The 57,671-nt window shown below is 72.3% G+C and carries 44 protein-coding genes and 1 pseudogene (2 of these 45 cut by a window edge); 31 read left to right on the top strand and 14 right to left on the bottom strand.

What is annotated here, in order from left to right:
* Positions 1–368, top strand: partial view of a chitosanase gene (locus ABZ725_RS25560; RefSeq protein WP_358804975.1) — the 3' end only. Its footprint begins 424 nt before the window's first position; the window shows 368 of its 792 coding nt (coding positions 425–792); its start codon lies beyond the left edge, outside the window; it ends in the stop codon at positions 366–368.
* 168 nt (positions 369–536) lie between these two features.
* Positions 537–1,004 carry a hypothetical protein gene (locus tag ABZ725_RS25555; RefSeq protein ID WP_358804894.1) on the top strand — a complete coding sequence of 156 codons (468 nt, stop codon included), beginning with the start codon at positions 537–539 and terminating at the stop codon, positions 1,002–1,004.
* Between the two features lie 15 nt (positions 1,005–1,019).
* On the opposite strand, the gene ABZ725_RS25550 is transcribed toward ABZ725_RS25555, so the two are convergent.
* Positions 1,020–2,345: an alpha/beta fold hydrolase gene (locus ABZ725_RS25550; protein ID WP_358804893.1), complete on the bottom strand. Its 1,326-nt coding sequence runs from the start codon at positions 2,343–2,345 to the stop codon at positions 1,020–1,022.
* 220 nt (positions 2,346–2,565) lie between these two features.
* On the opposite strand from ABZ725_RS25550, the gene ABZ725_RS25545 reads away from it, so the two are divergent.
* From ABZ725_RS25545 to ABZ725_RS25520, 6 genes are all read left to right on the top strand, one after another.
* Positions 2,566–3,594: an AraC family transcriptional regulator gene (locus ABZ725_RS25545; RefSeq protein ID WP_358804892.1), complete on the top strand. Its 1,029-nt coding sequence runs from the start codon at positions 2,566–2,568 to the stop codon at positions 3,592–3,594.
* 392 nt (positions 3,595–3,986) lie between these two features.
* Positions 3,987–5,468, top strand: coding sequence for an MFS transporter (locus tag ABZ725_RS25540; protein ID WP_358804974.1), 1,482 nt, complete (start codon positions 3,987–3,989; stop codon positions 5,466–5,468).
* A 214-nt stretch (positions 5,469–5,682) separates the two neighbouring features.
* Positions 5,683–8,685: a glycosyl hydrolase gene (locus ABZ725_RS25535; RefSeq protein ID WP_358804973.1), complete on the top strand. Its 3,003-nt coding sequence runs from the start codon at positions 5,683–5,685 to the stop codon at positions 8,683–8,685.
* A gap of 95 nt (positions 8,686–8,780) precedes the next feature.
* Positions 8,781–9,170, top strand: a complete 390-nt coding sequence (locus tag ABZ725_RS25530) for a hypothetical protein (RefSeq protein WP_358804891.1) — start codon at positions 8,781–8,783, stop codon at positions 9,168–9,170.
* 7 nt (positions 9,171–9,177) lie between these two features.
* Positions 9,178–10,134 (top strand): hypothetical protein, encoded by a 957-nt coding sequence (locus tag ABZ725_RS25525; RefSeq protein WP_358804890.1) that lies wholly within the window; start codon positions 9,178–9,180, stop codon positions 10,132–10,134.
* A gap of 42 nt (positions 10,135–10,176) precedes the next feature.
* Positions 10,177–13,779: a CHAT domain-containing protein gene (locus tag ABZ725_RS25520; RefSeq protein ID WP_358804889.1), complete on the top strand. Its 3,603-nt coding sequence runs from the start codon at positions 10,177–10,179 to the stop codon at positions 13,777–13,779.
* A 22-nt stretch (positions 13,780–13,801) separates the two neighbouring features.
* Here ABZ725_RS25520 and ABZ725_RS25515 read toward each other — a convergent pair whose 3' ends face one another.
* Positions 13,802–14,974, bottom strand: coding sequence for a tetratricopeptide repeat protein (locus ABZ725_RS25515; RefSeq protein ID WP_358804888.1), 1,173 nt, complete (start codon positions 14,972–14,974; stop codon positions 13,802–13,804).
* Between the two features lie 152 nt (positions 14,975–15,126).
* Between ABZ725_RS25515 and ABZ725_RS25510 the strand changes: the two are divergent.
* Positions 15,127–15,219 (top strand): annotated as a pseudogene (locus ABZ725_RS25510) (maleylpyruvate isomerase); the annotation flags it as partial.
* Between the two features lie 83 nt (positions 15,220–15,302).
* Here the strand turns inward: ABZ725_RS25510 and ABZ725_RS25505 are convergent.
* From ABZ725_RS25505 to ABZ725_RS25495, 3 genes are all read right to left on the bottom strand, one after another.
* Positions 15,303–16,088 (bottom strand): polysaccharide deacetylase family protein, encoded by a 786-nt coding sequence (locus ABZ725_RS25505; protein WP_358804887.1) that lies wholly within the window; start codon positions 16,086–16,088, stop codon positions 15,303–15,305.
* 127 nt (positions 16,089–16,215) lie between these two features.
* On the bottom strand, positions 16,216–18,129 hold the full coding sequence (locus tag ABZ725_RS25500) for a cellulase family glycosylhydrolase (protein ID WP_358804886.1): 1,914 nt from the start codon (positions 18,127–18,129) through the stop codon (positions 16,216–16,218).
* A gap of 100 nt (positions 18,130–18,229) precedes the next feature.
* Complete coding sequence (locus ABZ725_RS25495) at positions 18,230–18,808, bottom strand: hypothetical protein (protein ID WP_358804885.1); 579 nt, start codon at positions 18,806–18,808, stop codon at positions 18,230–18,232.
* 150 nt (positions 18,809–18,958) lie between these two features.
* Between ABZ725_RS25495 and ABZ725_RS25490 the strand changes: the two genes are divergently transcribed.
* The 16 genes from ABZ725_RS25490 (at position 18,959) to hypE (ending at position 34,428) form a co-directional block, all read left to right on the top strand.
* Positions 18,959–19,186 (top strand): DUF6400 family protein, encoded by a 228-nt coding sequence (locus ABZ725_RS25490; RefSeq protein WP_358804884.1) that lies wholly within the window; start codon positions 18,959–18,961, stop codon positions 19,184–19,186.
* Entirely contained in the window at positions 19,173–19,430 is a 258-nt protein-coding gene (locus ABZ725_RS25485; RefSeq protein ID WP_351907266.1) for a hypothetical protein, read from the top strand. Before ABZ725_RS25490 ends, ABZ725_RS25485 begins: the two co-directional genes overlap by 14 nt.
* 155 nt (positions 19,431–19,585) lie before the next feature.
* Entirely contained in the window at positions 19,586–21,277 is a 1,692-nt protein-coding gene (locus tag ABZ725_RS25480; RefSeq protein WP_358804972.1) for an enoyl-CoA hydratase-related protein, read from the top strand.
* Between the two features lie 155 nt (positions 21,278–21,432).
* Positions 21,433–22,491 carry a hydrogenase expression protein HypE gene (locus tag ABZ725_RS25475; RefSeq protein WP_358804883.1) on the top strand — a complete coding sequence of 353 codons (1,059 nt, stop codon included), beginning with the start codon at positions 21,433–21,435 and terminating at the stop codon, positions 22,489–22,491.
* A gap of 128 nt (positions 22,492–22,619) precedes the next feature.
* Positions 22,620–24,401, top strand: a complete 1,782-nt coding sequence (locus tag ABZ725_RS25470) for a nickel-dependent hydrogenase large subunit (protein WP_358804882.1) — start codon at positions 22,620–22,622, stop codon at positions 24,399–24,401.
* The gene (locus ABZ725_RS25465) at positions 24,398–24,928 is read left to right on the top strand and encodes a hypothetical protein (protein ID WP_358804881.1); all 531 of its coding nucleotides are present in this window, start codon (positions 24,398–24,400) and stop codon (positions 24,926–24,928) included. Before ABZ725_RS25470 ends, ABZ725_RS25465 begins: the two co-directional genes overlap by 4 nt.
* Complete coding sequence (locus tag ABZ725_RS25460) at positions 24,925–25,548, top strand: DUF5947 family protein (RefSeq protein ID WP_358804880.1); 624 nt, start codon at positions 24,925–24,927, stop codon at positions 25,546–25,548. Before ABZ725_RS25465 ends, ABZ725_RS25460 begins: the two co-directional genes overlap by 4 nt.
* Positions 25,545–26,219, top strand: coding sequence for a DUF6084 family protein (locus ABZ725_RS25455; RefSeq protein WP_358804879.1), 675 nt, complete (start codon positions 25,545–25,547; stop codon positions 26,217–26,219). Before ABZ725_RS25460 ends, ABZ725_RS25455 begins: the two co-directional genes overlap by 4 nt.
* Complete coding sequence (locus tag ABZ725_RS25450) at positions 26,216–27,631, top strand: hypothetical protein (RefSeq protein ID WP_358804878.1); 1,416 nt, start codon at positions 26,216–26,218, stop codon at positions 27,629–27,631. Before ABZ725_RS25455 ends, ABZ725_RS25450 begins: the two co-directional genes overlap by 4 nt.
* A complete protein-coding gene (locus ABZ725_RS25445; protein ID WP_358804877.1) occupies positions 27,628–28,170 on the top strand; it encodes a hydrogenase maturation protease in 543 nt (180 codons plus the stop codon). Before ABZ725_RS25450 ends, ABZ725_RS25445 begins: the two co-directional genes overlap by 4 nt.
* A gap of 233 nt (positions 28,171–28,403) precedes the next feature.
* The gene (hypA, locus tag ABZ725_RS25440; protein WP_358804876.1) at positions 28,404–28,805 is read left to right on the top strand and encodes a hydrogenase maturation nickel metallochaperone HypA; all 402 of its coding nucleotides are present in this window, start codon (positions 28,404–28,406) and stop codon (positions 28,803–28,805) included.
* A gap of 3 nt (positions 28,806–28,808) precedes the next feature.
* On the top strand, positions 28,809–29,573 hold the full coding sequence (hypB, locus tag ABZ725_RS25435) for a hydrogenase nickel incorporation protein HypB (RefSeq protein WP_358804875.1): 765 nt from the start codon (positions 28,809–28,811) through the stop codon (positions 29,571–29,573).
* Entirely contained in the window at positions 29,570–31,888 is a 2,319-nt protein-coding gene (gene hypF, locus ABZ725_RS25430; protein WP_358804874.1) for a carbamoyltransferase HypF, read from the top strand. Before hypB ends, hypF begins: the two co-directional genes overlap by 4 nt.
* Before the next feature lie 29 nt (positions 31,889–31,917).
* Positions 31,918–32,220, top strand: coding sequence for a HypC/HybG/HupF family hydrogenase formation chaperone (locus ABZ725_RS25425; protein ID WP_358804873.1), 303 nt, complete (start codon positions 31,918–31,920; stop codon positions 32,218–32,220).
* Entirely contained in the window at positions 32,217–33,344 is a 1,128-nt protein-coding gene (gene hypD, locus ABZ725_RS25420) for a hydrogenase formation protein HypD (protein WP_358804872.1), read from the top strand. The genes ABZ725_RS25425 and hypD overlap by 4 nt, the downstream gene beginning before the upstream one ends.
* A complete protein-coding gene (gene hypE, locus ABZ725_RS25415) occupies positions 33,337–34,428 on the top strand; it encodes a hydrogenase expression/formation protein HypE (protein ID WP_358804871.1) in 1,092 nt (363 codons plus the stop codon). The genes hypD and hypE overlap by 8 nt, the downstream gene beginning before the upstream one ends.
* Positions 34,429–34,487: 59 nt before the next feature.
* Here hypE and ABZ725_RS25410 read toward each other — a convergent pair whose 3' ends face one another.
* Positions 34,488–35,219: a sigma factor-like helix-turn-helix DNA-binding protein gene (locus ABZ725_RS25410; protein ID WP_358804870.1), complete on the bottom strand. Its 732-nt coding sequence runs from the start codon at positions 35,217–35,219 to the stop codon at positions 34,488–34,490.
* A gap of 160 nt (positions 35,220–35,379) precedes the next feature.
* On the opposite strand from ABZ725_RS25410, the gene ABZ725_RS25405 reads away from it, so the two are divergent.
* Positions 35,380–38,151, top strand: a complete 2,772-nt coding sequence (locus tag ABZ725_RS25405; RefSeq protein ID WP_358804869.1) for an AAA family ATPase — start codon at positions 35,380–35,382, stop codon at positions 38,149–38,151.
* A gap of 21 nt (positions 38,152–38,172) precedes the next feature.
* On the opposite strand, the gene ABZ725_RS25400 is transcribed toward ABZ725_RS25405, so the two are convergent.
* Together ABZ725_RS25400 and ABZ725_RS25395 are read right to left on the bottom strand one after the other, a co-directional pair.
* Positions 38,173–39,408 (bottom strand): cytochrome P450, encoded by a 1,236-nt coding sequence (locus ABZ725_RS25400; RefSeq protein ID WP_358804868.1) that lies wholly within the window; start codon positions 39,406–39,408, stop codon positions 38,173–38,175.
* Between the two features lie 9 nt (positions 39,409–39,417).
* Positions 39,418–42,369: a SpoIIE family protein phosphatase gene (locus tag ABZ725_RS25395; protein WP_358804867.1), complete on the bottom strand. Its 2,952-nt coding sequence runs from the start codon at positions 42,367–42,369 to the stop codon at positions 39,418–39,420.
* A 158-nt stretch (positions 42,370–42,527) separates the two neighbouring features.
* Between ABZ725_RS25395 and rutA the strand changes: the two genes are divergently transcribed.
* Positions 42,528–43,598 (top strand): pyrimidine utilization protein A, encoded by a 1,071-nt coding sequence (rutA, locus tag ABZ725_RS25390; protein ID WP_358804866.1) that lies wholly within the window; start codon positions 42,528–42,530, stop codon positions 43,596–43,598.
* A gap of 5 nt (positions 43,599–43,603) precedes the next feature.
* On the opposite strand, the gene ABZ725_RS25385 is transcribed toward rutA, so the two are convergent.
* Positions 43,604–45,505 (bottom strand): glycoside hydrolase family 97 catalytic domain-containing protein, encoded by a 1,902-nt coding sequence (locus tag ABZ725_RS25385; RefSeq protein ID WP_358804865.1) that lies wholly within the window; start codon positions 45,503–45,505, stop codon positions 43,604–43,606.
* A gap of 38 nt (positions 45,506–45,543) precedes the next feature.
* The gene (locus ABZ725_RS25380; protein ID WP_358804971.1) at positions 45,544–47,850 is read right to left on the bottom strand and encodes a Tat pathway signal sequence domain protein; all 2,307 of its coding nucleotides are present in this window, start codon (positions 47,848–47,850) and stop codon (positions 45,544–45,546) included.
* Positions 47,851–48,024: 174 nt separating this feature from the next.
* Here ABZ725_RS25380 and ABZ725_RS25375 point away from each other — a divergent pair, with 174 nt between their 5' ends.
* A complete protein-coding gene (locus tag ABZ725_RS25375) occupies positions 48,025–48,702 on the top strand; it encodes a polysaccharide lyase family 7 protein (protein WP_358804864.1) in 678 nt (225 codons plus the stop codon).
* Positions 48,703–48,831: 129 nt separating this feature from the next.
* The gene (locus tag ABZ725_RS25370) at positions 48,832–50,169 is read left to right on the top strand and encodes a cytochrome P450 (protein WP_358804863.1); all 1,338 of its coding nucleotides are present in this window, start codon (positions 48,832–48,834) and stop codon (positions 50,167–50,169) included.
* A 90-nt stretch (positions 50,170–50,259) separates the two neighbouring features.
* On the opposite strand, the gene ABZ725_RS25365 is transcribed toward ABZ725_RS25370, so the two are convergent.
* From ABZ725_RS25365 to ABZ725_RS25350, 4 genes are all read right to left on the bottom strand, one after another.
* Positions 50,260–50,757 carry a peptidylprolyl isomerase gene (locus tag ABZ725_RS25365; protein WP_358804862.1) on the bottom strand — a complete coding sequence of 166 codons (498 nt, stop codon included), beginning with the start codon at positions 50,755–50,757 and terminating at the stop codon, positions 50,260–50,262.
* Positions 50,758–50,833: 76 nt separating this feature from the next.
* On the bottom strand, positions 50,834–52,312 hold the full coding sequence (locus ABZ725_RS25360; RefSeq protein WP_358804861.1) for a glutamate-cysteine ligase family protein: 1,479 nt from the start codon (positions 52,310–52,312) through the stop codon (positions 50,834–50,836).
* 115 nt (positions 52,313–52,427) lie between these two features.
* Positions 52,428–53,354, bottom strand: a complete 927-nt coding sequence (locus ABZ725_RS25355; RefSeq protein ID WP_358804860.1) for a hypothetical protein — start codon at positions 53,352–53,354, stop codon at positions 52,428–52,430.
* 73 nt (positions 53,355–53,427) lie between these two features.
* Positions 53,428–54,726, bottom strand: a complete 1,299-nt coding sequence (locus ABZ725_RS25350) for a GH25 family lysozyme (protein WP_358804859.1) — start codon at positions 54,724–54,726, stop codon at positions 53,428–53,430.
* 299 nt (positions 54,727–55,025) lie between these two features.
* Between ABZ725_RS25350 and ABZ725_RS25345 the strand changes: the two genes are divergently transcribed.
* The gene (locus tag ABZ725_RS25345) at positions 55,026–55,880 is read left to right on the top strand and encodes a hypothetical protein (RefSeq protein WP_358804858.1); all 855 of its coding nucleotides are present in this window, start codon (positions 55,026–55,028) and stop codon (positions 55,878–55,880) included.
* Positions 55,877–57,671, top strand: the 5' portion of a protein-coding gene (locus ABZ725_RS25340) for a bifunctional serine/threonine-protein kinase/ABC transporter substrate-binding protein (RefSeq protein ID WP_358804857.1). The gene runs 413 nt beyond the window's last position; 1,795 of the gene's 2,208 nt are visible here — the first part of the coding sequence; it begins with the start codon at positions 55,877–55,879; its stop codon lies off the right edge, out of view. Before ABZ725_RS25345 ends, ABZ725_RS25340 begins: the two co-directional genes overlap by 4 nt.

The following is a 57,671-nucleotide window of genomic DNA, read 5'->3' as shown; positions in this document are numbered from 1 at the left end:
ACGAACGCGACCGCGTCTACTTCAACCCGGCGGTCAGCCAGGGCAAGACGGACGGTCTGGGCGTCCTGGGCCAGTTCGTGTACTACGACGCCATCGTCATGCACGGCGACGGCACCGACCCGACCAGTTTCCGCAGCATCCGCAAGCGTGCGCTGGCCAAGGCGAAGCCGCCGGCCCAGGGCGGCGGCGAGACGGCGTACCTGAACGCCTTCCTCGACGCCCGGGTCTGGGCCATGAAGCAGGAGGAGGCGCACAGCGACACCAGCCGCGTCGACACCGCCCAGCGCGTGTTCCTGGGCAAGGGCAACCTCAACCTCGACACACCGCTGGACTGGAAGGTGTACGGCGACAGCTATCACCTCGGCTGAGAGCGCCGCCGCCGTGTCACTGTGACATGCCTGTGACGCGGACTTGTGGCCTCCGTCACGGCTGGGGAGCTCGGCTTCCGTCCAAGATCGGCGAATGCCGCGACGCACGACACCGATCGCGCGGCACCCGACGGAAGGTGTGCCCCAGCCGTGTTGGCCCTGTTAGGAATGGCAACTTTGCTCGCGGCTCCCGTCTGGTGCATCGCGGTCGTCGTCAAGCTCGTCTCCGTCGCCCTGCCCGGCAGGCGGCCGGACTGGGCCGTGGACCTGCTGCGCTGGTCGGCGAAGATGGCGGCTGCGGCGGCCGTCGGCTGCTATCTGCTGGGGGCCGGAGCGGTGGCGTTCGCCGAGCACGAGTCCCGGTCCGGCGCGGACTCGTCCCCCGCGCCCGCCTGCCGCGGCGAGGAGGTGCCGGAGGAGATCCGCCGACACCTCGTCACGCACCGGGCCTCCTACTTCCCGCCGGGCTTCGAGTGCGTACTCGACGACGGCACCACGTACGAGAGCAGCGGCGGCTACGACTGGACGAACGCGTTCATCGTCGTCTTCGCCGGCGGGGCCGGCGCTCTCGCCGTCACGGCCAGGTGCACGACGGCACGTCGGGCCCGGCCGCCGGCCGTGACCGTGACCGCGTGAGCGGCGCCCCTGAGATCAGGGCAGCAGCGGCAGAGTGGAGCAGTTGGAGTTCGCGGGCTTGCCGTTGAGCCGGTCGGTCAGCCACGAGATCGCATCGCCCTGGTCGACGAGCAACGGCGTGAAGTGGTTGATCAGGGCCCGGCCGAGGGGCAGCAGGATCACCGGCTTGTACGTGACGTCGGCGCCCTTGGCGCACCAGGCCACGGCGAGGGCGCGGGCCTGCGCGTGCGGCACCAGGTCGTCGGCGGTGCCGGTCGCCACCCGGACCGGAGACGTCGGCTCGAGGGCGCCGATGCGTTGGTCGGCGAGGAACGCCTTGAGCGCCGGCTCCGACTGCACGACGTCGCTGATGGACTGCCCGTCCGTGGTCCAGGCGGTGCTGCGCGCCGAGTTGTAGGCGAGCAGCGCGTCGCCCACGCACATCGTCGACAGGTCCTTCAGCGCGGCGCGGCCCGCCGCGTTCAGGTGGGCTTCGGCGATCGGTTTCAGGGCGGGGTCGGACTCCAGGAAGCCGTTCACCGACCAGCCGAGCGCCCCGGCCAGGTCGCTGCCGTCGATGGCCTCGGTGACAGCGGCCAGATCGGCGGGCGGCGCCCCGGCGTAGGTCCCGGAGAGGGTGACGTCGGGGGCGTAGGAGGGCTGGAGTTCGGCGGCGGCGGCCGTGGCTCCGCCGCCCTGGCTGTAGCCGAACAGTGCCACCTTGGAGCCGGCCGTGAGCGACGTCCCGTCGAGGGAGCGGGTCGCGCGGACGGCGTCGAGGACGGCGTGGGCCTCGTCCACCCGGTTGACGTAGGTGTGCAGCCGATCCGTCGCGCCGAGCCCGGTGTAGTCCGTGACCACGACGGCGATGCCCCGGGCGAGGAGACGGTAGATCGCCAGGGTCTCGTAACCGACCGACAGGGTCTGCCCGTTGACGAGGAGCGGGTGTTCGAGGCCGAGGGAGGCGGCGCACTGGTCGCCCTGGCCCATGGTGCCGGGCGCCAGGGCGACCAGTGGCCGCGGCCCGCTGCCCGTCCAGCGGGCCGTCGGTTCGAGGTATGCGCCGGTGACCGCCATGGGCCGGCCGGCGGAGTCCGTGGACTTGTACATCAGGCGGGTCGCGGTGCCGGGCAGCGGTCCGTCGATGCCCGGGAGGCTCAACGCGAGGGGGAGCGGTTCGGATCGGATCAGGGCGCCGTCGGCCGGCGGAAGCGAGGCGGGCGGGTTGTAGAACGTGGGGATGGTGACGCCGCGCGAGACGACGGCGTCCGACTGGGTCGTCGCGTCTGCGGGTACGGCGGTGACTCCGAGGCAGGCGGCAGCGGTGACGGCTGCGGCGAGCAGGCGGGTGGGGGTGGGCATGGCGGACCTCCGGTGAGGGGGAGGCCGAGCCTTCGTCTGCGGCTCGGGTGGCGGACGGCCCGGTGGGGTACGGACCGTGACGACCGAGCGGCGCGGAGCCTCGGTCGTCCACCGTTGCCCCGCACCGCTCTTAGACGAACTGTCAGGACCGTAGCGGCGGGTGGGTTACCTCGGGTAGCGGTCGGTAGGTTACGGTTCAGTAATATGACTGATCGGTAACGTGGCGTCCGTTTGCGTCAACGAGTCCGTCCAGGCGGTGTGGTTGACTCTGTCCGTGCTGCACGAATCGGTTTTCCGCACCACGGACCTACCGGTGGACGCGCGGTTCGAGGCATGGGCGGAGCGCATGGGCGGTACCCACGCGCCCATGCAGCTCACCAGCGACCGCACCGCGGACTACCGCGGCCACCAGCGCGTGATCGGGCTGGGCGACGACGTCACGGTATGGCCCGCCACCTTCGACCACCTGGTCTTCCGCCGCACACCGAAACTCGTCCGGCAGTCCGATCCCGAGACGTACCACCTGTCCCTCCTGCTCAAGGGCGAGGGGGCCGCCGACTGGGGCAGAGAGCAGGCGGCCTACCGGATCAACGACTTCCACACCAACTCCTCCTCCCGGTCCTGGGACATCGCCACCGGCCCCGACCCGGTCACCCTCGTCGGCCTGGAGATCCCCCGGTCCCTGGTGGTCGTGCCCGGCCACCGCCACGACCGTTTCGTCGGGGGCCGCGTCTCGGGCCAGGAGGGCATCGGCGCGCTGCTGGCGCAGTTCCTCCTCCAACTGGTCGCGGACACCTCCCCCTACCAGCCCTCGGACGCACCCCGGTTGGGAACGGTGGTCGTCGACCTCGTCACGGCCGTCTTCGCGCACGCGGTGGACGCCGACCTCCGGCTCCTGCCGGAGACCCACGGCCGCACCCTCACCCTCCAGGCCAAGTCGTACATCCGCCGGCATCTGAGCGACCCGGACCTGACCCCCGCCAGGATCGCCGCCGCGCACCACATCTCCCGCAGCTACCTGTACCGCCTCTTCCAGGCCGAGGGCCTCGCGGTCGCCTCCTACATCCGGGACCAGCGACTGGAGAAGGCCCGCCGCGACCTCGCCGACCCCCGGCTGCACGCAGTGCCCATCCACGTCGTCGCCGCCCGGTGGGGCTTCCCGCGCGCCGCCGAGTTCACCCGGGCGTTCCGCACCGCCTACGGCCTCCCGCCCAGCGAACTGCGCGAACAGGCGCTGACCGAGGCGTAGTGCGGCGGTGTGGAGTGCATCGGTGTGGACGCTCTGCCAAGTAGCCGTGGACGGTACGCCAACGACACAACGGGCGTCTCTCCTGCACCATGAAGATCACCGCGGCGCACGCCGCGAGCACGCGGGCCGTGCCAGGACGACGGGGGAGTCCTGGCACGGCACGGACGCCCCGCCGCCGCACACCGGCCGCGGACGACCGAGCCCCGCGGATGATCGAGTGGTGACGGCCCGGCCGCGGGCGTACCGTCAAACGGTGGACCCGACAGTGGACACAGCCGTCCGCTGACCTCTCCAAGGGCCCGCCCCCGAGCGGGCGACACGCTATGAGCAGCCTTCCGCAGCCGACTTCAGCGACCCAGGCCTCCGCCCGACAGGACGGTGGCGGGAACCTGATGGCGCTGCTCGTCATCGCGTCGTGCCAGCTGATGGTGGTCCTGGACATCACCATCGTGAACATCGCGCTGCCGGACATCCAGCGCTCCCTGGACTTCTCCACCACCAGCCTGGCGTGGGTGGTCAACGCCTACACGCTCACCTTCGGCGGCCTGCTGCTCCTCGGCGGCCGGGTCGGCGACATCCTGGGCAGACGGCGGGTGTTCATCTTCGGAGTGCTGCTCTTCGTGCTCGCCTCCCTGCTCGGCGGACTCGCCCAGAACGAGGCCCAACTCCTCGCCGCACGCGCCCTGCAGGGCGTCGGCGGCGCCATCGCCTCCCCGACCGCGCTCTCCCTGGTCAGTACGACGTTCCAGGAAGGCCCCGAGCGCAACCGGGCCTTCGGGGTCTTCGCCGCGGTCTCGGCGGGCGGCGGCGCCATCGGACTCCTCGCGGGAGGCATCCTCGTCGAGTGGCTGAACTGGCGGTGGGTGCTCTTCGTCAACGTTCCCATCGGACTGCTCATCGCCCTCGCCACACCCCGCTTCATCAAGGAATCCGAACGTCACCCCGGCCACTTCGACATCACCGGCGCACTCACCTCCACCGCGGGCATGGTGCTGTTGGTGTACGGGTTCATCAGAGCCGCGCAGGAAGGCTGGCGGGACGCCCTCACGCTGGCCTCGTTCGCCGCCGCCGTCGTCATCCTGGCGGTGTTCATCCTGGTCGAGCGGCGTTCGCGGCAGCCGATCACCCCGTTGCACATGTTCGCCGACCGCAACCGGGCCGGCACGTACGGCATCATGCTGTGCCTCGCCGCCGCGATCTTCGGCATGTTCTTCTTCCTCACGCTCTTCGTGCAGAACGTGCTCGACTTCAGCCCGCTCGCGGCCGGCCTCGCCTTCCTGCCGGTCAGCGCGGTCATCGCGATCGGCGCCGGGCTGGCCTCGAAGTTCCTGCCCACGTACGGCCCCAAGCCCTTCATGGTGGTGGGCGCCCTCCTCGCGGCGGGCGGCCTGTCCTGGCTGACCCTGACCGACATCCACTCCACCTACGCGGGCAGTGTCCTCGGACCGATGCTCGTCTTCAGCCTCGGCATGGGCATGGAGTTCGTGTCCCTCACACTGATGGCGCTCTCCAACGTGTCCCCACGGGAGACCGGCGCGGCCTCCGGACTCCTCAACGCCACCCAGCAGGTGGGCGGTTCGCTCGGCCTGTCCATCCTGGTCACGATGTACGGCACGGCCAGCCGCAACGAGGCGGAGAACCAGATCCCCGACTTCCTGGCCCAGGCGACCCCGGCCGAACGGCTGCAGTTCCGACGCACCGGGCAGCTTCCCGACCCCTGGGCGGACGAGGTCCTCACCGCCGGCGTCTCGGCCGCCTTCGTCATGGCGGCGATCTTCACGGTCCTGGCCGCGCTGATCGCGGTCGTGGTGATCCAGGTCCGCCCCTCGGACCTGGAACGCCTCAAGGGCGGCACGGTCCCGGGCGCCGGCTGACACGTCGTAGATCTTGACCCCGGTCGGAGCCGGGGCTTAGCGTTCCCGCGTTCGCACATGATTGAAACGATTCAATCATGCAGGACCACCTGCAGATCATGCAGGACCACCTGAGGGGGCGCTCATGCAGCAACCGTTCGCGCAGGAACCGTCCGCGCGGCGACCGTTCGAACGGGAACCGTCCGCGCGGGAGTCCTTCGCCCACGGAAACGGCATGTCGCGCCGGGCGGTCCTCGCCGCCGGGGCGACGGCGGGCATCGCGGCCGGGACCGTCGGGGCCCTGGCGTCCGGGACGACCGCGGCGGCCGCGCAGCCCGTCGCCGACGCGGGTGGCACGACCGCCGACCGGTTCGCCGACCCCGCCCGCCGGGTGCGCCCCAAGTTCCGCTGGTGGTGGCCGGACGGTCTGGTGAACCCCGACGAGATCGCCCGCGAGGTCGACAGAATCGCAGACGCGGGATTCGGCGGCGCCGAGATAGCCGCCGTCCACCACAGCGTCAAGGACAAGTCGGTCCTGGACCCCGCGCACCACGGCTGGGGCAGCAGACCCTGGCGCGACGGCGTCGAGGCCGCCCTGCGCCGCGCCGCGAGACGGGGCCTCACCCTCGATCTCACCCTCGGCCCGAGCTGGCCCGTCGCGGTCCCCGGCCTCACCCCGGACGACGAGGCCGCCGCGAAGGAACTCGTCCACGGCCGGGCCTCGTTGAGCGGCGGAGCCACCTATCGGGGGCCGGTGCCGCCGCCCGTGCACGCGCCCGCCGCCGGCGTCACCCGGCAGCGGCTCCTCGCCGTGCAGGCCGCCCGCGTCGACCCCGCGCACTCCACACGCAAGGAAACCGGGCTCGACCTCTCCAGCGTCCGCGACCTGACCCCCACCGTCGACGAGGACGGCATCCTGACCTGGACGGCGCCCGAGGCGGGGGAGTGGACGCTGATCTCCTACTGGACGCGCGGCTGCGGTCAGCAGCCCGAGTCCGGCCCGCACTCCACGCCCGCCGCCTACGTCGTCGACCATCTCGCCCCGGCCGGCACCGCCGCCGTCACCGGCTTCTGGGAGCGGGAACTGCTGACGCCCGTCCTGCGGAGCCTGCTGAAGGCGGCCGGCGGCGCCTTCTTCGAGGACTCCGTGGAACTGGAGACGGACGGCCTGACCTGGACGTCCTCGCTGCCGGGCGCCTTCGAGGAGCACACCGGCAGACCCCTGCTGCCGTATCTGCCGGCCCTGATCCTGAGCGACGGCAACCAGGTGTTCGCCTTCGAGGCACAGCTGACCCGGCAGATCCGGCACGACTTCTGGGAGACGTTCTCGGACCTGTTCAACCGTCACCACGTCCGCGCCCTGCGGGACTGGGCCCACTCCCTCGGCATGACCCTGCGCGCCCAGCCCTACGGCCTGCAGACCGACGCGATCGCGTCGGCGGCGATCCTCGACTGCCCCGAGGGCGAGTCCCTCGGCTTCAAGAACCTCGACGACTTCCGCTGCCTTGCCGGCGGCCGGGACATGGCCGGCCACACGGTGCTGTCCTGCGAGGCGGGCGCGTACAACGGCTCCGCGTACAGCACCACCTGGGACCGCTTCCTGCGCACCATGGGCGGGGCCTACGCGGCGGGCGTCAACCAGACCGTCGTGCACGGCTTCTCCTACGCCACCGTCCCCGGCGCGAGCTGGCCCGGCTTCGCCGCCTTCAGCCCGTACAACGGCGGTCCCGGCTACGGCGAGTCGTGGGGCCCCCGACAGCCGACCTGGCACCACATCGCGGATCTCGCCGCCTACCTCGGCCGGGTGCACGGGGTGCTCCAGTCCGGCACCGCCCGTGCGGACGTCGCCGTCTTCCGGCAGACCGGCTACGCGGCGACCGGCATCGGAGCCTCCTGGTTCACCGCGACCGGCGTTCCGCTCGGCTGGACCCACCAGTTCCTCAGCGGACCGCTGCTCGACCTGCCGAGCGCCACCGTGTCGGCAGGCAGACTCGCCCCGGACGGACCCGCCTACCAGGCCCTCTTCGTCGAGGGCGACTTCTTCTACGGCTCCACCCCGACCCTTGCGGAGGCCGACGCCCGCCGTCTGCTGAGGCTCGCCGAGGCGGGGCTGCCGATCGTGCTGCTGGGCGCCTTCGACCAGGCCCTGACCCCGGGGATCCCCGACGACGGCGAGACCGACCGGCTGCGCGGACTCCTCGCCCGTCTCCTCGCCCTGCCCAACGTCGTCCACGTCATGGACAAGGCCGCCGTGGGCGACGCCCTCGCCCGGCTCGGAGTCACCCCCGACGTACGCCACGCCACCGCGTCCACGCTCCTGAACGCACACCGCGTCACCGGGGACGCCGACTACTACTACCTCTGCAACGGCAAGCACGCCGAGACGGTCAAACCGCCCGTGGCCGCGATCGACCACGAGGTGACCCTGCGCCACACCCGCCGCACCCGGTACGGGGCGACGATCCCGTACCGGCTGGACCCGTGGACGGGCGAGGTCACCCGGATCGCCCGGTACACCGAGAACGGCGGCGACGTCACCGTACGGGTCGCCCTCCAGCCCGGCCAGGCGACGATCGTCGCCCTGGGACGCCCGGGACTCTTCGGCGACCGGAACGGGGCACGGCCGCACGCCCTCGCCACGGACGCACCCGAAGTCCTCTTCGAGGGAAGGGAACTGACGGTCCGTTTGGACAGCGCGGGCACCTACACGACACGCCTGTCCACGGGCCGTACCGTCACCACGACCATCCCGTCCGTGCCCGCTCCGATCACCCCCGGCCGGTGGCAGCTGGACGTCGAGGACTGGTACCCCGGATCCTCGGCGACCCGAACCGAACGCGTCCACCGCAGCCTCACCCTCGACACCCTGACGCCCTGGTCGCGGATCCCGGAACTGGCCGACTCCGCGGGCATCGGGCGCTACCGGACGACGATCGACCTGCCGTCCGACTGGACCTCCGCGCACGGGGCGCGCCTGGAACTCGGCCAGGTCTCCGACACCGTCCGCGTCACCGTGAACGGCGTCGGCGCGCCGCCCGTCGACCGGCTCCACCCGGTCGTCGACGTCGGCCCGCTGCTGCGGCGCGGCCACAACGTGATCGAGGTCGAGGTGGCGACCCCGCTCGTCAACCGGCTCCGGGTCGCCCAGCCGGCGGTCTTCGGAGCCGTCGCCCGGCAGGACCACGGCCTGGTGGGCCCCGTGCGACTGATCCCGTACGGGCAGGCCGCCGTCCGGTGAGGAGGCGGGCGGTACGGCGACGGACCTCCGGACCTGCCGCGTTAAGGTGGGTCGGCCGCGGCAGCCGTGGCAGATGCGGAGGGCGACAACGCCGTATGAGTTACGCGATGTTGGTGGATCCCAGGGCCGAAGTCGAGGGCTCCGAACGGGTGTTGCTGCCCGCCGGGACCGCTCTGAACGACGCCGCCGAGGCCTTGGGGCGGTTGCTGGTCCTGGAGGAGCGCCTGGACCGGATCCTGATCGTCGTGGGCGATGTGCAGATCGGGGTCACGTCGAGCACCTACCTGCGCACCGTCCTGGGGATGCAGCCGACCCGCGGCTCCGGCGACGAGGTGCGCGCCGCGGCTCCCGGGGAGTCGACCCGGTTCAGTGTGATCGCGTTCCGCTGTGCGATGTGCGGGAGTTACGCCTACGCGGCCTTCTACGACGACCGGTACCGTCCGGTCTGCCAGGCCGGCGAACACGGACCGATGGAACTCAGGTGAGCCCCGCGTGAGCCTCGGGCCCGCCGTCCCCAAGCCGCTCGACGGCTCCGTGAGGTTCTTCTCGGTGGCCTATCTGCCGACGTACACGGCGACGGTGTTCGTCCTTCTCCTGGTCTGGGCCGGGGCGCCCGGGAAGGACGTGTCCCTGCGGCGCGCGTGGCGCACCGCCACCGAAGTGGGTGCCGGGGAGGCGGTGTGGATCCTCGTCGGCACCACCGTGATCGCCGTCGTCTTCCAGCCCTTCCAGCTGGCCGTCATGCGGCTGTTGGAGGGCGGTCGGCCCGATGCGCTCGGCGCCGGTGTGGGCAGGGCGTTGCAGCGTCGACGCAAGGCACGGCTGGCGGCACGCGCCGAGCTGACCGGGTCGGCGGGGGAGCCGTCCCCCGAACTGGTGCAGCGGGCGGGCACCGCGGCCGCCGCCTTGCGACGGCGGTACCCGCTCCCGGACCACCTCGTGCGGCCGACGGCCCTGGGCAACGTCCTGGCGGCCCTGCGCGACACGGCCGGGCGGGACCACGGCTGGGACGCCGCGGTCGCCTGGCCGCGGCTGTACCCGGTGCTCTCGGACCGTGCGCGTGCCGTCGTCGACGACTGCCGTGACTCCCTCGACGGAGCGGCACGACTGTGCGTCACCCATGCGGTGACCGCGCTCGTCGGCGCGGCGCTGCTGCTCCGCTCGGGCTGGTGGCTGCTGCTCGCCCTGGTTCCCGCCGCGGTGGCCGCACTCGCGTATCACGGAGCCGTACAGGCGGCGCTCACCTACGGCGACGCCGTCCGCGCGGGGTTCGAACTGCACCGCTTCGACCTTCTGACGGCCCTGCACCTGCCGTTGCCCGACACCCTCCAGGAGGAACGGGCACTCGCGGAGGAGCTGTGCCGGCACTGGCGTCAGGGCCTGCCGCCGCCGGATCGGTACTTCCACCCGCCCGACCCGCTCGACTCGACGCCCTTGCCCGGGAGTTGACGCACCCTGCCCCCGACGGCCCGGCGAACCTATGGTGTCGGTATGAGCAGTGAGGTTCCCCGCCGCGGGCGGCCCGCCAGGGCGTCGGTCGGCGAACTGCACCGTCAAGGCCTGGGGGAGCTGGAGCGCTACCACCACACGGGGGACGTCTCCGCCCTGTGGCGGGCCCGGGACCTGCACGGTCAAGCCGTCGACGCCACCTCCGACGGCAGCCCCGACCGGCATGTGCACCTGAGGAACCTCGCCCACGTCGAAGTCGAACTGTACGAGCACACCGGCGATCTGCCGACCCTGCAGCGAGCCGAACACCACCTTCGGCGCGCCCTCGACCTGGCCCCCGAGGGTCACTCGTACCGAGGCGTCTACCTCTACGAACTCGGCCGCGTGCTACGACAGTTGCACCACCGGACCGGGGAACGCGGACAACTCGACGAAGCCGCAGGGCTGTTGACCCGCTGCGTGGCGCTCCCGCCCGCGATGCCCGGCGAGCGCGCCACCGAACTCGGCGGTCTGGCCGAGGTTCTGGGGGAGCTGTACGACATCGGTCGGGAGCCGGAACACCTGCTCCAGGCCGTCGCGGCACAACGGCGGGCGCTGTCCGAAACGCCGCCCGGAAGCCCGGAGCGGGTCTCTCGACAGGTCAACCTGGCCTCGTTCCTGAGCAGTTGGTACGACCGGACGCGGGAGCGGGCGGCGCTGGACGAGGCGGTGGAGATCCTGCGCAGCGCCCGCGACGAGATGCTCGGGAACGGCGGCGCACAACCGTGGGAGTCGGCCTTCAATCTCGCGGCGTGCCTGGTGGACAGATTCCGGCTCGACGGCGGTCTCGCAGAACTGGACGAGGCGGTCATGCTCCTGCGGCACGTCCTCGAGACGGAACCCTCCCTCGATGACTTCAGCCGCCTCATGGTGACCCTTCGGGCAGCGGATCTGTCGGTGGAGCGCGGTGAGTTCTCGGGTCAGGTGCACTGGGTCGACTGGGCCGTGCGGGCCCTGCAGGAGAGTGTGCGCACGCTTCCCCGCGACGACCTGAACCGCGGGGTTCCCCTGCTCGAACTGGGCCGGGCCCACGCGAGCCGGTACGGCCTCACGGACGATCCGGCCGACCTCGAGTCGGCGATCGCCCGACTTCGCGCCGCTCTCGACGTGTTCGGGGCGGACGAGGGTTCCGCGGAGAACGCCACAGCCGCCGCCTCGGTACTCGCCGTCCAACTCGCCCGCCGCCACGAGCGCACCGGCGACGCGGCCGACCTGGACCAGGCCATCGAACTCCAGCGGGACGCCGTCGGACACGCCTGCCCGGACAGCCTCAACCTCGCGGCCCTGCACGGGTCCCTGGGCCAGAACCTGCTGCAGCGGTTCGTGGACCGCCACGACCTCGGCGACCTCGACCGGTGCGTCGACCACCTGCAGCGGGCGCTGGCCGTCCTGCCGCCGCACTCGTCGAACTTCCCCGTGCTGCTGTCCAGCCTCAGCAGCGCCCAGCGCGCCCGCTATGAGCACACCGGCCACCGACCTCACCTGCACGAGGCCGTCGAGACGCAGCGTGCGGCGGTCGCCGCGTGTCCGCCCGGGGGGTCCCAACGGCGGTTCCTGCTGGGCGGCCTCGCACTTCTGCTGCGGCTGCGCCATGACGCCGAGGGTGTCGGCACCGCGGACCTCGACGAGGCGGTGGGCCTGCTCCGCCAGGTGCTGGCCCTGTGGCCGGGCGACTCCGGGAACGGCCGGATCACCCTCCTCGAACTGGCCGAGGCCCTGCGGTCCCGAGCCGAGGCCCGGGGAGACGACGCCGATCTGGCGGAGTGCGTCGAGGTGCTGCGCACCCTCGTCGCCGGCTACCCGGCCGATCACCCGGCACAGATCTCCCCGCGCACCGCGCTCGCCGAGGCGTTGCACGAACTCTTCCTGGCGACGGGCGACGAGCGTCTCCTGGCGGAGGCCTTCGACGTGGCACGGGCGTCGGTCGAGGTACGCACCGCGCCGGTCGGCGAGCGCCTGAGTGCCCGGGGCACGCTCGGGCAGGTGTGCGGCACCCGGCACGACTGGGAGGCGGCCCGGCACTGGCTGACGGAGGCGGTGCGGCTGCTGCCGCGGCTGGCCGCACGCGACCTGGACCGCACGGACCAGCAGTACGTCCTGGCCCGCGAGCACGGGCTGGCGGCCGAGGCGGCCGCGTACGCGCTGGAGGCCGGACACCCCGAACAGGCCCTGGAGGTGCTGGAACACGGGCGCGGTGTGCTGCTCGGCCGTCTGCTGCGGTCCCGGGAGACCGACGTGGCACGGCTGCGGGAACGTGCGCCCGCGCTGGCCGATCGATTCGTGCGGCTGCGTGACATGGAGGATCCGGCGCCGTCCGGCGGCGACACGTACTCCGCGGCGCGGGAGCGACAGTTCGCCGAGCGGATGTGGACCCGCGAGGCCGAGTGGGACGCGCTCCTCGCTGAGATCCGCTCCCTGCCCGGAATGGCGGACTTCCTGCGCCCACCGGCCGCACAGGAGATCCTCCGGCAGGCCGGGGCGGGACCGGTCGTGGTGATCAACGTCAGCATCCGCTGCGACGCGCTGATCGTGGCCGACGGAGCACTCGACGTGGTGCGGCTGGAGACCACCGCCGAGGAGGTCCGGGACAGGGTGGCCGGGTTCCTCGCCGCCGTCGGCGCACCTGCCGACCGCTCGGAGGGCCTGGACGAACGGCTGGCCCGCCAGGAGACCGTCGCGCAGACACTGGAGTGGCTGTGGGACACGATCACCGGACCGGTCCTGGAACGGCTCGACCTTCCCCCGTGGTCCGGGCCGGACGGCACTCCCGCGCGCGTGTGGTGGTGCCCGCAAGGGGCGTTGGCGTTCCTGCCGCTCCACGCGGCCGGCTACCACGGCCCCCGAGCCGCCCCGGACGACCAGCGGTGCGTGCTGGCGCGGGTGGCGTCCTCGTACACCTCCACCGTCGCCGCGCTCCACCATGCGAGGACACGGCGTACGGGGACCCGCCGGGGCGGCTCCGAACAACTGGTCGTCGGCATGTCGCACACCCCGGGGGCGGGGGACCTGCCGAACGCGGACGCTGAAGTCCGGGCCGTGGGCTGGCAGCTGACGAACCGTCGGCAACGTCGGGGAACTGTGGCCCTCGTCAACGAGAGGGCGACCAGGGACCGGGTGCTGGAGGCCCTGCGGGACGCGAGGTCCGTGCACTTTGCCTGCCACGCAGTGGCCGACACACAGGACCCCTCGGCATGCCGCATTCTGACCCACGACCACGCGACCCGCCCGCTCACCGTCACCGACATCGCGGGCCTCCGTCTCGACGGCGCACATCTGGCATACCTCTCGGCGTGTGCGACGTCGTCCACCCGGCAGGAGCTGGTGGACGAGGCCGTCCACATCACCGGAGCCTTCCAACTGGCGGGCTTCCGGCACGTGGTGGGCACCCTGTGGCCGGTCGGGGACGAGCTGGCTCCGGAGCTGGCGACGACCTTCTACACGGCGCTCGCGGCACAGGCGACGACGGGCGACGCGACAGGTGACCTGGAGGACGAGCCGGACGACGACCATGTGGCGCTCGCGCTGCACGCGACGGTGGCCGAACTCCACACCCGGTACGCCTGGTTCCCGTCCCTGTGGGCCTCGCACATCCATGTGGGCGTGTGACCCGCACCGTCGCACACCGCGTTCAGGCGTCGCCCTCCACGACCAGCCGCAGGTTCGCCCGGGCCCGGGCGGTGCGCGGGTCACCCGGCCCGAAGCGGCGCTCGTACGCGGCGACCACCTGGCGGCACAACGCCTCCGCCTGCGCCCGGTCGCCCCGGCGGTGCACCATCGCGGCCAGGTTGCTCATGCTGGAGACGGTTTCGGGATGGTCGGCGCCGAAGACCTCGGAGTACCCCTCCACCACCGTGCGCATCAGCGCCTCGGCCTCACCCGCACGGCCCGCGCCGTGCAGGACCGAAGCCAGGTTGAACTGCGCGCCCAGCGTCTCGACGTGGCCCGCGCCGTTGCTGCGCAACCGGAGTGCGACCACGGCCCGGTACTGCCGCTCCGCCTCCGCCCACCGGCCCTGGTGGGCGAGGACGGCGGCCTGGTTGGCCCGCGCCTGCACACAGATCGAGTCGTCCTCGCCGTACAACCGCCCGGCGTCCTCCGCGACCTCCCCGTACAGCCGCTCGGCCTCCTCCGGCCGCCCCTGCGCACGCAGCGCCCCCGCCAGGTCGTTGCGGCTCGCCAGGGTGTCCCGATGCCCCGGCCCGAGGACCCGCTCACGGCCCGCCAGCGCCTGTCGGGCCAGTTCCTCGGCCTCGACGGGCCGGTTCAGCCGGCACACGAGGCGGGCGAGCCGCGCGAGGTTCGTCAGGGCGTCCGGGTGAGCGGCGGCGGACGCGCGGACGTACTCCGCCCACACCGTCCGGGTGAGCTGCTCCGCCTCGGCGAACTCGCCCAGCTGCTCCAGCGCCCGCGCCAGGAACGACGTGGCCGCCAGGGTGTCGGGATGGCCGTGGCCGACCACGCTCCGACGGCCGGCGACGACATACCGGAGCAGTTCGACCGCCTCGTCCGTGGACCCCTGACTCCACAGCACCTCGGCCAACTCGTAGGCCGCGGTGAGGGTTTCGTGATGCGTCTCGCCCAGGTCCCGGTAGGCGGCGCTCAGCGTCCACCGTGCCTTCGCCTCCGGCGTCATCGTGAGCGCGATGTTCACGAGGGGCACATCGCCGGCGCGCTCACGCCTGGTGATGCTGTACGAGACGCCCTCGCCGAGTTCCCCGGTGCCGAGGCTCTCCGGCTCCGCGGGCTCGGTCTGCTGCTCCGCCTTCCCCCGACGCCCCCGCCTTCGCCATCCACCGCTCATCGACCGCCCCTCCCCCTGGTGCGATTCCTGATTCGTCCTCCCATGGTCGCGCAACGACCCGCATGAGCCCAGGAGATGTCCGCGACGCGTCCTGGGCTCATGTGTTTGTCCGCCGCTCCGGCGCAGCGCTGCCCTGCCGAAGTGGATCTCTTCTCGACGACGTCGGTTCCGCGGCCGGGCGCGCCGCCGAACTCGCCGACCCGCGCGCCCGCGTCGGCACCCGCGACGAAGTGCTGACCGTCGGCCCCCCCTCTGCGCGTACGTCGCCAGGATCCCGTTCGCGCTCGGCTGACAGCCGACGCGGAGTCGTTCCTCGGCGAGTCGTTCCTCAGCGCACCGGGAAACCGAAGGAATACCCCTGCTCCTTCAGCCACGGCAGGACCTCGCGCAGGGCGGTGACGGTCTGCGAGCGGTCCCCGCCGGCGTCGTGGAAGAGGATGGTCGGACCGTTGGACACCTCGTTCTGCACGGTGGCCACGATGGCGTCGGCGCCGGGCCGTTCGAAGTCCTTGGTGTCGACGTTCCAGCCCAGCGGCCGCATCCCGCGAGAGGCGGCCAGGGTGCGGCTGTAGGGGGTGAAGGCGCCGCCCGGCGCCCGGTAGTACATCGGCCGGACACCGCCGGAGGCCTCGGTGATCATGCGCTCGGCGTCCAGGATCTGCTGCGACTGGTAGGACTCGGGCTTGGTGTCCATGGTGGTGTCGTGCGAGACCGTGTGGTCGCACAGCCGGTGCCCGTCCGCCACCACCGCCTTGACCAGGTCCGGGTGGGCCTGGGCCTGGGTGCCGACCATGCAGAACGTCGCCTTCACGCCGTTCTCCCGCAGCACCTGAAGGACCTGCGGTGTCCAGCCCGGGTCCGGACCGTCGTCGATGGTGATGTTGACGCCCCGTGCGCCCTGGTCCGAGGCGTGGACGATCTCCACCGACACCGCCGCCAGGGCGCGGGCGGCGCCCGGCGCCGACGGGCTCGCGGAGGCGCCCGCTCCCGTCTGCGACCCGCCGGCGGATCCGGCCTGCGCGGTCCAGACAGAGGTGACGGCCGCCATCGCCGTCACCCCGATCGCCGCCGCGAGTACTCGGCCGTGCCATCCCCGCCCGCCATGTCGCGCCATGTCTGCCCTGTCCTCGCCCTGGTGGTTGATCCCGTGCAGCTGTCAGGACGACGAAAGTGCCGTGCCGGATCCGCCTGTTACCGATTGCGGACACTTACGCGCAGGTTCGGGGGAAAAACGAGTTCCTTCAGGGCCGCAGCGGGGTGCACAACAGGGCGGCGGGGCCGGGCGTGCTGCCGAGGCGGGTGGTGAAGGCGATGCCGGCGGCGTACTCGTCGGCGGCGCACTGGCCCTTGTAGCGGCCTTGGGCGAAGTCCCCGCCGCCGTCGGCCGGCCGGTTGTCGGACCGGTCGAACCAGACGGTCCGTCCGGCGCCGCCCAGCGGAGTGCGGGCGGGGGCGCACAGCGCCGCCGACACCCGCTCGCCGCGGCGGCTGTAGCCGATGAGGAACTGCCCGGCGGGGCACTGGAGTTTGGTGTAGCCGCCGGCCCAGTCGCCGCCCGACGGGACGTGACGCTCGTCGGTGACGACGGTCTGGGCGTTGCCCGGGGCACGCAGGTCGCCGCCCGTCTCGTCGCTGCACAGACCGCGGCCGCCGGTGTGGCTGAGGCCGGTCAACCGCAGGCCGTCGGGGCAGGCGGCCTTGGACGCCCCCGGATCCCAGTCCCCGCCGGCCCGTACCCGCAGCGACTGCACGGAGTCGCCGTGGTCGGTGGCGAGCATGCGTCGGACGGCCGTCGGCGCGACGGGCCCGGTGAGCGACGGGGACGTCGTCAGACGGCTCCAGGCCGTGCCGCGCCAGTCGCCCTGGTCGAGGATGCCGTACCGTCGCCCGGCCGTGTCGTAGCGCAGCAGCGCCCAGTCGTCGTGGCCCTCCCAGCCGACCAGGGGCCAGTAGGCGAAGTCGGCGTCGTGGTCGGCGAAGTAGTCGGTGAGGTTGCCGAACCAGGTGCGGGCCGCGGCGCCCGTCTCATTGCCGCCGACGCCGAACTCGCTGATCCACACGGGCGCGGTGTAGTGCTGTCCTTCGGCCGTGACGAAGAAGGCCTGGTCGGTGAGGACCTGGTACAGCTGGTCGCGGGTCAGGTCCTGGTAGCGGGGGTCGTGGGTCTCGCCGATCCCGGTGGCGCCGCTGTGCCGGGGGCCGGTGTAGCCGTAGAAGTGGGCGGAGTAGACCAGCTTGTGCGCGTCCACGAGGGTGTGCGAGAGCGTGCGCACGGGGGCGAGAGTGGGGCGTTCGTGCGGCAGCCCGTCCACGGGCAGCCCGGTCCAGTTGATTCCCTCGACGACGATGAGGAGATCGGGGTTGGCCTCGGTGAGGATGCGGTCCGCGGCGAGTTGGGCCGCGGCGTACCAGTCGTGGTCGTCCCCCAGGCCCCAGTTGGGGTCGTCCAGGACGTCACGGCGCACCTCGTTGTAGAGGTCTGCGCCCACCACCCGGGGGTCGTCGGCGTAGCGGCGGGCCATGAAGACCCAGTCGTCGGCCCACCGCCCGGTGGTCTGACCGCTGTTCCAGCGTTCGTTGCCGTCGACGCCACAGCACCAACGGGAGGTGTTGGTGTGGTTGTTGAGGACGACCGCGAAACCGTCCTGGGTGAGGGCGGCCACGACGGCGTCGTAGATCTGCAGGGGCGTCCTGCCGCGCAGTTGCGGGTTGGCCGTGACGGCTGCGTCCGGTACCGCGGCCGTGGCGTGGATCATCTCGTTGGAGAACGGCAGCCGGATGCTGTTGATGCCGAGCGCGTGGAAGTCGGCGAGCAACTGCCGCAACGGGGCGCGGTCCAGGCCGAGGGGTATTCCGTAGGAGTTCTGGCCGGCGTGGTGGTTGGCGGGGTCGGCCGTGCTGCCGCTTCCCGTCCACGAGCCCTGCGCGCCGTCCCAGTTGGCCGACTTCAGACGGAACCGGTTTCCCTGGGCGTCGACGATGTAGCGGCCGCGGGTGGACAGGGGCGGCTGCCAGGCGCCGGCGTCGGCGGCCGGGGGAGCGGCCTGGGCCGGCGCGTCGGCCGCCCCGGCGGTCGGCGCCGGGCTCAGGAGAGCGAGAACCACGGCAGGTGCTGTCAGGTACTTGACAAGTCTGACGAATCTGATGGTCGGCATCCGGTCCTCTGCGGGGGGTGGCGGGAACGCGAGCGGCGACCGTCAGCCTACGAGGACTCGGCCGCGATGTCCCCGGGTCGGACATCGCGGCCTGGAGGTGTCACCAGGTGTGGGCCACGTCCACCACGACATGGCCGGGCAGCCGCAGCACCTGGAAGGGCAGCCGCGCGCGGACGCCGAGCCCGAACTGCGTCACGCCCTCGAAACTGCCGGCGTAACGGGTGTCCCGGAACGTGGCGTACCCGGTGAGGTTCACTCCCGGCAGGGGCTGTGCGACCCGTCCGGGATAGGTGGAGGCGCCGGTCTCGACGTTGTAGGCGGGCGCGTTCACCCGGACCTCGATGACAGCGCCGCCGCCGACGGCGATGGGCCGGCCGGATCCGTCCTGGTAGAGCTGGTCGACGTAGCCCACCGAGTAGCCGAGCTCGGCGCTGCTCGTGCCGGGGACGTCGATGACGAACCGGTCGTAGCAGTCGTGGCGGCCGGTCCTGACGTTCGTCACCGGCGTCGACGTGCCCGCGAAGTACGTCTTGTCGAGGCTGCCCCAGCCGGTCGGGCAGGCGACGGCGGCCCGGGGCGCGGTGGTCGGCGCGGCCACGGCCGGGGCCGCGGCCACGGCCACGGCCAGCGTGGCGGTCAGCAGGGCGGCGGTCGCCCAGACGATTCTGGTTCGTACCATGATCTCCCCCGAAGCTGTGTGTGTCGGATATCTACTGAGACAACCGGATTGACCCGAAGGTTGCACTGAGATTCTGCCGAGGTGCTCCGGGCTGTGACTTCTCCCACCTGCTCTTGCCCGGGAGAGGAAGGCTTCCTTACGTTCGGTCGCATGTCCTCCGACTTCGCCATCGATCTGAGCGCGCACGAAATGCTGCGGCGGGCTCATGTGCTGGACGCCCTGGGCTCCGACTGGGATCCCGGCGAGGCCCTGCGCGGCGAGCAGGAGGCGTACGCGCTGCTGTACTCCGGCCTCGACGACGGCCAGCAGCGCGTCTACGACGAGCTGGTCGCGGCCGGCGTGCTCCCCCCGCGAGGCGACGGCCATGCTGCCCCTTGATCCGCAGGCCGACATCGGCCGTCGCGCCTGGGTCGCCTGCCCCAACTGCGACGACCGGCAGGGCTGCGCCCCGTGCGCCGACGGCCGCACCTGCTCCACGCACTGGCGCTACCTGCTCTCCAACACCGGCAGCCTGCTGCATCTGCAGTGCCCCTCCTGCACCCACACCTGGACGCACGAGACCCGGTTCGGCGCCACCCGCTCCCGCTGGGAGCGCGTCATCAGCGGCCTGCGGCCACGCTGACCAGGACATCGTCAGGGCGGTGAGGCCGGACGGCGGAGCGACGCCTGCTTTCGGATGACCTCACCGTCTGTCGGCGGCGGCAGTCGCCCGGCGCACCGGAGGATCGCAGTCGGCCGGGGCGTCCCGGCGTGCCCCTCGTCCGCCTGGAGACAGCTGTGCACATCCTGCTCGTGGCCGGCGCGTTCAACAGCCTCACCCAGCGAGTCCACGCCGAGCTCCGCGACCGCGGCCACCGCGTGGCGGTGGAACTCGCCCTCCCGGACGGCTCGCTGCCGGCTGCCGTCCGGCGGCACGACCCGCAGCTCGTCGTGGCGCCGATACTGAAGACGGCGATCCCCGAGGAAGTGTGGACGGCGTACACCTGCCTCGTGGTGCATCCGGGGCCGGTGGGCGACCGCGGACCCTCCTCGCTGGACTGGGCGATCCACGAGGGCGTCGACGAGTGGGCCGTCACCGTTCTGCAGGCCGACGGGGAGATGGACGCGGGCGACGTATGGGCCTGTGTGGCGTGCCGGGTTCCCCCGGTCGCCAAGAGCGACCTGTACCGGGGCGAGATCGCCGACGCCGCCCTCGAAGCCGTCCTCCTCGCCGTGGACCGCTTCGCCGGCGGGACCCATGTGCCGCGCCGGCAGAGCGAGCTCTGCGCCCGGGACGGCCTCCTGCGCGTCCGCCCCTACCTCGACCAGAGTGTCCGGCGCATCGACTGGGCCGAGGACTCCACCCGGACCGTCGTGCGCAAGCTGCGGGCGGCGGACTCGCAGCCCGGGGTGCTCGACGTGCTGCTCGGCGGCGAATGGTATCTGCACGGCGGTCACGCCGAAGGCGTGCTGCGCGGCAGCCCGGGCGAGCTGCTGGCCACCCGGGCCGGGGCGATCTGCCGGGCCACCACGGACGGCGCGGTGTGGATCCCCGAGCTGAGGCCGCGCCGGCTGCCCGGGCAGCCGCCCACGTTCAGGCTCCCCGCCGTGCAGGCGCTGGGCGACCGGCTGCCGCCCCTGCCCGAGCACGCCCCGCCCCCGCTGCCCGACGCGGAGGGCCCCGGGTGGACCGACATCCGCTACCGGGAGGACGGCAGCGTCGGCTGCCTCTCGTTCTCCTTCCCGGGCGGCGCCATGAGCACCGAGCAGTGCCACCGCCTCCTGCGCGCCTACCGGGAGGCCTGCGCCCGCCCCACCTCGGTACTGGTACTGGGGGGCGAGCGCGACTTCTTCTCCAACGGGATCCACCTCAACGTCATCGAGGCCGCCGACGACCCCGGCGCCGAGTCCTGGGCCAACATCAACGCCATGGACGACCTCGTCGAGGCGGTGCTGACCACCACCGACCGCCTCGTCGTCGCCGCCGTCGCGGGCAACGCCGCGGCCGGCGGGGCGATGCTCGCCCTGGCGGCGGACGAGGTGTGGTGCCGCTCCGGGGCCGTGTGGAACCCCCACTACGGCCTGCTGGGCCTGTACGGCTCGGAGTACTGGACGTACACCCTGCCCCGCAGGGTCGGTCCGGCGGTGGCCGAACGGCTCGTGCGGGACATGCTGCCGGTGAGCTCGGCGCGCGCGGAGGAGCTGGGGCTCGTCGACCTGGTGGTGGACGCCGGTCCCGACGCGTTCGCCGCGGACGTCCGCCGCCTGGCCGCGTATCTGGCCGGGCTGCCGGCGACGGAGGCCCGGATCGCCGCGAAGAAGAGGGAGCTGGAGCTGCGGGAGAGCGCGGCCCCGCTCGCCGGGTTCCGGGAGCGTGAGCTGGCCCGGATGCGGCAGACCTTCGACGACCCGGAGGCCCCGTACCACGCCCTGCGCCGGGCCTTCGTCCGCAAGGAACGCCCCCGGCACACCCCGCCGCATCTCGCCTAAACCACTCCGGGCCGTCCGTCGTCAGATTCACCGGAACGGCCCCCCATGGCGTCTCGTCGCGGCCGAACGGCTGATACGAAGAAACATGTAGGACTCCGCAGAACATTTAGGGCGAATGCTCGCCTTGATCCCATACCTCCCCAGGAGGCGATCCCATGACTGAGGCGGCGCCGAAGACGGCCGAAGAGACACCCACGATCCACATCCTCTGGATCAACGCGGGGCTGAGCTGCGACGGCGACTCGGTCGCGCTGACGGCGGCCATGCAGCCGAGCATCGAGGAGATCGTCCTCGGTGTGCTGCCAGGGCTGCCGAAGATCGCCGTGCACTGGCCGCTGATCGACTTCGAGTGCGGTCCGGTCGGCGGCGCGGACACGTTCATCGAGTGGTTCTTCAAGGGCGAGCGGGGCGAGATCGATCCGTTCGTGCTGGTCGTCGAGGGGTCCGTCCCCAACGAGGCGATCAAGCCGGAGGGCTACTGGTGCGGCTTCGGCGACAACCCGGAGACCGGCCAGCCGATCACCACCAGCGAGTGGATCGACCGGCTCGCGCCGAAGGCGCTGGCCGTGGTCGCCATCGGCACCTGCGCCACCTACGGCGGCATCCACGCCATGGCGGGCAACCCGACCGGAGCCATGGGCGTGCCGGACTACCTCGGCTGGGAGTGGAAGTCCAAGGCCGGCATCCCGATCGTGTGCGTCCCCGGCTGTCCGATCCAGCCCGACAACTTCGCCGAGACGCTCACCTACCTGCTCTACCAGGCGGCCGGCTCCGCCCCGATGATCCCGCTGGACGACAAGCTACGTCCGACCTGGCTGTTCGGGGCCACCGTGCACGAGGGCTGCGACCGCGCCGGCTACTACGAGCAGGGCGAGTTCGCGACGACGTACGACTCGCCGAAGTGCCTGGTCAAGATCGGCTGCTGGGGTCCGGTCGTCAAGTGCAACGTGCCCAAGCGCGGCTGGATGAACGGCATCGGCGGCTGTCCGAACGTCGGCGGCATCTGCATCGCCTGCACCATGCCCGGCTTCCCCGACAAGTTCATGCCGTTCATGGACGAACCCCCCGGCGCCAAGGTCTCCACCACCGCCAGCGGCGCCTACGGCGCCGTGATCCGACGGATGCGCACGATCACGGCGAAGACGCTGGACAAGGAACCCAAGTGGCGCCGCACCGGCGAGAAGATCACCACCGGCTACCGGCCCCCGTGGTGACACGCCACCGCACCTGAGCACCCGACGCACCGGAACTCCGACGCACCGGAACATCCGACCCTGACCCGCTTCTGCTTCGGGCACCCCCACACCCGATACCCCCCGCAACGAAGGGCACGGCAAAGACGATGGCAAGGACGAAGGCGGCCGGCGACGGCAGCGGCCTGGTGGAGATGTCCTGGGACCCGATCACCCGGATCGTGGGCAGCCTGGGCATCCACACGAAGATCGACTTCAAGCAGAAGCGGGTCGCGGAGTGCTACAGCACCTCGTCGGTCTTCCGCGGCTACAGCGTCTTCATGCGCGGCAAGGACCCCCGCGACGCGCACTTCATCACCAGCCGCATCTGCGGCATCTGCGGTGACAACCACGCCACCTGCTCGGTGTACGCGCAGAACATGGCGTACGGCGTGAAGCCCCCGCACCTCGGCGAGTGGATCATCAACCTCGGCGAGTCCGCGGAGTACATGTTCGACCACAACATCTTCCAGGAGAACCTGGTCGGGGTGGACTACTGCGAGAAGATGGTCCGGGAGACCAACCCCGGCGTCCTCGAACTCGCCGAGCGCACCGAGGCCCCGCACGCCGCCGAGCACGGCTACCGCACGATCGCCGACATCATGCGCTCCCTGAACCCCCTCGAAGGCGATTTCTACCGCGAGGCCCTCCAGGTCAGCCGGTACACACGGGAGATGTTCTGCCTGATGGAGGGCCGCCATGTGCACCCCTCCACGCTCTACCCGGGCGGTGTCGGCACCATCGCCTCCGTACAGCTCTTCACCGACTACACGAGCCGTCTGATGCGGTACGTCGAGTTCATGAAGCGCGTCGTCCCCCTGCACGACGACCTGTTCGACTTCTTCTACGAGGCACTGCCCGGCTACGAGGAGGTCGGCCGCCGCCGCGTCCTGCTCGGCTGCTGGGGCGCCCTCAACGACCCCGAGTACTGCGACTTCACCTACGCCAACATGACCGACTGGGGCCGGCGGATGTTCGTCACGCCCGGTGTCATCGTGGACGGCAAGCTCGTCACCAACGACCTCACCGAGATCAACCTCGGCATCCGCATCCTGCTGGGCAGCTCCTACTACGAGGACTGGCAGGGCCAGGAGCAGTTCGTCACCCACGACCCGCTCGGCAACCCGGTGGACCCGCGCCACCCGTGGAACCAGCACACCATCCCCGCCCCGCAGAAGCGGAACTTCGACGACAAGTACAGCTGGGTGATGTCCCCGCGCTGGTTCGACGGCAAGGACCACCTCGCGCTGGACACCGGCGGCGGACCCATCGCCCGCCTGTGGTCCACCGCCCTGTCCGGGCTCGTCGACATCGGGTACGTCAAGGCCACCGGCCACAGCGTGGTCATCAACCTGCCGCGCACCATGACCAAGCCGGAGACCACCTTCGAGTGGAAGATCCCGAAGTGGTCCAACGCGCTGGAACGCAACCGCGCCCGCACCTACTTCCAGGCGTACGCCGCCGCCGTCGCCCTGCACTGCGCCGAGAAGGGCCTGGCGGAGGTCCGCGCCGGACGCACCCAGACCTGGGAGAAGTTCGAGGTCCCGGACGAGGGGCTCGGCGTCGGCTTCACCGAGGCGGTCCGCGGCGTCCTCTCCCACCACATGGTGATCCGCGACGGCAAGATCGCCAACTACCACCCGTACCCGCCCACCCCGTGGAACGCCAGCGTCCGTGACTCCTACGGCACGCCCGGCCCCTACGAGGACGCCGTGCAGAACACCCCGATCTTCGAGGAGAACACCCCGGAGAACTTCAAGGGCATCGACATCATGCGCGCCGTCCGCAGCTTCGACCCCTGTCTGCCCTGCGGCGTCCACATGTACGTCGGCGGCGGCAAGACGGTGAAGACCATGCACGTGCCCACCGGCCTGAGCGGACTCGGCGGATGAGCGCGAGCACATCGGCGGCCACGCGCCCGGCGAACGCCGAGCAGACCGGGCGCCGGATCGAGGAGGTCCTGGACCGGCTGACCGCGAGCGGCGACCCGACCGCGGCGGCCGCCGCCGAGGAACTCGTCCGGTCCCTCATGGACTTCTACGGCTCCGGCCTCGCCCGCGTCCTCCAACTGCTGTCCGCCGCGCCCGGGGGCATTCCGGGGACGCTGCTCGGCGACGAACTGGTCGCGAGCCTGCTCGTCCTGCACGACCTGCACCCCGAGGACCGCGACGCCCGGATCGCCCGGGCCCTCGACAGCGTGCGCGAACACGGCCTGGAGGCCGTGGACTTCGACACGGCGAGCGGCGCCCTGCGGCTGCGCTCACGGGCCGCCGGCGGCTGCGGATGCGGCTCCGGAGCGGACGCCCAGGAGGCGGCGCGGGCCGCCCTCGCCTGCTTCGCGCCGGAGGTCACGGAGGTAGTCGTGGAGTCGGCGCCCGCGCTGCTCCAGATCGGTTCCGGTCCGGTGGGGAGCCGATGAACGCGCTGGGCCTGCGCAGATTCCTCATCGAGCGCCCGCCGCGGCCCGAACGGTGCGAACTGTGCGCAGCGGCGGTGCCGGACGACCACCGCCACCTCGTCGACACCGAGAAACGCGCCCTCGCCTGCGCCTGCACCGCCTGCGCGCTGCTGATGGAGGCGCCCGGCGCCGCCGCGGGCCGCTTCCGCGCGGTCCCGAACCGGTATCTGACCGACCCTTCCCACCGCCTCGACGACGGTGCGTGGGACGCACTCCAGATCCCGGTCGGCGTCGCCTTCTTCTTCCGCAACGCCGCCCTCGACCGGCTGGTCGCCCTCTACCCGAGTCCGGCCGGCGCCACCGAGAGCGAACTCGAACCGGCCACCTGGACCGAGGTCCTCGGCGGCGGCCGGCTCGCAGAGCTCCTCGAACCGGACGTCGAGGCCCTGCTCCTGCGTCGCGCCGAGGGCCGGATCGAGTGCCATCTCGTCCCGATCGACATCTGCTACGAACTCGTCGGCCGTATGCGGCTGTTGTGGCAGGGCTTCGACGGCGGGGCCGAGGCCCGGGCCGCGCTGGACGCCTTCTTCGACGACGTCCGCCGGCAGGCTCGACCGGTGGAGGAGGCGGTCCGACCGTGACCGAGTTCTCCTTCGCCTGCACCGGGGTCCGCGCCGACCGGTACGCGGCCGGCCCGACCCTCGTCTTCCGGCTGCGCGTCACCGCCTCCGGGAACGCCCCCGTGCACGCCCTCGCGCTGCGCTGCCAGCTCCGCATCGAACCCGCCCGTCGCGGTTACGCGCCCGCCGAGGCCGACGGCCTGAGCGACCTGTTCGGCGAACGCTCCCGCTGGGGCAGCACGCTCCAGCCGGTGCAGTTCGCGCAGGTGTCGGTGATGGTGCCCAGTTTCACCGGGGAGACCGACGTCGATCTCGTCGTCCCCTGCACCTACGACATGGACATCGCCGCCACCCGCTACCTCACCGCCCTCGCCGACGGCGAGGTCCCGCTGCTGATGCTCTTCTCCGGCACGGCGTTCACCGGAGCCGGCGGCTTCCAGGTCGAGCCCGTCCCGTGGGACCGCGAGGCGGCCTTCCGGATGCCGGTCACCGTCTGGCGGGAGATGCTCGAACAGCACTTCCCCGGCTGCGGCTGGATCCGACTCCCGAGCGACACCATGGACGCCCTCCTCGCCTACCGCTCCCGGCACGCGCTGCCCTCCTGGGAGGCGACGCTGAAGGTGCTGCTGGACCACGCCGACCCGTCCGTGCGCGACCCGTTCCGTGCGCTCACCGGAAGGACCGACCCGTGACCGTGACCGCGTTCGCCCCCGAGACGGAGGAGCGGTTCGCCCTCGCCCGGCAGGTGGCCGACGCCGTGCTCTTCGAGGGCTATGTGCTCTACCCGTACCGTGCCTCGGCGGCCAAGAACCGGCTGCGTTGGCAGTTCGGGGTGCTCGTGCCGCCCGGCTGGGGCGCCGAGTGCGAGGAGCACGACTTCCAGTACACCGAGTGCCTGATGGAACCCAAGGCGGGTGCGACCCTCGCGGTCGAGGCACGCTTCCTGCACGCCCGGCGGCGCACCGTGCAGCGGATCCGCTCGGACGGCGGCTACGAGACGGTCCCCGAACTCCACCTCGACGACCGGGTACTGGTGCCCTGGGACGAGGGCGGCGAGGAGCGCGTCGAGGTCGTGGCGCAAGTGGCTGACCTGCTCGGCGACGGCGTCACGCACCCCTTCCGACGGCCCGCCCGGGAGGACGCCCAACCGGTCCTGGACGCCGCCGGCCGCACCGTCGGCCGACTGGTGCGGCGGTGCGAGGAGATCAGCGGGCGGATCAGGCTGTCCGCCCGCGAACTCGACGGCCCCTACCGGACCCTGCGGCTGACCGCGGTCGTGGAGAACACCAGCGACTGGACGGCTCCCGAGGGACGCGGCGCCGACCGGGACGCGGCGCTGCCGCACTCCCTGGTGTCCGCGCACCTCCTCATGGCGCTCAGCGCCGGATCGTTCCTGTCGATGACCGATCCCCCCGAGTGGGCGAAGGGCGCCGCCGCCGCGTGCCGCAACCTGCACACCTGGCCCGTGCTCGCGGGCGAACCCGGCCGCGCCGACCTCGTGCTCTCCTCGCCGATCATCCTGGAGGACCACCCGGCCATCGCCCCCGAGAGCCCGGGCACGCTCTACGACGCCACCGAGATCGACGAGATCCTCGCGCTGCGCACCGCCGCCCTCACCGACGAGGAGAAGCGCGAGGCCCGGGGCACCGACGAGCGGGCCGCCGCGGTGATCGACCTCGCGGACTCGATGCCGCCGGAGGTCCTGGAACGCCTGCACGGCGCGGTGCGAAGCCTGCGGGAGGTCACCGGGGAGCCGCCCGGCTTCCCCGACGAGCACGGGGTGCAGCGTCCCGACACCCCCTGGTGGGACCCGGCGAGCGACGCGGGCTTCGACCCCGAGCAGGACACGGTCGTGGTGGCCGGCCGGCCGGTGGGCAGGGGCAGCCGCGTCGAGCTGCGGCCCGGCCTGCGCCACACCGACGCGCAGGACCTGTTCCTCCAGGGGCGCGCCGCGACCGTCGAGGCGGTGCTGCACGACGTCGACGGCACGGTGCACCTGGCGGTCACCGTCGAAGGCGACCCGGGCGCCGACATCCGCCGCGAACAGGGCCGCTACCTCTACTTCCAGCCGGACGAGATCCTCCCCCTGGAGGACCGGCCATGACCCGGATCCTCGTGGCCGGCATCGGCAACATCTTCCTCGGCGACGACGGCTTCGGCGTCGAGACCGCGCGCCGACTGGCCGAACGGCAACGGACGGAACGGCGACTGCCGCCGCACGTCGAGGTCGTGGACATCGGCGTGCGCGGGGTGCACCTCGCCTACCAGCTTCTGGACGGCTACGACACCCTCGTCCTCTTGGACGCCACGGCACGCGGCGAGGCCCCCGGCACCCTGTACCTGATCGAGCACGAGGGCCCCGGCGACACCGCCGAAGGCGCCGCGCCCGCGATCGACGGCCATCGGATGACCCCCGACGCCGTGCTGGCGCTGCTGGCCACCCTGTGCGCCGGGGCCGGGGGCGAGCCGCCGCGGCGCGTCCTGATCGTCGGCTGCGAGCCGGCCTCGGTGGCGGAGGGCATCGGCCTCAGCGCCCCGGTGTCGGACGCCGTGCCCGAGGCCGTGCGGCTGATCGAAGAGCTGCTGCGGGGCGGCGTCGAGCCGCCCGTGGCGCAGGCCTCGACCGATGGGGCCTCGACCTGAGGAGAGACGGGATGAAGAAGATCATCGCTGGTGGGGCGGCCCTGGTCGTGGCCGTCGTGGTCGTCGAGGTGCTCCCCGACGTCCGGCGCTATCTACGGATCCGGCGGATGTGAACCAGGGGTCGGGTGGGGCGAACGGCGTACCCACCCGACCGGTCACGGCGTGCCTGGCCGCCGGATCCGCACCTCGCACCTGTAATGAAGTCGGTTCCGGGAGGACGGAGAGACCGACCCATGCACGAGATGTCCGTGGCGCTCGCCGTGATCGACCAGGTGGAGGCGGCCGCCGCCGAGGCCGGAGACGTCACGGCGGTGCGCTCGGTCCGGCTCCAGGTGGGCGAACTGGCCGGCGTCGTACCCGACTCGCTCGCCTTCTGCTTCGAGCTGGCCTGTGCCGGAACCCTGCTGGAAGGCGCCGAACTGGTCACCGAGGCGGTGCCCGGACGGGCCCGCTGCACGTCCTGTGCGCACTCCTGGGCCGTCGGCATGCCGCCCCGGCTGACCTGTCCCGCGTGCGGCGGGGCGCAGACCGATCTGCTCGCGGGCCGGGAGCTGAGAATCGTCGGCGTGCGCTGGGACGACGGCGATCCGGCGCCGCCGCCGCCCACCCGCGAACCGATCTCCGAGGAGTGCTGAACCATGTGTCGTGCCGTCGACCTCCGGCAGGCCGTACTCGCGAAGAACGACGCCGGCGCCGAGGCGCTGCGCGGCAACCTCGCGGCCCGCGGCACCACGATCGTCAACCTGCTGTCCAGCCCAGGCAGCGGCAAGACCGCTCTGCTCGAACGCGAACTGCTGCTGGCCCGGGAACGCTCCCTGCCGGTCGCGGCGCTGACCGCCGATCTCGCCACCGAGAACGACGCGGCCCGGCTGGCCCGTTCGGGAGCTCCGGTCAAACAGGTCCTCACCGACGGACTGTGTCATCTGGAGGCCGGCATGCTCGCCGGGCACCTGGTGGGCTGGCTGCCCGACGACACCCGGCTGCTGTTCGTGGAGAACGTGGGCAACCTGGTCTGCCCGGCCTCCTACGACCTGGGGGAGACGCTCCGGGTCGTCCTCGCGTCCGTCACCGAGGGTGAGGACAAGCCGCTCAAGTACCCCACCGCCTTCGGCCTCGCCCACCTGGTGGTGATCACCAAGACCGATATCGCCGAGGCCGTCGAGTTCGACGAGCACGCCTTCCGCGCGAACGTGGAGCAGGTCAATCCGGGGGTGGAGATCGTCCGTACCTCGGCGCGCCGGGGGCAGGGGGTCGGCGCGGTCCTCGACCGGGCACTCGCGGCGGCCTCGGGAGCTCCCGTCCACCAGCCGGTCATGGCCCGTGCGCCGCATGCCCACGCGCACCCGCATACGCACCCGCATCCGCAGGCGGTCGGCGGCGACCTGGCCGACGTCCCCTCGTGAGCACCCCGTCGCTGCGTCGGCGGGTCGTCGTCCGGGGCGTGGTGCAGGGCGTGGGTTTCCGGCCCTACCTGTACGGCCTCGCCACCGAACTCGCCCTGGTCGGGCATGTGACCAACACCCCGGAGGGCGTCGTCGCCGAGGTGGAGGGCAGTTTCGCGGCCGTGGCCCAGTTCTGCGACCGGATCGCGGTGCAGGCGCCCCCGCTGGCCCGGGTGGAGTCCGTCCACCACCAGGAACTGGCCGCGGCCGGAGGCGAGGCGTTCACCATCCTCGCCTCGCGCGGCGACGGCCCGGCCCGCACCCTCGTCTCCCCGGACACGGCCACCTGCCACGACTGCCTCGCCGAGCTGGCCGACCCGGCCGACCGGCGCTACCGGCACCCCTTCGTCAACTGCACGCACTGCGGCCCCCGCTTCACCATCGTCACGGGCGTCCCCTACGACCGCGCCAACACCACGATGGCCGCCTTCGCGATGTGCGCCGAGTGCGCCCGCGAGTACGGCGATCCGGCCGACCGGCGCTTCCACGCACAGCCGGTCGCCTGCCCGGAGTGCGGGCCGAGGGTGCGGCTGGTCGGCGCGGGCGCGGGAGGCGATCCGGTCGCCGAGGCGCGGGCGTTGCTGGCGCGCGGTGCGATCCTCGCCGTGAAGGGGCTGGGCGGCTACCACCTGGCCTGCGACGCCACGGACGACGACGCCGTGTCCCGGCTCCGGCTCAGGAAGGCGCGCGGGGACAAGCCGTTCGCGGTCATGGCCAGGAGCGCGGACGACGTCGAGCACCTGGTGCGCCTCGGCCCCGAGGAACGGCGGCTCCTCGAGGACGCCGCCCGGCCCGTCGTGCTGCTGCGCCGGCGCGCGTCGCAGGTCGCCGCGGCCGTCGCGCCCGGCAGTCCCGACCTCGGCGTGATGCTGCCGTACACGCCCCTGCACCACCTGCTGCTCGGCCTGCCCGGCGACCCGGCCGGCCCTCGGCTGCTGGTCATGACCAGCGGGAACGTCTCCGGTGAGCCGATCGTCATCGACGACGCCGAGGCGCTGGAGCGGCTCGCTCACCTGGCCGACGCCTGGCTCGTGCACGACCGGCCGATCCATGTCCCCTGCGACGACTCCGTGGTCCGTGTGTGCGACGGGGAGCCGCTGGTGATCCGCCGTTCCCGCGGCTACGCACCGCTGCCGGTCACCCTGCCGCTGCCCGTCCGGCCGGCCCTCGCCGTCGGCGGCGACCTGAAGAACGTCTTCTGTCTCGGGGCGGACCGCAGGGCGTGGCTCTCGGCGCACATCGGCGACATGGACGACCTCGGCACCCAGGTCGCCTTCGAACGCGCGGTGGCGCAGCTGGAGCCCATCACGGGCGTGCGGCCCGAGACCTTGGCGGCCGACCGGCATCCCGGATACCGCTCCGCACAGTGGGCCGACCGGAACGCGGCCGGCCGACCCGTCGTACGCGTCCAGCACCATCACGCCCACATCGCCGCCGCCATGGCCGAACACGGGCTGGACGGCGGCCGGCAGGTGATCGGCGTCGCCTTCGACGGCACCGGTCACGGTGACGACGGGGCCGTGTGGGGCGGCGAGTTCCTGCTGGCGGACTACGACGGCTACACACGGTTCGGGCATCTCGCCTACGTCCCGCTGCCCGGCGGCGACGCGGCGGTGCGTCGGCCGTACCGCATGGCGCTGGCGCATCTGCGGGCAGCCGGCCTCGGCCGGTCGGCCGACCTCGCCTGCACGGCCGTCTGCCCGCCCGACGAACTGCGCGTCCTGGAAAGGCAGTTGGAGCGCGAGCTGAACTGCGTCCCCACCTCCAGCATGGGCCGGCTCTTCGACGCCGTCTCCTCGCTCGCCGGGGTGTGCCACCGGTCCGGATACGAGGCGCAGGCCGCCGTCGAGCTGGAGAACGCCGCACTGGGCGCACCCGCCGGGGACACGACGGCGTATGTCTTCGGCCTGCGCTCGCCCGGGGACGGCCCCGTCGAGGCCGACCCGGCGCCCGTGCTCGCGGCGATCGTCGCCGACCTGCGGGCGGGCGTGCGACCCGCCCTGGTCGCGGCCCGGTTCCACCGGGGCGTCGCGGGCCTGGTGCGGCGGGTGTGCGGGCGGGCGCGTGAGCGGCACGGGCTGGACACGGTCGCCCTGACGGGGGGCGTGTTCGCCAACACGCTGCTGTCCTCGGCCTGTGCCGCCCTGCTGCGCGAGGACGGCTTCACGGTCCTGCGGCACCGCCTGGTGCCGCCGGGCGACGGCGGGCTGGCCCTGGGCCAGCTGATAGTGGCCGCCCGTGCCGCTGCCGGCGACGCCACCGATGCCACCGACTGACCAAGACGCGCCACAGCGAGGAGAGGCCCATGTGCCTGGCGGTACCCGGCAGAGTGCTGGACATCGAGGAACGGGACGGCACCCGGATGGCCACCGTCGACTTCGGCGGGGTGGTCAAGGAGGTGTGCCTGGAGTACCTGCCGGACCTCCGGGTCGGCGAGTACGCCATCGTCCACGTGGGGTTCGCCCTGCAACGGCTGGACGAGGAGTCGGCGAAGCAGACCCTCGAACTCTTCGCCGAACTCGGCCTGCTCCAGGAGGAGTTCGGCGACCCCTGGGAGACGGCGGCGGAGGCGGGCGCGGGCCCGGTGGAAGAGGTGAGCAACCAGTGAAGTACATCGACGAGTTCCAGGACCCGGACCTGGCACGCCGGCTCCTCGACGACATCCACGCCACGGTGACCAGGCCGTGGGCGCTGATGGAGGTCTGCGGCGGCCAGACGCACAGCATCATCCGGCACGGCATCGACCAACTCCTCCCCGAACAGGTGGAGTTGATCCACGGGCCCGGCTGTCCCGTGTGCGTGACCCCGCTGGAGGTCATCGACAAGGCCCTGGAGATCGCCTCCCGGCCGGGCGTGATCTTCTGCTCCTTCGGCGACATGCTCCGGGTGCCCGGCACCGGGCGGGACCTGTTCCAGGTCCGCGGCGAGGGCGGCGACGTACGCGTCGTCTACTCGCCGCTCGACGCGCTGCGGGTCGCGCAGCAGAACCCGGACCGCGAGGTGGTGTTCTTCGGCATCGGCTTCGAGACGACGGCGCCGCCGAACGCCATGACGGTCCATCAGGCCCGCAGGCTCGGCATCCGCAACTTCAGCATGCTGGTGTCCCATGTCCGGGTGCCGCCCGCCATCGAGGCGATCATGGCCTCGCCGAGCTGCCGGGTGCAGGGCTTTCTCGCGGCCGGGCATGTGTGCAGCGTCATGGGCGTGGCGGAGTATCCGGAGCTCGCCGAGCGGTTCCGGGTGCCGATCGTCGTGACGGGCTTCGAGCCGCTCGACATCCTCGAAGGCGTGCGCCGGACCGTGCGCCAACTGGAACGCGGCGAGCACACCGTCGACAACGCCTACGCCCGCGCCGTCCGCCCGGAGGGCAACCCGGCCGCCAAGGCCATGCTGGAGGACGTCTTCGAGGTCACCGACCGTGCCTGGCGGGGCATCGGGATGATCCCGGACAGCGGCTGGCGACTGTCGTCGAAGTACCGCGACCACGACGCCGAGCACCGTTTCTCGGTCGAGGGCATCCGGACCGAGGAACCGGCCGAGTGCCGCGCCGGCGAGGTGCTGCAAGGGCTGCTCAAGCCCCATGAGTGCGCGGCCTTCGGCACGCTGTGCACCCCGCGGACGCCCCTGGGGGCCACCATGGTCTCCAGCGAGGGCGCCTGCGCCGCCTACTACCTCTACCGGCGGCTCGACCTGCCCACCGCGAAGGCCCGGGAGGCGACCCCCGTTGTCTGACACCACCGATCTCCCCGCCCCCGCCCCTGCCCCCGCACTGGACATCGAGGCGTGGACCTGTCCCGCGCCGCTGCGCGACCGGCCCCGGGTGGTCATGGGCCACGGCGGCGGCGGGGTCCTCTCCGCCGAACTGGTCCAGCAGATCTTCGCTCCCGCCTACGGCGGCGAGGTGCTCTCCCAGCTGGGCGACGCCGCCGCCGTGTCCCTGGGCGGCGCACGGCTGGCGTTCTCCACCGACTCCTTCGTGGTGCGGCCGTTGTTCTTCCCCGGCGGCAGCATCGGCGACCTCGCCGTCAACGGCACGGTCAACGACCTCGCCATGAGCGGCGCCCGCGCGGCCTACCTGTCCTGCGGCTTCATCCTGGAGGAGGGCGTCGAGCTCGACGTGGTCGCCCGGGTCGCCCAGGCCCTGGGGGCGGCGGCGCGCACCGCCGGCGTCGAGGTGGCCACCGGCGACACCAAGGTGGTGGAGGCCGGGCACGGCGACGGGATCTTCATCAACACCGCGGGCATCGGGCTCGTCCCCGAAGGCGTCGATCTGCGCCCGCAGCGGGTCGTCCCCGGGGATGTGGTGATCGTCAGCGGCGCCGTCGGCGTCCACGGTGTGGCGATCATGAGTGTCCGCGAGGGCCTGGAGTTCGGGGTGGAGATCGAGAGCGACTGCGCGGCGCTCGGCGGTCTGGTCGGCGCCATGCTGGCGGTCACCCCGGATCTGCACGTGCTGCGCGATCCCACCCGGGGCGGCCTGGCGGCTGCCCTCAACGAGATCGCCAAGGCGTCCGGGACGGGGGTCGTCATCCGGGAACGCGCCGTCCCGGTCCCGCCCGCCGTGGCCAACGCCTGCGCCATCCTGGGCCTGGACCCCCTGTACGTGGCCAACGAGGGCAAGCTGGTGGCCTTCGTCCCGCGCGAGCATGCCGAAGCCGTCCTCGCGGCGATGCGGGCCCATCCGCTGGGCGCGGACGCCGCCGTCATCGGCGAGACCGTCGCGGCGCATCCCGGCATGGTCGTGGCCCGGACCGGGCTGGGCGGCACCCGGGTGGTCGACCTTCCGATCGGGGAGCAACTGCCCCGGATCTGCTGAGAGCGGCCTCGCCCATGGGCGTCGGGCCCCGCCGCTCCGGCCCGACCCGTCGGCGGGGCCTACCCGGGACGCGGTCCGCACGGCGTCCGGACGGCGGGTCGTGCCGGGCCGCACCGGTCGCGGGCGGCGTCCGCCGCGAGGACGTCCTCGAGCTGCGCGGTGTCCCCGGACCGGGCAGCCGCGAGGAACGCCTGAACGAGACGCCGATGCGCGGCGGCGTCCACCGGCCGCCGGTCGCGATCGGCGGCGAGCCGCTGGTGGGCGCGGGTGTTCAGCTGTCTGGAGTTGGGGACGGTGAGGCGCAGGAGCTCGGAGATCCGGTCGTACGGGTAGCCGAATCCCTCCCGCAAAACGTAGGCTGCCCGTTGACTGGGCGTGAGTCTCTCCATCAGGAGGAGAACCGCTTCCTCGACAGCGTCCTGCTGCTCTACCAGCACTTCTGGGGTCTCATGGATGTCTGTGCGTTCCGGGAGCCAAGGAGTGGCGCAGGACTCCCGGCGTCTCCAGGCGGACTGGACGACGTTGATCGCCAGCCGGGCGGTCGTCGTCCTGAGCAGCGCCGACGGATTCAGGACGACCGTTCGGTCGGTGCCCTGCCAGCGCAGCCAGGCCTCCTGGACGACGTCCTCGGCCTCGTTCGCGTTCCCGACGATCCGGCCTGCGATCTTGAGCAGTCCCGGTATGTCGCGGACGAACACGGAAGTCGCCCCTTCCAGGTCGCCGACCAGCGGGTCGGCCGTGGGGCCGGACCGCTCGCGAACTTGTCCGGCTGGGGCGATGTACGTGTCCACGACCGGCTCCTTCGTTCGGGGGTCCGTGGCTCGAAGGCTGGTGACAACCAGCCTGACGCCCGGGCGCACCCCCGCGCACCCCGGGAAGGCCGTGGTCGGCTCCGTGGTCGTACGTGGGCGGGTCCGTGGCCGAACGGGTACCGGTGAGGAGGAGGCTGCGATGACGGGCCGTGGTCCACGAGTCGGCTTCCTCGGGCGGCAGGAGGAGTGCCGGACCCTGGACGGACTCCTGGAAGGCGCCAGGGGCGGACGCAGCGCGGTCCTGGTCCTGCGCGGTGAGGCCGGGATCGGGAAGACCGAACTGTTGCACCACCTCCTGGAGCGCTCCACCGGATGCCGCGTCGTGCGTGCCGCCGGCGTCCAGTCGGAGATGGAGCTCTCCTATGCCGGCCTGCACCAGCTCTGCGCCCCCCTGCTGGGCGGCCTGGACCACCTTCCCGAGCCTCAGCGCGACGCGCTGCGCACGGCCTTCGGGCTGCGGGCGGGCAACGCGCCCGACCGGTTCCTGGTGGGCCTGGCCACGCTGAGTCTTCTCGCGGACGCCGCCGGGGACCAGCCGTTGGTCTGCCTCGTCGACGACGCCCAGTGGCTGGACCACGTGTCGGCGCAGACCTTGGCGTTCGCCGCCCGTCGGCTGCTTGCGGAATCGATCCTGCTCGTCTTCGCCGTCCGCGAGCCCACCGCCGGCGAGATCCTCGCCGGTCTCCCCGAGCTGCCGGTGAGAGGGCTGACCGAGAGCGACTCCCGGACCCTGCTCGGCCTGGTCGTCACCGGCCCCCTCGACCAGCGGGTGCGCGACCGCATCATCGCCGAGACGCGCGGCAACCCGCTGGCCCTGCTGGAGCTGCCGCACGGGCTCTCCACGACGGAGCTGGCCGGCGGCTTCGGGCACCCCGACGCGCAACCGTTGGCGGGCCAGATCGAGCAGGGCTTCCTCCGCCGCGTCCAGTCGCTCCCGGCCGGGACGCAACGCCTGCTGCTGACCGCCGCCGCCGAGCCGATCGGCGACGTGCCGCTGCTGCGGCGGGCGGCCGCACTGCTGGGGATCGACCTGGAGGCGGCAGCGGTGGACGCCGAGGCGTCCGGGTTGATGACACTCGGCACCTGGGTGCGCTTCCGGCACCCGCTGGTGCGCTCGGCGGCCTACCGCGCGGCGGACCTGTACGACCGTCGCGAGGTGCACCGAGCGCTGGCGGACGCGACCGACGCCGAGCTCGATCCCGATCGTCGGGCCTGGCATCTGGCCCGCGCGACCGCGGGACCCGACGAGAGCGTGGCGGCCGAGCTGGAGCGCTCGGCCGGCCGGGCACAGGCGCGTGGCGGAGTCGCCGCCGCGGCGGCCTTCCTCGACCGGGCCGCCGAGCTGACCCCCGAGCCCGTACGGCGTGGCACCAGGCAGTTGGCGGCGGCACAGGCCAAGTACCAGGCCGGCGCGTTCGACGCCGCGCGAGAGCTCGCGGACGCGGCGGAGCTGAGCGCCCTGGACGAACTGGAGGCCGCACAGTCCAAACTGCTGCGCGGCCGGATCATGTCCGCGTCCCGGAGCGCCGGCGCGGGCATCCCGCTGATGCTCGAAGCGGCCAAGCGGCTCTGGCCGCTCGACGCCCGGATCGCCCGGGAGACCTACCGGGACGCGATCTACGCGGCGCTCACCGCCGGCCGGCTGCCGAACGGCGGGGTCCTCGAAGTGGCCCAGGCCGTGCTGAGCGCACCGACGCCGGTCGAACCGACGCGCGACGATCTCCTCCTGGACGGCGTCGCCAGGATGATCACGGAGGGCTACGCCGTCGGCGCGCCGCTGGTGCTCCGGGCGCTGAACGAGTTCCGCACCGACGACGTCTCGCGGGCGGAGGGGCTCGGCTGGCTCCCGCTGGTCTGCCGGATGGCCCACAGCACCTGGGACTTCGACACCTGGTCCGTGCTCTCGGCACGGCTGGTCGACATGGCACGTGAGACGGGGGCCCTGTCCGTGCTGCCGTCGGCGCTCCTGCTGCGTCTGTCGAATCGCGTCTTCGCCGGCGATCTGGCGGGCGCCGACTCGCTCGTCGCGGAGGCGTCCGCGATCGGCGAGGCCACCGGCAGCAGCTTCTTCGCGCACTACAGCGCACTGGTCGTCGAGCCGTGGAAGGGCCGGGAGTCCGCGACCCGCGAGGCGATCGACGCCATCACCCAAGATCTCCTGCTGCGCGGGGACGGCAAGGTGATCACTGCCACGCAATGGGCGGCGGCGGTGCTCTACAACGGTCTGGGCCGCTACGAAGAGGCCTTCGCGGCCGCCCGGCGCGGCTGTGACAACCCCCAGGAGCTCGGCCTGTCGATCCAGTCCACGGCAGAGCTCGTCGAGGCCGCGGCACGGCTCGGCAGACCGGCGGACGCCGCCGAGGCGGTCCGCAGGATCAGCGACATGGCACAGGCCGGCGGCACCGACTGGGCCCTGGGCGCCTCGGCCCTCGCCCGTGCCCTGGTCAGCGAGGGGAAGGCCGCCGACGCCCTCTACCGTGAGGCGGTCGAGCGGCTCGGCGACACACAGGTGCGGATGGACACCGCCCGTGCCCGACTCCTCTACGGCGAGTGGCTGCGCCGCGAGAACCGCCGCGCCGACGCCCGGGCCCAACTGGGCGCCGCTCACGAGATGCTCGGCCACATGGGGGCGGAGGGCTTCGCGGAACGTGCGCGACGCGAGCTCCAGGCCACGGGGGCGAAGGTCCGCGGACCTCGTACCGCCGCGACGCAGGCGGCCCTCACCCCGCAGGAGGCGCAGATCGCCCGGCTCGCCGGCGAGGGGCTCACCAACCCCGAGATCGGCGCCCAGCTGTTCATCAGCCCCCACACGGTCGAGTGGCACCTGCGCAAGGTGTTCTCGAAACTCGGCATCGCCTCCCGCAAGGAGATCGGGACCCTGCGGGAGGAGGGCGGGGCGTCGTGCGCGTAGCCGTACGCCGGTCTCGCTCGATCAGTAGGTGACCGGGAGCGCCAGCAGGCCGCGGGCGCGCATCGCCGGTCGGCGGCGCAGTTCGCCGGCGGGGACGGCGAGGGACAGCCGGGGGAATCGGTCGAGGAGGGCGGCGAGGGCGATCTCGGTCTCCAGCCGGGCCAGGGGCGCGCCCAGGCAGTAGTGGATGCCGTGGCCGAGGGCGAGGTGGCCGGTCGCGTCGCGGCCGAGGTCGAGCCGGTCGGGATCGGTGAAGCGGGCGGGGTCGCGGTGGGCGGCGGCGAGGCCGAGCAGGACGGTTTCGCCCGCGGGGACGGTGACGCCGCCGATGGTGAGGTCCTCGGTGGGAAAACGCCGGATGGCGAGCGGTGCCGGGCCGTCGTAGCGGGCCAGCTCCTCGACGGCGGACCTCAGCCGGCCGGGGTCCGCGCGCAGGGCGGCCAGTTGGTCGGGGTGGCCGAGGAGCGCCACGGTGGCGTTTCCGATGAGGTGGACCGTGTTCTCGTAGCCGGCGAAGAGGATGAGGAAGGCGAGGGACATCAGCTCGTCCTCGCTCAGCCGGTCCTCGCCGTCCGCCCTGCCGTCCGCCCCGCCGTTCTCCTCGTCGCGTACCGCGATCAGGGCGGACAGCAGGTCGTCGGCCGGGTTGCTGCGCTTGTCGGCGATGAGCCGGGTGAAGAACGCCAGCATGCTGCCCACGGCCTGCTTCGTCCGGGACGGCTCCGCCGGGTCGGGGGCGACCAGCGCGTCGGTCCAGGACCGGAAGTCCCGCCGGTCGTGCGAGGGCACACCCAGCAGATCGCAGATCACGGCGATGGGCAGCGGCGCGGCGTACGAGGCGATCAGGTCGGCGCGGCCGAGCGGTTCGATCGCGTCGAGCAGTGCGTCGGCGGTCTCCCTGATGGGTGCGCGCAGGGCGGCGACGCGGCGTGGGGTGAACGCCTGGGACACCAGGCGCCGGATCCGGGTGTGGTCCGGCGGGTCCATGTTCAGCAGGTTCGCGTCCAGTGCCGGCGGCAGTGCGAGCCCGCGGTAGCCGCCGGGCTTGGCGTTGCGTTTGTCGAGCGAGAGCCGGGGATCGGCGAGGGCCCGGCGTACGTCGTCGTATCGGGTGACCAGCCAGGCCGGCAGCCCGTCCGTTCCGGTGATGCGGTGGACAGGCCCCGCCTCGCGGAGTCGGGCGTACGCCGGGTACGGGTCCGCGATGAGCTCGTCGTGCCCAACCAGGGGCGGCTGACCGGGTGTTGTGGTGAACATGGCCCCAGCCTAGGGACCTTCGTCGAGGTCCGCGGCGTCGAGGAACATCGACTCCAGTGCTTCGGGCGACCGATCGCCCAGGCCGTCCGGGCCGTCCGCGCCGTTGGGGCAGACGAGCTGCTGTTCGGTCCAGATGCACTTTCCCGTCGGGGTGTAGCGCGCGCCCCACCGTTCGGAGAGCGCCGTGATCAGCTGGAGTCCGCGGCCTCCCTCGTCGGTCTCCGCGGCGCGCCGGATGCGGGGCATCGTCTGACTGCCGTCGAACACCTCGCAGATCAACTCGGCCCCGTACAGCAGCCGCAGCCGCACCGGGCCCCTGGCGTGCCGGACGACGTTGCCCACGAGCTCGCTGACCAGGAGCTCCGTCGTGGGGGCGAGGTCGTCCAGGTCCCAGACGGCGAGTTGCTCGCGGACATGACGGCGGGCCCGGCCGGCCGCTATCGCCTCGTCGGGCAGCGACCAGGAGGCCATCCGGTCGAGAGGCAGGGAGTGCAGCCGGGCGACGAGGAACGCCGCGTCGTCGGCCGCCTGCTGTTCGGTGGGCAGCAGACCGGCCGTCAGGGTGTCGCAGAGGCGTTCCAGATCCGCCTCGGTGCTGACGGCGCCGCCCTTGTGCGCAGTGCTGAGCATCCGGGCCAGCTCCGCCATGCCCTCGTCGATCTCCCGCCTCGCAGACTCGACCAGACCGTCGGTGTAGAGCACGAGCAGACTGCCCTCGGGCACCTCCAACTCGACCGTCTCGAAGGGCGGTTCGGCCGCGCCGAGGGGCGGATCGGCGTCCGTCTTCGGGAAGTGCACCGTGCCGTCGGGATGGACCAGCGCGGGCGGTGGATGCCCGGCGCGGGCGATCGAGCAGACCCGGGTCGTGGAGTCGTAGAGCGCGTACAGGCAGGTGGCGTACGAGGCCTCGCCCATGCCGCCGACGATGTCGTTGAGGTGCCCCATGATCTCGTCGGGGGGCAGCTCGAGGTCCGCCAGGGTGTGCACGGCGGTGCGCAGCCGGCCCATGGTGGCCGCCTCCGGCAGACCATGGCCCATGACGTCGCCGACGACGAGCGCGACCTGCCCGCCGGAGAGCGGGATGATGTCGTACCAGTCGCCGCCCACGTCCGCGCCCTGCCCGGCCGGGAGGTAGCGGGCGGCGGCCGTGCACGCGGGCAGGACGGGCAGCTCCTGGGGCAGCAGACTGCTCTGGAGCTCGCGGGACCGGGTGTGCTCGGCGTCGTAGAGCCGGGCCCGCTCCAGGGACTGTGCGACGAGGGCGCTGATCGTGGTCAGCAGCGCACGTTCCTCGTCGGTGAGCAGCCGCGGCCGGTCGAAGGCCACGACGCACACCCCGAACGTGCGGCCGGACGCCGTGAGGGGCAGGAACGCCCACGCCTGCTTCCCGGCTCGCTGCGGCAGGCCGGTCAGCTGGGGCGCGCGTGCGGTCAGCTCCTGGGACGAGGACAGGAACAGCGGAGTGCCGGAGGCGATGACGTCCCAGGCCGGGTCGCCGGGCGTCCGGGTGCGGTAGTTGATGCGTTCAAGGAAGTCGTCCTGGTAGCCGACGGCTCCGACGTAGTGCAGCCGCTCGTCCTCGATGACCTGCACCAGGAGCCCGGTGGCGGCGAACGGCGGCAGCACCCGCCGGGCGACCGCGGCCACCACGTCCTTCGAGGTCGACGCCTTGGCGAGCTCTGTCGTCAGCTCCGCGATCCGGACCGCGCGCTCGGCCGCCGCCCGCTCGGCGGTCCGCCGCTCCTTCGCCAGGCGCCGTTTCTCGGTGACGTCGGTGAAGTACAGGGTGCGCCCGTCGGGGCCCGGCACCAGCCGCAGATGGAACCGCCGCCCGGAGTCCGGCATGTCCACATCGAAACCGGCCGGCTTCTCGCTGGCCGCGGCCTCCCGGCACCGGTGCTCCAGGTCGGGCGCCTCCCGCACGGAGGGCAGGTCCCACAGGAGACGCCCGAACAACTCCTCCTCCGAGAGGCCCAGCAGGCGTTCGGCCTCCAGGTTGGCGAAGGTGATGCGCCACGCGTCGTCCACCGCCAGGAAGCCGTCGCTCATGTGCCGCAGGGCCCGGCCGAGCGCGTCCCGGGCGGTGCGGGACTCGTTGCTCTCCCAGCCCACGCCGACCATCCGCAGGGGTTCGCCCTGCTCGTCGTAGGTCGCCCGGCCACGGGCCTGCGTCCAGCCGTACGTGCCGTCGAGGCGGCGGACCCGGTACTCGGCCTCGTAGACGGTGTGGCCGAGGATCGCGCGCTGGGCCGCCGCGAGCGTGGGCGCCAGGTCGTCGGGGTGGACGATGCGCATCCAGTTCTCGATCTTGCCGGTGAAGTCGGCGGGCAGCGTGCCGTACAGCTCCAGCGCCGCCTCGTCCCAGATCAGGTCGCCGCTGCGGACGTCCCAGTCCCATGAGCCGACCTGGACCTCCTTGAGGGCCTGGCGCAGGTGCTCGGCGCTCGGCTCCGGCTGTCCGGGCCCGGAGGGCGGGGGCGCCTGGGCCATCCGGTCCTCGGTCCAGTCGACGACGGCCCGCAGGAAGTCCCAGTGCTCCGGTTCGGGTTCGCCGCGCTCGCCGGCCAGGACGGTCAGTGCGCCGACGCTGCGTTTCCCGCTGAACACCGGCAGGGAGGCCAGTCCGGTGCCGGGCCAGGGCACCTCCGCCGTCGCCCCGCCGGGATCGGCGGCGCCGCCGGGGTCGTCGGAGCGCCGTGGCACCCACACGCCGCTGCCCTGCTGGAGGGCGCGCGCCGGGGCGAGCGGTCCCTCCTGGTCGACGATCTCCCACGGGCGGGTGAGGGCGGGCGGCAGACCGACGGCGGACACCAGGCGCAGGGCGGACATCGGACCGCGCAGATGCATGGTTCCGCCCAGCGCGTCCAGCTCGCTCACCGCGTGCTGGAGTGCCAGCCGGAAGACCTCGCTCTCGGTGACACCGGGGGCAACCGTGCCGAGCAGAGCGAGTCGTGCATTCATGGGGGGAAACCTATCGTTCCCGGTCGGTTCCGAAACCTGTTTCACAGATTCCACCTGCGGCCCCCGGAACCGCCCTGTGCGACAACACCCGTGACGCCGAAGGCAGTTGTCGTCGGGTGCGCCGTGTGGCGTGCCGCCGCACGGGCTACGCTCCGATCATGGACATCGGCGTCTTCATCCCCATCGGCAACAACGGTTGGCTCATCTCCAAGAGCTCTCCGCAGTACCTGCCGACCTTCGAGCTGAACAAGGCCGTTGTGCAGAAGGCCGAGGAGCACGGACTCGACTTCGCCCTGTCGATGATCAAACTCAAGGGCTTCGGCGGCGAGACCGAGTTCTGGGACCACTGCCTCGAGTCGTTCACGCTGATGGCGGGCCTGGCCGCGGTCACCGAGCGGATCAAGCTGTACGCCTCCACCCCGATCCTCGCCCTGCCGCCGGCCATCGTCGCGCGCATGGCGACCACCGTCGACTCCATCGCCCCCGGACGGTTCGGGGTCAACATCGTCACCGGCTGGGCTCCCGGCGAGTACGCGCAGATGGGCCTGTGGCCCGGGGACGAGCACTTCGGCAACCGCTACGCCCGGGCCGTCGAGTACGTCACCGTGCTGAAGGAGCTGTGGAGCGAGGGCGTCAGCACCTTCAAGGGCGAGTTCTACGAGATGGACGACTGTGTGCTGTCCCCGCGGCCGGCGAACGGGCACATCGACATCGTCGCCGCCGGGCAGAGCGGCACCGGGATGAGGTTCGCCGCCGAGCACGCCGACTACAACTTCATCCTGGGCAGCGGCGTCAACACCCCGCTCGCGTTCTCGGACACCACGGCCGCGCTCATGGACGCGGTGCGCGAGACCGGCCGTGACGTCGGGGCGCTGTCGCTGTTCATGGTCATCGCGGACGAGACCGACGCCGCCGCCCGGGCGAAGTGGCAGGACTACCACGACAACGCCGACCGCGCGGCGCTGGCCTACATGGCGGGGGAGTCGGCCACCGACACGACCGCGGACGACTCCTCCACCGCCCGGACCATCGTGCTGCCCGAGGGCGCCGTGAACTTCAACATGGGCACGCTCGTCGGCTCGTACGAGACCGTCGCGGGGATGCTCGACGAGATCGCCGGGGTGCCCGGGACCAAGGGGATCATGCTGGTCTTCGACGACTTCCTCGAAGGACTCGAGAACTTCGGCACACGGATCCAGCCCCTGATGAGGTCCCGGGCGACCGGCTGACCGCGTCAGCGGTAGCAGGTGGTGACGCCCGGCCGCCATGGACAGGCGAGGGCGGCGAAACCGCCGTTGCCGACGACGTCGACGCCGAGCGTGTCGCCGCCGCGCAGCACCTGACGGTCCTGGACGAGCCCGTCGGCGCCGTCCCGGATCGTCTCGACCAGCCATCGTCCGGGCGCCAGGGACAGCGGCACCTGCGCGGTGCGGGCCGCGCCGGCGTACACCCCGCCCAGGAACCAGCGGTCACCGCTGCGCCGGGCGAGCACGGCTTCCTGCCCGGGTTGCCCGGCGAGCAGCCGGGTGTCGTCCCAGGCGGCCGGGACCTGGTCGAAGTAGGCCCGGGCGAGCGGGCGTTCGTCGTACGACCCGGGGGTGCCCGCGAACATCTGCAGGCCCGACTCGTAGGCCACGGAGAGCCCGACCTCGGCCGCGTCGGAGTTGGGGCGCAGGCCGACGCGCTGGAAGGCGCCGGGGGTGAAGTCCATGGACCCGATGACGTTGCGGGTGAACGGCAGGGTGGTGAGGTGGGCGGCGGTGTTGGTGCGCTTCTCCTCGCCGCCGACCCCCTCCAGGGTCATGACCTGCGGCCAGGTGCGCTGGATCCCCTTGGGGATCGTGGAGCCATGGAAGTCGATCATGAGGTGGTGGGCGGCGGTCTCCGGGAGGATGGCGTCGTACCACTGGAGCATCGACTGCGCCTCGGAGTTCATGAAGTCGATCTTGATGCCCTTGACGCCCCATCGCTCCAGCGTGGGCAGCCACTGGGCGCGCTCCTCGGGCGTGTCGAGATCGCGCTGGTGGATCCAGACGATGATCCCGACGCCCTTGGCCCGCGCGTACTCGACGAGTTCCGGCATCCAGCTGTTCGTCTGCCAGTCCGGGTCGGTGGTGTCCCACGCGTCGGTCCTGAAGTACCAGCCCGCGTCGACGGCCTCGTAGGGCCAGTTCCGTTCGGCGGCGTAGTCGACGTAGGCCTTCTGCGCGGCGAGGCTCTGCCCGGCCTCGCGGCCGCCGGCCAGCCAGGTCCACAGCACGGTCCCGGGCCGGATCCAGGAGGGATCGGCGATCGCGGAGGCGGGCGCGAGGTCGTCGGTGAAGGTGGACCGGGTGACGGTGGCGAGGTCGCCGGTGACCATCGCCCGCCAGGGGGTGGCGAGTCGGCCGTCGGTGCGGACCCGTTCGTCGGCGAGCTGGATCCGGTAGCCGCCGCTGCCCTGGGTGTGGGCGAGCCGGGCACCGGAGTAGGCGCCGGTGAGGTCGGACTCGGCGAGCAGGGTGTAGCCGCCGGGCGTGGCGAAGAGCGCCTGTTCCGAGTACGCGGCGGTGGGGGCGCTCGCGGCGGTGTACTGGACGAACTGGCCCTCGTTGTCGACCCGGTAGGTGCTGAGCCATGCGCTCGCGTCCGGCGGCAGGTTGAAGGCGGAGGTCTCGCCGAGCACGTCTCCGTACCCGCCGGGCAGGACGTACCGGTAGGCGACGCCGTCGGCGGAGGCGCGGACGACGAGGTCGAGCCGGGCGCCGGCGGCGGAGGCGAACGACAGCCGGGTCTCGTTCATACGGACCTTGCGGTCGAGGCGCTTTCCGGACTTCGCCCGGTAACTCTCCTCGATCCGGCGGTCCTTGCGGTGCAGGAAGCGCAACCCCTGGGACAGGTCGGCCTGTTCGGTGACGATGCCGACGGGCGACGGCTCGAGGACCGTGCGGCCGTCACGGGACACCGTCAGACTCAGCGAGCCGGTCGTGTCGTCCAGGGATATCTGCGCCCGCGGCGCGTGTGCCGCCGCGGATACCGTCCATGCGCGCTGGTGCGCCCCGGAGTCCTGCTCCGCCCTCGCGGGCGCGGTCGTGAAGAGTGTGGCCAGCAGCCCGGCGCAGAGTGCGCCGACCGCGGTCCTGATCGGAACAGCCATGTAAACCCTCCCTGTTGTGCGTCCGTACGGATGGTCGGTTACGGCAGTCCCCAGGCCGGGCCCGGTTCGCTGACGGCGACCGGCGCGATGACGAGGTCGGGCCGGGAGCCCGGGTGGACGAGCACCTCGCGGCCCCGGGGCAGGTCGATGGCGAGGGTGCCGTCGCCCAGGTCGTGGGTGCGGGCCGGGGTGCCGTCGTCCAGCACGGCCGTGACACGGCCGGTGAGCCCGTGCCGCAGCTTGAGCGGCTCGCCCGCCAGGCTCCTGATCCGGATGAACCGGGTCGCCCCCGCCTTGCGGACGGCGCTGACCAGGAACGCTCCCTGGGTACGGAAGTCGTGCAGCGTGATGTCCGCCCAGGCTGCCGGAACAGCCGGGAAGACGCGGAGCACGCCGCCCCAGCTCTGGCAGAACATGTCGTGCAGCGACTGCGAGGCGGACAGCGGCGTCTCGATGACCGGACCGGCCTCGGTGTAGTGCGTGTTGGGGCGACACGGGTAGCGGGTGCTGGTGTCGAAGAACTTCCGCAGGTAGGCGATCGCGGTGTCGCCGTCGCCGGTCATCGCGTACAGCGAGGCGGCCCCGGTGTAGCTGTAGCCCCGGTGGGCGCCGGTCAGCGCATGCCAGTGCTCGACGGACTTCGTGATCAGCTCACGGCTCTCCGGCTGGTCCCAGTTGACCAGGTACAGCGGATACACCATCAGCAGGTGCGAGTAGTGCCGGTGGGACTGCGCGTACGGGGTGTCGGCGCCGATCATGAAACCGTTGTCGTCGACCGGGTACGGCGTGAGCTTGGCCAGCACCTCCTGCCAGCGCGGGGTCAACTCGTCGTCGATGCCGAGCAGTTCGGCGGACTCGATGAGCGTCTGGCAGCCCCAGCGGACGAGGGCCAGGTCGTAGTTGGTGTCCTGCGGCGGCACGACCGGGTACTCGGGGGAGAGCGTGCTGGGCAGATGCAGCCTGCCGTCGCTGCCCGGAGTGAGGAAGTGCAGGTAGTAGTTGATCGTCCGGCGCAGCACCGGGTAGATCGTGTCGCGCAACAGGGCCCTGTCCATGGAATGCCGGTAGGACAGCCACACGTTGTGCAGCGCCCAGGCGAGGTCGCCGGTCTCGGCGCCGGTGCCGGGCCGGCCGACGCCCCGGTTGGCGAACATGTCGGAGCTGCGGCCCACCCCCGAACTGTCCGCGCGGTAGGCGGCGGGCACGTTGGCGATGAGCTGTTCCTGGTTCTGGCGCAGGGTGGTGGCGAGGGCGTCGAGTTCGAGGTGGTTGGAGCCGTGGATGAGCCAGTACTCCAGCTGGATGTTGAGGTTCCACCACACCGCGGGCCACGGCGTCGGCTCCAGCCACGGCCCGCAGGTGGCCATGACGGGACCGTCCGCGCGACTGGCGGAGGCGACCTTGTAGAGCTGGATCCAGTGGAAGCTCTGCAGCCGCTGGTCGGGGAACGAGACGAAGCTCTTCGGGTAGAACGCGTGCCACCAGCGGATGTGCCGTCTCCGCAGCGCGCCGTACGACGCCGCGCGGCGCAGGTTGCGCAGCGAGTCCGCCTCGGCGGCGGTGTCGGAGGGCGAGCTGTGTCCGACGCTGAGCAGCAGTTCGTCGCCGGTGCGGCGGTAGGAGGTCGCGGTCTGTCCGCCGCCGACCAGGGGCTGCAGCACCTGCTCGGTGCCGTCGGCGGTGGTCCGGGTGGTCCAGGGCGGGTTGGCGGTGTACCCGGCGGGCGGGGCCTCGCTGATCTGCCGGGGGCTGACCGCGTCCTCGGGGTGGAACGTCCAGACGACCCGCTCGTCCCCCTCGGCTGTCACACGGACGGCCAGCACTTCGTCGTGGATGAACGCGGAGAGGGCGAGGGCGCCGGCGGTGGTGGTGACGGTGCCGGTGAGCTCGGCGTTCCACAGGCTCAGCCGCAAGTCGACGGCGGTGACCGCGCCGACCGGTTCGAGGGTGAGGTGTCCGACCGGCAGCCGACAGGTGCCCCAGCCGCTGCCGAACTCGGGCCGATGGTCCTGGACCCGGCCGTGCTGGACGGTGAAGCGGATCTGATGCACGCCCGGTTCCTGGTAGATCATGCTGCCCAGCAGCCCGTCGCCGAGGAACGGACCCTCGTACCAGCGGGTGGGCAGCGTGCTCCACAGGAGGTCCTGGTCGCGCAGGAACCTGTTCCAGGACTGGTCGGAGGTCATGCTGTCGCGGAGCTTCCAGGGGCGCCGGTCGTGCGCGGTCCCGGTGGCGGCGGCCGCTTCGGCGGTGCCGGGCAGCGCGGCGACCGCCGCGCCGCCGAGAGCAGTGCCGATCACCGCTCTCCGGGGCAGGCCTGAGGGGTTCCCCGACTGCGAGGTCATCATCGTCCTCCAGATCTGACGGATCATCGATACATCGGATACATCGGGTGTATGCCGGGACCGTAGGGAGGGTTCACGGACATGTCAAGGGTTCAAGTCCTTGACTCCTCCGATGTATTGGAGTTGTCTGCTGGCGTGTTCCTGACATGGTCCATACCTGGGAAAGGATGCGAGATGAACCGGAGAACCCTCTTACGAGCAGGCGGCGGTCTGCTGGCCGGCGGCGTCATGACGGCGGCGGCGACCCCGTCCGCCGGCGCCGCGCCCGCCGCCGACCCGACCGACGGCTGGACGCAGACCGCGTTCACCTACAGCTGGCAGAAGCCCTGGAACCTCGACCTCGCCGACCGGCACAGCTACAGCGGCGGCGTCCACCGCATGTGGGTGTACGCCACCGACGAGCCGTTCGAGGAGGGCAGCACCACGGACCCGCGCACCGAGATGCGCTGGAAGAACGACTACAAGACGGGCGACCGCATGTGGGACGCCGACGTCTATCTGCCGTCCGGCAGCGACGGCGCGTCGTTCGTGCAGATCCTGCGCGGCGTCCATCCCGCGGGCACCCCGGCCACCGACATCATGCTCAACGTCTACGACACCGACGGCGGCACCGTGCGGCGCTACGACGGCACGGTGCTCAAGACCGACGCGTACGACACCTGGTTCAACGTGAAGATCGCCCACCAGGCGACCAGCGGCACCGGGACGATCAAGGTCTACTTCGACGACTCGCTCGTCCTGACGGTCGCCGACCGGGGCCCCGCCACCCGGTACTTCAAGAACGGCGTCTACAACCATGGTTCCGGCCGCGTCGAGGCCCGCTTCCGCGACATCCTCTACTGGACGCGGTGACCGGACCGGGCGAGAGCCGACCGACAGCCCGCCCTCGGCGGGCTGTCACTGCGTGTGCCCGCTCCCGTACAGTCCGTGGGGTCAGTGCCCCGCCACGGCCGGGCACACGGGTTGACCAGGAGAAGAAACATGGACACCGAAGCCGGACCCGGCTCCCTCGCGCCCGCCTCCGGAACGGGGCGGCCCCTCCCCGAAGCCGACCCCGCACTCGTGGCCGGGTGGCGTGCGGGGGGAGGCGAACTGGTCGAACTGCTGTCCAAGGTGCGCGAGCGGCTCGGCGGGGTCGCCGCCGTCCGCCTCGGGCCGGCCGCCGCCCCCACCGTGCTCGTCACCGACCCACAGGCGGTCCAGCACGTGCTCGCCCGGCACCCGGACCGGTACGTCAAGCGCTCCCACCGGGCCCGTCTGCTGATCGGCGACGGCGTCCTCGCCGCCACCGGTGCCGCGTGGAAGCGTCAACGCCGTCTGCTGCAGTCCCAGTTCACCGGCGTCGGGATGCGCCGCTACGAACAGCGGATCACCGGGGCCGCCCGGACCACCGCAGCGCGCTGGGAGGGGTACGCCCGCACCGGGCAGAGCCTCGACGTCGGGCGGGAGATGCGCCGCTTCGCTGTGGACGCCATCTGGCGCTCCCTCACCGGGCACCCCGTCGACGACGAGACCGAGCGCGAACTGGCCGCCGTGGCCGCCGTCGCGACCGCCCTCCCGACCCTGCCCGCCGACGCCACCGACGCCCGGGGCGCCGTAGCCGCCGATCTCGCCCGGATCGACACGGTCGCCCGGCACGCCATCGAGGCCGCCCGCAGCGGGGCGGCGGGACCCGACGGTCCGGGTCTGCTGCACGTCCTGACCGACGCCGCCGCCGAGCACCCCGAGTACACCGACCGGCTGATCCGCGACGAGCTGGTCACGCTGCTCGTGGCCGGACACGAGACCACCGCCACCACGCTGACCTGGCTCTACCTGCTCCTCGACCGGCACCCCGCCGCCCGGGAACAGGCGCTCGCCGCCGGCGGCGAAGGCTCGGCGGGGCGCCGCCAGGCCCTCCAGGCCCTGGTCCACGAGACGCTCCGGCTCTACCCGTCCGCCTGGATCCTGCCCCGCCACGCCACCGAGGACGACACCCTCGCCGGCTACGCCGTCGAGGCGGGCACCGATCTTCTCGTCAGCCCGTACCTCACGCACCGCGACCCCGAGCTGTGGCCCGCCCCGGAGCGCTTCGACCCCCGGCGCTTCACCGCCCCCGACGGCCGTCCCACCCACCCGGGCGCCTACTACCCCTTCGGCATCGGTCCCCGCGCCTGCATCGGCCTGCAGTTCGCGCTCCGCGAATCGACCGTCCTGCTCGAACACCTGCTGCCGGCCCACACCCCGGTCTTCTCCGCCACCCCCACCGGCACGACGTACGGCATCACCGTCCGCCCCGACGGCCCTACCCCGGCGACTCTGCAACCGTCCCGCAGCTGAACGCGGGCCGTGCGAGCCCGGAGCGCACGGGTACCGCCCGCGGCCGGCCGGGGTGCTGTCCCCGGCCGGGCGGGCGGTGCGAGGCCGCTGTCAGAGCTGGCCGGACGCGGAGATGGTGATCTTCGCCGAGGTCGAGCCGCTGCCGGAGCCGAGCGACTCGATCTTCTTGACGAGGGCCATGCTGTCCTCGTCGGCGACCTCGCCGAACACCACGTGCTTGCCGTCGAGCCAGCCCGTCACGACCGTGGTGACGAAGAACTGCGAGCCGTTGGTGTTCGGGCCCGCGTTGGCCATGGACAGCAGGCCCGGACGGTCGTGCTTGAGCTTGAAGTTCTCGTCGGCGAACTTCTCGCCGTAGATGCTCTTGCCGCCGGTTCCGTTGCCGCGGGTGAAGTCACCGCCCTGGAGCATGAAGTCGGGGATGACCCGGTGGAAGGAGGAGCCGGCGTAGCCGTAGCCCTTCTCGCCGGTGGCGAGCGCGCGGAAGTTCTCCGCCGTCTTGGGCACGACGTCGTCGAACAGGTTGAAGTGGATGCGCCCGGCGGGTGCGTCGTTGATGGTGATGTCGAAGTAAACCTTGATCGTCATAGCTCTATCCTGCACGGTCCGGGGAGTGCTGTCGCACAGTGGGTCTCGTGTCGGCGCTCGCACCCCCTCTGGCCAGTCAGTCCACCGGCCAGGTGTGGGCGGGAGCGTTGAGGTGCATGTAGTCGATGTACTGCTGGGTCATCCGCCGCAGGGCCTCGTGGCGGTCGACCCGGGCGGAGGCGGTGATGCGGTGGAACGTCTCCTTCTGCCAGACGGCCCCGTTGCGGCCGGTGACACACCGCTGCTCGATGATGCCGAGCAGCGGCTCCCGCCAGGCCGCGTCCATTCCGGAGCGCTCGAGCCCCAGGTGCGCCAGCGGCAGCAGCCGTCGCAGCACGAGCTCGGGCACCGGCGCCTCGCCCATCCCCGGCCAGTACAGCCGGGCCTCGATGCCGTGCCGGGCCGCCGTGTGCAGATTGTCCTCGGCGGCCCGGAACGACATCCGTGACCACACCGGCCGCTCCTCCTCCACCAGGGCGCGGGTGAGCCCGTAGTAGAAGGCGCCGTTGGCGAGGGTGTCGGCGACGGTCGGGCCGGCGGGCAGACAGCGGTTCTCCACCCTCACGTGCGGCCGGTCGTCGGCGACGGCGTAGACCGGGCGGTTCCAGCGGTAGATGGTTCCGTTGTGCAGGGTCAGCTCGGGCAGCTCGGGGACGTCTCCGCCCGCCAGCGTCTCGCGCGGATCCTGTTCGTCGCACAGGGGCAGCAGAGCGGGGAAGTAGCGCAGGTTCTCCTCGAAGAGGTCGAAGACACTGGTGATCCACCGCTCCCCGAACCACACCCGGGGCCGTACCCCCTGCGCCTTGATCTCCTGGGGGCGGGTGTCCGTGGCCTGCTCGAACAGTGGGACACGGGTCTCGTGCCAGAGCTCCTTGCCGAACAGGAACGGCGAGTTGGCCGCCAGCGCCACCTGGACGCCGGCGATCGCCTGCGCCGCGTTCCAGTAGGCGGCGAACTCGTCGGGGGAGACCTGGAGATGGAACTGGGTGCTGGTGCACGCGGCCTCGGGGGTGATCGTGTCCGCGTAGGTCCGCAGCCGGTCCACGCCGTCCAGCTCGATGTGCAGATCCTCGCCCCGCGCCGCGAAGACCTGGTCGTTGAGCAGCCGGTAGCGGGCGTTCTCGGACAGCGCCGACTCGCCCACGTCCGTCTGCCGCAGGGTGGGCAGGATGCCGATCATGATCAGATGCGTGCCGACCGACCTGGCACGCTCCTCCGCGTGATTGAGCGCGGCGCGGATCTCGGACTCCCAGGCATCGGGGCCGCCCTCGGTCAGCCGGCGGGGCGGGACGTTGATCTCCAGGTTGAAGCGGCCCAGCTCGGTGGACCAGGCGGGGTCCGCGATCGCCTCCAGGACCTCGCTGTTGCGCATCGCCGGCTCGGCCCGGTCGTCGACCAGGTTCAGTTCGATCTCCAGGCCCACCTGGGGCCGCTCGGACTCGAACCGTGACTCGCGCAGCATCTGCGCGAACACCTCGAGACACTCCTGCATCTTGATCCGGTACCGGCGGCGGTCCTCGCGGGTGAAGACCAGCGCCGGGACATCGCGTCCCATCGGTCCTCCCGGCACGTCCGTTGTCGGACGCCTCCTGCCTCCAGCGTCGCACCACCGGACGCCCCCGACCAGGCGGGATCGGACCTCGGGAGCGGCCTCGGGAGCGGACCTCGCTCTACCCGGCGGGCCCGGCCAGGCGTTCCACCTCCCGCGCGGCGTCCTGCGCGGCCCGTTCGGCGCGGGCCACGGCGGCAGCGGCCGCCCGACGCCGTTCCCCGGCTTCCCTCTCCTCCCGGCCGGCTCGCTCGAGCTCCTCGCGTGCCTGCCGGAGCTGTTCCTCGGCGGCGGACAGCTGCCGTCCGGCCCGCTCGTGCCGGTCGTGCGCCTGCTGCAGCACCTCGTCGGCGTCCGCCTGCTCGGCGCGCAGATCACGGAGGCCTCGATCGGCGGCCCGGGCCGCCCGGCGCGCCGCGCCGAGCTGCTCCTGCCGCTGCCGGCGCCGCTCGGCGAGCTCGTCCTTCGCCCGCGACCGGGACGAGGGCGGCGGTACGACATCGGTGGGCTTGTGCGGTCCGCCGGCGGCCGAGGCGGCGACCGCCGGAAAGTCCGCCGGCGGGGTGAGGGCGCTCTCCAGACGTCCGGCGGCCCACCGGTCTGCCGCGTCCTCATCGGCGAGCACGGCGCGCAGAGTGGACTCGACGTCCTGACGAGCCGCGTCCGACAGCCGGTGTCCGGCCTCGAGCGCCAGCTCACAAGCCTGCCGGGACAGCGCCGAGACGACGCTCCGGCGCTGCCCGGACAGCTCCTTGATCCCGTCGGCGTCCAGGGTCCGGTAGGCCTCGCGCAGTGCCTGCCCCAGCTCCAGGAACCGTCGGCTCTCCTGCGGCCGCGAGCGCAGCAGCAGGTTCGCCGCCCAGGCCGCGAGCGTGGGGCGGCGGGCGGCACGGATCCGACGGGCGTCCTCGGGGCGTCCGTCCGCCTTGGCCGCCGCGGCCAGCTGCCCTCTCCGGGAGACGAAGTCGGACGGCGGCGTGGTGTGGAGCTCGTCGAGAAGATTCTCCACGTCGTGCTCCGCACCGTGCCGCACACCCTTGCGCCCCATGATCGTCAGCTTCCATCCGGTCGGGCCGCCGCGCACCTCGGGCGGCCGCGTGTGCCGCGCCGAGACGGCTGTCTCAGCGGTTGGCCAGGCGGTCCAGGTCGTCCTGGGTGCCGTTGAAGACGTCCGCGGTGGCCGGGGCACTGATGCCGTCGAAGAGCGCGGAGGCGGTGTACTGCCACATCAGCCAGGTGCTGGAGCCGGTCGGCAGCGGGGGCTCGGTGATCGACCGGCGGTAGTCCGCGAGCTGCAGCGGATACCCGGCGAATGCGGTCGTCGAGCCCAGGCAGTCGTCGAGGAACGACTTCTGCGTGTAGATGACGGGTTTCCGGCCGAACGCCGCCTCCACCGTGTCGAGCCAGGCCATGGCGTCGGTCACCGAGCCGTAGGTGGGGCAACGGCCGCTGCCGTCGTCCATCCGTTCCAGGTCGAAGATCGGCGGCAGGTCCCCGGGACGCTGTCCCGTGTAGCCGACCGCGCGTACGGCGGCGATGAACCGCTCGGCCTGCGCGGCTCCGGTGTCGGGGGAGGTGGCGGTGTAGAAGTGATAGGGCGCGACCGCGAGCCCCGCGGCTCTGGCGCCTTCCAGGTCCGTGGCGAGGTACTCATCGGTCACATTGGTGCCGCGGGTGGCCTTCACGGTCGCGAACTCGACGCCGGAGGCCCGTATCGCGTCCCAGTCGATGGGCGCGCCGTCCGGATGCTGGTACTTGGCGGTATCCAGACCGTCGATCGGGTAACCGGTCGGGCGTGGTGGCGTGCAGTACGCGTTGCGGCTGGACCAGTCGGTGAGTCCGGTCCAGGTGTTGGGCCCGGCGACGGCGTCCGCGCCGAGGCCGGCGCAGAGCTGGAACTCGACGACCCGGTTCGCGGTGCCGCCTCCGAAGTCGCCGTCGATCGCGAGCGGCGGGTGGTGACCCGGCTCCATCGCCAGGTTGAGACGGCACTGCAACTCCTTGACGTCGACGCCCTTCGCGCCCTGGCGCAGCACCGGACGGGCGGTCGAGTGCCCGCACACGGAAGCCGGTGGGACGCCTGCCGCTCCCGCGGGTGAGCACGGCTGCGGATGTGCGGACCACGAGGTGAGCGCGGCCCAGGTCAGGGGGCCGATCTCGCCGTCGGCGGCGAGTCCCGCACAGTGCTGAAACGTCCTGACCCGTTCCTCGGTGGCAGGTCCGAAGGACCCGTCCGCCGCGATCGGCGTGTGACTGCCGGCCTTGGTCGCCAGGTTGAGCTCGCACTGTGCTTCGAGCGTGGCCTGGCCGGTGGACCCTCGCTGGAGCAGCGGCTGTTCGGCGGTGTGACCGCACACGGCGACCGCGGCCGAGGCGTCGACCTCTGCGGCGTCGACCGCCGTCGTCCCCAAGCCGAGCATGATCAAGACGCTTGCTGAGGCCAGACCTCGTCTGAGCGTCCTCGGTCCCATCCGTTCCTCCTGAGATTGCCGGTGTGCAGGCGCCGGCCGCGTCGGTCGCACCGGTCGCACAAGGCTGCTTGATTTGCTCTGCACCTGCCAAACTGCCTGTGGTGCATCGAGCATGAGTGAGTTCGAGGGGCCCGCCCGAACCGTGCGGTAACCCGGACAGGCGCAGGCCAACGGTCTTACTCTTTGTCGTGCGTGAGTGAGGCCTGGGAGAGGGCTGACACGGTGCGGAGCGCCGGGGGGCGGGAGCAGTGGACAGAGGGCTTTTACGGGGCTTATGCGCCCTTTCGGCGAGTGGCTTACTGCTGATCACCGGATGTTCCGGCGACGGCGGTGGATCCGGCGACGGGAAGTCCACCGCGAAGCCGGCGGAGACGACCACCGGAACGGTCGCGCAGGGGGAGGACGCCCAGGGCGACTCGGCCGACGGAGCCTCGGCCACCCCCAGCGCCGCGCCCACCGCGCTCGACATCACCCTTGACCCCGACCGCGCCCCGAAGACCCGCGCGGACGCCGTGCGCCTGGCCGAGAAGGTCGCCGCGGGTCCGGAGCTGTGGGGAGTCGGCTTCGTCATCGCGTCCCCGGACAGCGATCCGGGCACCTGGCCGGTCCTCGACAGCCGCTGCGTCTGGCAGCGTGAGCCCGTGCCCGACGACGTGCTCGCCAGCATCACCCGCTACAGCGAACTCCCCGCCGCCGACGGCAAGGGCCCGATCAGGGTCGCCGCGACCGTCACCGTCCACAGGGACGTGGACGGCGCCGACTGGGAACAGGCATCGACCCTCGAAGAGGCGCTGCGCTGCCCGGAGCAGACGCTGCGCGCGGGGGAGAAGGTCTCCGGCCTCAACTCCGTCGGCATCCCGTTCGGCACGAACGGCAACGAATACGCCGAGGACGCGCTCTACGAGACCGGCGACTATCAGAGCGACGCCCTGGGCGGTCCCTACTCCTACATATGGACCCAGGCCCGCATCGGGCAGGTCACCGTCGCTGCCACCGGCCGGGTCTCCCAGGGCCACTCCGGCGAGGAGCTGAGTTCGGCCCTGGCCGAGACGCAGAGTTCCATGCTGGTCCGCCTGGAGACCGAGCTGGAGGTGGCCGAGTGACCGGCCCCCTGCTGCCCTCCGACCCCTCCCGCCTCGCCGGGTACCGGCTGCTCGGCCGGCTCGGCGCCGGCGGCATGGGCGTGGTCTACCTCGGCCGCACGGACGACGGCGCGCCGGCCGCCGTAAAGGTGATCAAGGCCGAATACGCCGACGACCCCGAGTTCCGGGCCCGATTCCGGCGTGAGGTCGAGGCCGCGCGACGGGTCAGCAGTCCCTGGGCGGTGCCCGTGGTGGGCGCCGACCCGGAGGCCGCCGAGCCCTGGCTCGCCACCGCCTTCGTCCCCGGGCCCTCGCTCGCCGAGGCCGTCGCCGAGTGCGGGCCGCTGCCCGTGCGCAGTGCGCGCGTCCTGGCCAAGATGCTCGCCGGGGCCCTGGCGGAGGTGCACGCGGCCGGTCTGGTGCACCGGGACGTCAAGCCCGGCAACGTGCTGCTCGCCGTGGACGGGCCGCGGCTCATCGACTTCGGGATCGCGCGGGCCGCCGACGACACGGCGATCACCTCCGCCGACATGATCGTCGGCACCCCCGGCTTCCTCGCGCCCGAGCAGGCCGAAGCCCGCGCCGACGCGCTCGGCCCGGCCGGCGACGTCTTCTCGCTGGGCTGTCTGCTGGCCTACGCGGCGACCGGCCGCCCGCCCTTCGGCACGGGTGCGGTCGACGCCCTGCTCTACCGCACGGTGCACGACGATCCCGACCTCGAAGGCGTCGACGAACAACTGCTGGTCCTGCTGCGGCCGTGCCTGGCCAAGGACCCGGCCGAGCGTCCCTCGGCGGCCGGGCTGCACGGGCTGATCATGGAGGACACCCCGGGCGAACCGGCGGGCTGGCTGCCGCAGGACGTCGTACGGATCATCGCCGAGAGATCGGCCGCGATGCTCGCCCTGCCGGACATCGAACCGACCGTCGCCGAGCCGCCCGCCACAGCCGAGGCCCCGCCGAGCCGGCGGCGGTTCCTCGTCGCGGGGGCGGGCGCCGTACTTGTGGCGGGCGGCGGTGCGGCGGCGGTCTGGGCGGCACTCCGCGACGACGGTGACGGTGACGGGAAGGCGTCCGGCGCGGGAACGGGCGGGTCCCGGGAGTGGATCGTCGGGCTCCAGGCGGATCTCAGCGGCCCGGCGAAGGCCCTCGGCCAGGCGCAGGAGCGCGGGGCGCGGCTCGCCGTCGAGCAGTTCAACGCCCGTAAGGACAAGCCCTTCACGCTCACCCTGAAGACGGCCGACGACCGGGGCGACGCGAACCGGGCGGGCGCCGTCGCGCGTGCGTTCGTCGAGGACAAGGACGTGCTCGCCGTCCTCGGCCCGACGTCCGACACCCCCGCCCGCGCGGTCCTCGCCGTGTACGACGAGGCGCTGCTCCCGCTGATCTCCGTGTCCGCCGGGGCGAGCATCCTGAGCACCGTGGAGAACCGCTCCTTCCTGCACGCCCGCCCCAACAACCTCGAGGCCACCGCGTCCATCACCATGCTCCTGACCGTCGGCGGGACGGCACTGGGCGCTCAGTACGCGGCCGGCCCGGCGGCCGGCGGCCCCTCCCGGCGGCCCGGTCTGCTCCTGGACCGCAGCGCGGGCGACTACGCCTGGGAGAGCGTCGGCTCGGTCAACGCGGTGGTGCGCAACGCGGGCCTCACGCCCTACCCGCGGGTCGTCCCGGCCGGTACCGACGCCTTCCGGCCCATCGTCACCGACATGCTCGCGGCGGGCTCCGACGCCTTCGTCTACGGCGGGTACGCGCCGGGCGCGGCCGCCTTCGCCCGCGCCCTGACCGCGGCCGGCTTCGACGGGCCGGTATACA

The sequence above is a fragment of the Streptomyces sp. NPDC006872 genome, assembly GCF_040635845.1.
Classification (GTDB): Bacteria; Actinomycetota; Actinomycetes; order Streptomycetales; family Streptomycetaceae; genus Streptomyces.
This window is presented reverse-complemented; position numbering and strand designations above follow the sequence as displayed.

Bases quoted from the DNA above. Each gene is read 5' to 3' on its own strand.
- ABZ725_RS25375 (WP_358804864.1), top strand. From the start codon at position 48,025: ATGAACCGGAGAACCCTCTTACGAGCAGGCGGCGGTCTGCTGGCCGGC.
- ABZ725_RS25370 (WP_358804863.1), top strand. From the start codon at position 48,832: ATGGACACCGAAGCCGGACCCGGCTCCCTCGCGCCCGCCTCCGGAACG.
- ABZ725_RS25405 (WP_358804869.1), top strand. From the start codon at position 35,380: ATGACGGGCCGTGGTCCACGAGTCGGCTTCCTCGGGCGGCAGGAGGAG.
- ABZ725_RS25425 (WP_358804873.1), top strand. From the start codon at position 31,918: ATGTGCCTGGCGGTACCCGGCAGAGTGCTGGACATCGAGGAACGGGAC.
- ABZ725_RS25465 (WP_358804881.1), top strand. From the start codon at position 24,398: ATGAGCGCGAGCACATCGGCGGCCACGCGCCCGGCGAACGCCGAGCAG.
- ABZ725_RS25445 (WP_358804877.1), top strand. From the start codon at position 27,628: ATGACCCGGATCCTCGTGGCCGGCATCGGCAACATCTTCCTCGGCGAC.
- ABZ725_RS25355 (WP_358804860.1), bottom strand. From the start codon at position 53,354: ATGGGGCGCAAGGGTGTGCGGCACGGTGCGGAGCACGACGTGGAGAAT.
- ABZ725_RS25470 (WP_358804882.1), top strand. From the start codon at position 22,620: ATGGCAAGGACGAAGGCGGCCGGCGACGGCAGCGGCCTGGTGGAGATG.
- ABZ725_RS25380 (WP_358804971.1), bottom strand. From the start codon at position 47,850: ATGACCTCGCAGTCGGGGAACCCCTCAGGCCTGCCCCGGAGAGCGGTG.
- hypB (WP_358804875.1), top strand. From the start codon at position 28,809: ATGTGTCGTGCCGTCGACCTCCGGCAGGCCGTACTCGCGAAGAACGAC.
- ABZ725_RS25400 (WP_358804868.1), bottom strand. From the start codon at position 39,408: ATGTTCACCACAACACCCGGTCAGCCGCCCCTGGTTGGGCACGACGAG.
- ABZ725_RS25550 (WP_358804893.1), bottom strand. From the start codon at position 2,345: ATGCCCACCCCCACCCGCCTGCTCGCCGCAGCCGTCACCGCTGCCGCC.
- ABZ725_RS25360 (WP_358804861.1), bottom strand. From the start codon at position 52,312: ATGGGACGCGATGTCCCGGCGCTGGTCTTCACCCGCGAGGACCGCCGC.
- ABZ725_RS25535 (WP_358804973.1), top strand. From the start codon at position 5,683: ATGTCGCGCCGGGCGGTCCTCGCCGCCGGGGCGACGGCGGGCATCGCG.
- ABZ725_RS25515 (WP_358804888.1), bottom strand. From the start codon at position 14,974: ATGAGCGGTGGATGGCGAAGGCGGGGGCGTCGGGGGAAGGCGGAGCAG.
- ABZ725_RS25460 (WP_358804880.1), top strand. From the start codon at position 24,925: ATGAACGCGCTGGGCCTGCGCAGATTCCTCATCGAGCGCCCGCCGCGG.
- ABZ725_RS25365 (WP_358804862.1), bottom strand. From the start codon at position 50,757: ATGACGATCAAGGTTTACTTCGACATCACCATCAACGACGCACCCGCC.
- ABZ725_RS25490 (WP_358804884.1), top strand. From the start codon at position 18,959: ATGTCCTCCGACTTCGCCATCGATCTGAGCGCGCACGAAATGCTGCGG.
- ABZ725_RS25530 (WP_358804891.1), top strand. From the start codon at position 8,781: ATGAGTTACGCGATGTTGGTGGATCCCAGGGCCGAAGTCGAGGGCTCC.
- ABZ725_RS25500 (WP_358804886.1), bottom strand. From the start codon at position 18,129: ATGCCGACCATCAGATTCGTCAGACTTGTCAAGTACCTGACAGCACCT.
- ABZ725_RS25505 (WP_358804887.1), bottom strand. From the start codon at position 16,088: ATGGCGCGACATGGCGGGCGGGGATGGCACGGCCGAGTACTCGCGGCG.
- ABZ725_RS25350 (WP_358804859.1), bottom strand. From the start codon at position 54,726: ATGCTCGGCTTGGGGACGACGGCGGTCGACGCCGCAGAGGTCGACGCC.
- ABZ725_RS25540 (WP_358804974.1), top strand. From the start codon at position 3,987: ATGGCGCTGCTCGTCATCGCGTCGTGCCAGCTGATGGTGGTCCTGGAC.
- ABZ725_RS25475 (WP_358804883.1), top strand. From the start codon at position 21,433: ATGACTGAGGCGGCGCCGAAGACGGCCGAAGAGACACCCACGATCCAC.
- rutA (WP_358804866.1), top strand. From the start codon at position 42,528: ATGGACATCGGCGTCTTCATCCCCATCGGCAACAACGGTTGGCTCATC.
- ABZ725_RS25395 (WP_358804867.1), bottom strand. From the start codon at position 42,369: ATGAATGCACGACTCGCTCTGCTCGGCACGGTTGCCCCCGGTGTCACC.
- ABZ725_RS25555 (WP_358804894.1), top strand. From the start codon at position 537: ATGGCAACTTTGCTCGCGGCTCCCGTCTGGTGCATCGCGGTCGTCGTC.
- ABZ725_RS25520 (WP_358804889.1), top strand. From the start codon at position 10,177: ATGAGCAGTGAGGTTCCCCGCCGCGGGCGGCCCGCCAGGGCGTCGGTC.
- ABZ725_RS25385 (WP_358804865.1), bottom strand. From the start codon at position 45,505: ATGGCTGTTCCGATCAGGACCGCGGTCGGCGCACTCTGCGCCGGGCTG.
- hypA (WP_358804876.1), top strand. From the start codon at position 28,404: ATGCACGAGATGTCCGTGGCGCTCGCCGTGATCGACCAGGTGGAGGCG.
- ABZ725_RS25485 (WP_351907266.1), top strand. From the start codon at position 19,173: ATGCTGCCCCTTGATCCGCAGGCCGACATCGGCCGTCGCGCCTGGGTC.
- ABZ725_RS25495 (WP_358804885.1), bottom strand. From the start codon at position 18,808: ATGGTACGAACCAGAATCGTCTGGGCGACCGCCGCCCTGCTGACCGCC.